We start from the raw sequence: 55,132 nt of genomic DNA, 5'->3' as shown, positions 1-55,132 counted from the left end.
ACGAGCAGTTCGAGACCGAGGCGGAGCCGCTGGACGGCCCGACGTACGAGGCGATGTCCAAGGCCGCGAGCGACGCCGGGGTCTGGCTCCACGCGGGCTCGGTCGTGGAGCGCGCCGGTGACGGCTCCCTCTACAACACGGCGCTGGTCGTCTCCCCGGCCGGCGAGCTCGCGGCCAGCTACCGCAAGATCCACCGCTTCGGCTTCGACCAGGGCGAGGCCGTGCTGATGGCCGCCGGGGACACCCTGACCACGGTGAACCTGCCGGAGCAGACGCTCGGCATCGCCACCTGCTACGACCTGCGGTTCCCCGAGATGTTCCGCGGCCTGGTCGACGCGGGGGCGACGACGATGGTCGTGGCCGCGGGCTGGCCGGCCCGGCGCAGGGCCCACTGGACGCTGCTCAACAGGGCGCGGGCCGTGGAGGACCAGGTGTACGTTCTGGCCTGCGGCCTCGCCGGCACCCACGCGGGCGTCGAGCAGGCCGGACACAGCCTCGTGGTGGACCCGTGGGGCGAGGTGCTCGCGGAAGCCGGGCCGGGCGAGGACGTCCTCACGGTGGAACTCGACCCGGCGAAGGTCGCGCAGACGCGGGAGCAGTTCCCGGCGCTGAAGGACCGCCGGCTCGGACGCTGAGACGACGGTTGGCCGCCCGGGCGGCGGGTACACGTGCGGCGACGACGCAAGGACCGGCACAAGGACCGGCACAAGGGGGAGGGCCTCATGTCCGAGGAGACCGACGCCATGGTCGAGGCCGCGCTGGAGCCGCACGAACCGACCCCGGGCGAGGTCGCGGCCCGCGACCGGGTGCGCGCCGAGGCCACCGGCATGACCCACCACCAGGCCGCCGCCGCCCTGGACCGGGCCCTGCACGCCGTCGGCGACGCGGCCGGCGCCGACGCCCCCACCCGCGCCGCTCTCGCCGAATGGCAGCGGATCACCGACCTCCTCGTCGACCACGGCGGCCCGTACACCCCCGAGGCCGATCCCTACGCGCAGGGCCAGTTGAGCGCGCGCCACCGTTGACGCGGTCACCGCGCCCACAATCGCTCCCACCGGACTACCGCTCCTCCCGCTCCTTCTCGGCCATCCGGATCACGCACACCGCGACCGCGATCAGCAGCGCCGCGTCCGCCTCCTCCCGTACCACGTCCACCGCGTAGGTGTCGCGTACCCGGTACCACTGGCGGGAGACCAGCGCGAGCAGCTCGCCGTCGTACTCGATCTTGAACTCGCGGTCGAGGAGGCGCCCGCTGACGTCAAGCCCGGTGCCCTCGGCCAAGGTGACGAGGTAGTGGTTGCGCAGCAGGGAGAGCCGCTTCTTGCGGATCACCGCGAGCCGGCGGTCGTCCCGCTCCAGGGTCATCGCGTCCCGGAAGGAGAGCCACTTCTCCCGCAGGGTGATCAGGACGCGGCCGTCGCGGTCCTTGAGCTCCAGCGTGTCGCGCAGGCGCAGGGCCTTGCCGTCGACGAGGTAGGCCTGCCGGCCGTCCTCGTCCTCGATCCAGTAGTCGTCCCCGATGGCCAGTACTTTGTCCCGTACGAGGTATTTCATGGCGTGATCCGTGCCCGCGATAGGTTGCCGCCATGCCTCTGCTCTATGTCACCGACCTGACGTACCCGGCGCGCGGTCGCCGCTATTGCGACGAGGACATATTCCTCACCGGGCGCCTGCGCGGACACTTCCCGCTGGCTCTGTGCCACCCGCGCGACGCCGTGGCCCTGATGGGCGGCTTCGACGCGGTGGTCGTGCGCAACAGCGGCCCGGTCCTGCACTACCAGGAGGCCTACGACGCCTTCCGCGCCGCCGCCCGCGCCACGGGCGCCCGCGTCTACAACCCGCTGACCGGCCGCGGTGACATGGCGGGCAAGCAGTACCTGACGGACCTGACGGCGGCCGGCTATCCCGTCATCCCGACCGTCGACGACCCGGCGCGGCTGCACCTGCTGCCCGAGGTTCCGCAGTACGCGGTCAAGCCCAAACAGGGCGCGGACTCCATCGGCCTCACCTTCACCGCCGACCCCTCCACCGCCGAGCCGGGGCGCTCCCTGATCCAACCGCGGATCGACTTCGCGTACGAGGTGTCGTTCTACTTCGTGGACGACGCCTTCCAGTACGCCCTCTACGCCCCGGACCCGGAGCGCCGCTGGGAGCTGGAGCCCTACGCCCCGACCCCGGCCGACCTGGCCTTCGCCCGCACCTTCGTCGAGTGGAACACCCTCGCGCACGGCATCCAGCGCGTGGACGCCTGCCGCGCCCCCTCCGGCGACCTCCTCCTGGTCGAGCTGGAGGACCTCAACCCCTACCTCTCCCTCCACCTCGTCCCGACCGAGGTCCAGGACGCCTTCGTCACCGCCCTCGCCCGCTCCCTGGACTCCTTCCTGTCCTAGAGCTCGCCGGTGTCGAGGTCCAAGTCGAACGGCTCCGGCAGCCGCACGGCCGTCCCGAACGGATGCGGCCCGTCGACCTTCGCGTAACCGAGCCGCCCGGGCTCGGAGAACAGGGTGACGGTCTTGTCCAACCGGTCGACCAGCAGGTAGAGCGGCGCGCCGTACTCGGCGTACCGCTTGCGCTTGACGACGCGGTCGGTCTCGGCGTTGGACTCCGAGGTCACTTCGACGATCAGCAGGGTCTGGTCGGGGAGGAGGGACGAACCGCCGCGCGCGAGGTGATCGGGTACGACCGCCACGTCAGGGACGTACCAATTGGGCGATCTCGGCAGGTCGAGATTGCCCGAGCCTTCGACACAGCCGAGCTCATCCACCCGTCGTTCGATCTGGCGGCGGACGATCTTCGCGGTCCGTTCGTGGTCCCAGCTGGGCGTCACGTTGCTGATGACCCCTTCAATGATCTCGGTGCGGTCGCCGCTGTGGTGCTGGATGGCGTACTTCAGGGCACGCTCGGGGTCGATGCCTTCGCCGTAGTCGTGCGCGGTGGTCATGCCGGACGCCTCCTTCGATGCCTGCGGCCAGCCTGTCACGGCGGCCCGCCGAGCGGCGTCACCCCTGGGGGTACAGCTGGACGGGGATGGCAAGCTTGAAGGATGAACGATGCTGCCCCGGCGCCCACCCCCGCGCCCGCGCCCCGCCGTGCCCGTGTCCGCGCCCCCGAGCTGATCGGCAAGGGCGGCTGGCTGAACACCGGTGGGAAGGACCTGACGCTCGCCGACTTCCGAGGTCGCGTACTGATCTTGGACTTTTGGACCTTCTGCTGCATCAACTGCCTCCACGTCCTGGACGAGCTGCGCGAGTTGGAGGAGAAGCACCGCGACACCGTGGTGATCGTCGGCGTGCACTCGCCGAAGTTCGCGCACGAGGCCGAGCACGCGGCCGTCGTGGACGCCGTCGAGCGGTACGAGGTGCACCACCCCGTCCTGGACGACCCCGAGCTGGCCACCTGGAAGCAGTACGCCGTACGCGCCTGGCCGACGCTCGTGGTGATCGACCCCGAGGGTTACGTCGTGGCCCAGCACGCCGGCGAGGGCCACGCGCACGCCATCGAGCGGCTGGTGGAGGAGCTGGAGGCCGAGCACGCGGCCAAGGGGACGCTGCGGCGCGGCGACGGGCCGTACGTCGCCCCCGAGCCCGTGGCGAGCGACCTGCGGTTCCCCGGGAAGGCGCTGCTGCTGCCCTCGGGGAACTTCCTGGTGTCGGACTCCACCCGGCACCAGCTGGTGGAGATCGGGGCGGACGGGGAGAGCGTCGTCCGGCGCGTCGGCAGCGGTGAGCGCGGTTTCACCGCCGACGCCTTCAGCGAGCCGCAGGGGCTGGCACTGCTGCCCGACGGCCGGGTCGTCGTCGCCGACACCGTCAACCACGCGCTGCGCACCTACGACCCCGCCACCGGGGCCGTCGAGACCGTCGCCGGGACGGGCCGCCAGTGGTGGCAGGGTTCGGCCACGTCCGGGCCCGCCCTCGACGTCGACCTGTCCTCGCCGTGGGACGTGGCGTGGTGGCAGGGCAGGGTGTGGATCGCCATGGCGGGCGTGCACCAGCTGTGGACCTGGGACCCCGCCGCGGAGACCGTCGCCGTCGCCGCCGGCACGACCAACGAGGGGCTCGTGGACGGGCCCGCCGCCGAGGCGTGGTTCGCGCAGCCGTCCGGGCTGGCCGCGACCGAGGACCGGCTGTGGGTCGCCGACTCCGAGACCAGCGCCCTGCGCTACCTGGAGGCGGAGGGCGAGGGGTACGTCGTACGGACCGCCGTGGGCACCGGACTCTTCGACTTCGGCCACCGCGACGGAGACGCGGCCGAGGCCCTGCTCCAGCACCCCCTCGGGGTGACCGCGCTGCCCGACGGCTCGGTCGCGGTCTGCGACACCTACAACCACGCGCTGCGCCGCTTCGACCCGGCGACGGGCGAGGTCTCCACCCTCGCCACCGACCTGCGCGAGCCGAGCGACGCCGTCCTGGTCGACGGGGACATCGTGGTGGTGGAGTCGGCCCGGCACCGCCTGACGCGGCTGCGGCTGCCCGAGGAGGCGGTACGGGTCGACGCGGTCGCCCACCGTACGCGGCGCGCCGCGACCGAGGTCGCGCCCGGCACGCTCCGGCTCGACGTGGTCTTCCAGGCGCCGAGCGGGCAGAAGCTCGACACCCGCTACGGGCCCTCCACCCGCCTGCTGGTCTCCTCGACCCCGCCCGAGCTGCTGGCGGCGGGCGAAGGCGCAGGCACGGACCTCTTCCGGGAGCTGGCGCTGAACCCGGCCGTCACCGAGGGCGTCCTGCACGTCTCCGCGATGGCCGCGTCCTGCGACGACGACCCGGCCAACGAGTACCCGGCCTGCCACGTCCACCAGCAGGACTGGGGCGTCCCGGTGACCGTCACCGCCGACGGGACCACCCGCCTCCCCCTCGTCCTCGCCGGAATGGACGCCTAGCGGGAATGGACGCCCAGCCGGAACGCGCCGGCCGGAACGGACGCACAGGGCCGGGCGCACTCCCGTCCCGCGGACACCGCGGGACGGGAGCCGCCCGGCTCAGGGGTTCGGCGGTCAGCCCTCCAGGAAGGCGACCAAGGCGTTGGCGAGCAGGAACGGGTCGTCCGCCCCGCACAGTTCGCGGGCGCTGTGCATCGACAGGATCGCCACGCCGATGTCCACTGTCTGGATGCCGTGCCGGGCGGCCGTGATGGGGCCGATCGTCGTGCCGCAGGGCATGGAGTTGTTGGAGACGAAGGTCTGCCACGGCACCCCCGCCCGCTCGCAGGCCGCCGCGAACACCGCGCGCCCGCTGCCGTCGGTGGCGTACCGCTGGTTGACGTTGACCTTGAGGATCGGGCCGCCGTTGGCGCGCGGGTGGTGCGTCGGGTCGTGCCGCTCACCGTAGTTGGGGTGCACGGCGTGGCCCGTGTCCGAGGACAGGCAGACGGTGCCCGCGAAGGCGCGCGCCCGGTCCTCGTAGGAGCCGCCGCGCGCGAAGACAGAACGTTCCAGCACGTTGCCCAGCAGCGGGCCGTCGGCGCCGGTGTCGGACTGCGAGCCGTTCTCCTCGTGGTCGAAGGCGGCCAGCACGGGGATGTGGTCGAGCTTCCCGGCCCCGGAGACGGCCGCCAGCGCCGCGACACCCGCGTGCACCGACAGCAGGTTGTCCATGCGCGGTCCGGCGAGCAGCTCGCGGTCGCGGCCCAGGTAGGCGGGCGGCTCGATCGAGTGGACCATCAGGTCCCAGCCGGCCACCGCGCCCTGGGGCAGGCCCTCTTCCTCCTCCAGGAACGCGATCAGGTCGCCTTCCTGGACCTCGCCCAGACCCCAGATCGGCTGCATGTGACGCTGCTTGTCGAGCTTGAGCCCGTCGGAGTTCACCGACCGGTCCAGGTGCACCGCGAGTTGAGGAACGCGCAGTAGGGCCCGGTCCACGTTCACCAGGCGCTCGGTGCCGTCCCGCAGCGTCAGCCGGCCGGCCAGGCCGAGGTCGCGGTCCAGCCAGGTGTTGAGCAGCGTCCCGCCGTAGATCTCGACCGCGATCTGGCGCCAGCCCTGTGACCCGGTGTCGGGGGCGGGCTTGACGCGCAGGTTGGGGGAGTCGGTGTGCGCGCCGATGATGCGGAACGGGGTGTGGGCGGCGGCGCCTTCCGGCACGTACCAGGCGATGATCGCACCGCCGCGGAGCACGAACCTGCCCCCGGTGCCCGAGTCCCAGGCGTCCGTTTCCGACAACTGCCTGAAGCCTGCCTTTTCCAGCCGCTCGGCCGCGTTGGCGACGGCATGGTACGGCGACGGACTGGCCGTCAGGAAGGCCATCAGGTCGTCGGTGTGGCCGCGGTCGAAGTGGGCGGGAGAGGTCATGTGGTTCACCTTAACGACGGTCGTGTTCGCCATGGCCGGACTGCGGCGGATAGCGGAAAGGTCAGGGTGCCGCGGGTTGTGTGGCCCGCGATCCCGTCGTTTTCAGCCCGGCGGACGCTCGAATCTGCGCTGCAGTTGGCGCCGCTCGCCCCGCCGGATGCGCGGGAGCATCTCGGGGGTCTGCGGTGGTCGCTGCGCGCGTCTTTTGCGTCCGGCGCAGAAGATACAGGCCTCGCCCGGCGGCGCATCTGGGTCGATGGGTGCCCCGGGGTGTTCGGAGCACCCGGAGGCGTTGCGGGGGCGGGACAGTTCCCGGGCGACGATGAAGGCGCGGTGCAGGTCGTCCGCTATCCGTACGAAGTCGCCGGCGGGGGAGGAGATCCCGAGGTGGAAGCGCTGGTCCTCGATCGTGCGGAGGAATCCGCGCAGCAGCTCGGGGGTGTACGGGGGCTCGGGCACCGGGTACCCCAGCCGGCGCTGCTCCCCCGGGACGGGGGCGGCGGGGCCGGGGCGCCCGCCGTGCCGACGCAGGCCGAGCCTGCGCCGGTCGTTGCAGATCAGGCAGCGGCCCCAGCCTTCGGGCGCCTCGGGGTCGAGGGCGCCGTTGGGGTGCTCGGGGCAGCCGGTGTAGCTCTTGGCGGGGGCCAGTCCCGCGGCGGTCTGGAACGCGGTGTAGAGCGCGTCGGCGAGGCCCTCGTACTCGGCGGGGTGGGAGCCGTCGTACAGCTCCCGGGCGTGGTCGCCGAGGCTGCCCAGGGTCGCCTGCAGCTCCTTGAGGGCGTACGGCCGCCCGGTGGGGACGGAGTACCCCCTGCCGTTGCCGTGCTGATCCTGTGGAGTCATGCCTAGAGCGTCCCACGGTCGACTGACAAGGGGGGAATGCGCAGGTGGCGGGCCCCTGCGCCGAGCCCGGCGGCCCGGGGTGCCGCGGGGCGGCACCCCGGCCCGGGCGGGGCCCGTCACGACAGCGGCCGGGCCCCCCAGAGGGGGTCCGGCCGTGTGACCGTCGAAGCGGCGCAGCCTAGAAGGCGGCCTCGTCGAGCTCCATGAGGCTGTTGTCGACGCTCTCGGCCAGCGCGCGCTGGACCGAGACGCCCGGGAGGACCTCCGCGGCGAAGAACTTCGCGGCGGCGATCTTGCCGGTGTAGAAGGGGACGTCCTTCGCGGCGGCGCCGGCCAGCTTCTCGGCGGCCACGGCGGCGCCCTTGAGCAGCAGGTAGCCGACGACGACGTCACCGGAGGCCATCAGCAGGCGGGTGGTGTTCTGGCCGACCTTGTAGATGTTCTTTACGTCCTCGCCGGTGGCGGTGAGGTCGACGATCATCCGGCCGACGATGGCCTCCAGGTCCACGGCGGCCTTGGCGAGCGCGTCGCGGGCCGGGGCGAGGTCGTCGCCGCCGACGGCCTCGGCGAGGAACTTCTTGATCGTCTCGGAGAGGACGTTCAGGGAGGCGCCCTGGTCGCGGACGATCTTCCGGAAGAAGAAGTCCTGGCCCTGGATCGCGGTGGTGCCCTCGTAGAGGGTGTCGATCTTGGCGTCCCGGATGTACTGCTCGATCGGGTATTCCTGGAGGTAACCGGAACCGCCGAAGGTCTGCAGCGACTGCGCGAGCTGCTCGTACGACTTCTCGGAGCCGTAGCCCTTCACGATCGGCAGCAGCAGGTCGTTCAGACCGACCAGCGCGGAGGCGTCCTCGCCCGCGGCCTGCTTGACCTGGATCTCGTCCTGGACGGACGCGGTGTAGAGCACCAGGGCGCGCATGCCCTCCGCGTACGCCTTCTGCGTCATGAGCGAGCGGCGCACGTCGGGGTGGTGGGTGATGGTGACCTTGGGCGCCGTCTTGTCCATGAAGTTGGCCAGGTCCGGGCCCTGCACGCGCTCCTTGGCGTACTCCAGCGCGTTCAGGTAACCGGTGGAGAGGGTGGCGATGGCCTTCGTGCCGACCATCATCCGGGCGAACTCGATGATCATGAACATCTGGCGGATGCCGTCGTGCTTGTCGCCGATCAGCCAGCCCTTGGCGGGGTGCTGGTCGCCGAAGGTCATCTCGCAGGTGTTGGAGGCCTTGAGGCCCATCTTGTGCTCGACGTTCGTGGCGTAGACGCCGTTGCGCTCGCCCAGCTCGCCGGTCTCCCAGTCGAAGTGGAACTTCGGGACGAGGAAGAGGGACAGGCCCTTGGTGCCCGGGCCGTGGCCCTCGGGGCGGGCGAGGACGTAGTGGAGGATGTTCTCCGACATGTCGTGCTCACCGGAGGTGATGAAGCGCTTCACGCCCTCGATGTGCCAGGAGCCGTCGTCCTGCAGGACCGCCTTGGTGCGGCCGGCGCCGACGTCCGAGCCGGCGTCCGGCTCGGTGAGGACCATGGTCGAGCCCCACTGCTTCTCGACGGCGATCTGGGCGATCTTCTTCTGCGCCTCGTTGCCCTCCTCGAAGAGCACGCCGGCGAAGGCCGGGCCGGAGGAGTACATCCACACGGCCGGGTTCGCGCCGAGCAGCAGCTCCGCGTAGGCCCAGATGAGGGAGCGGGGCGAGGTGGTGCCGCCGATCTCCTCGGGCAGGCCCAGACGCCAGTACTCGGAGTCCATGAAGGCCTGGTAGCTCTTCTTGAAGGAGGCCGGGACGGGCGCGGTGTTGGTGGCCGGGTCGAAGACCGGCGGGTTGCGGTCGGCGTCCTCGAAGGAGGCGGCCAGGTCGTTCTCGGCGAGCTTGGTCAGCTCGGCCAGGATGCTCTTGGCGGTCTCGGTGTCCATCTCGCCGAACGGGCCGGTGCCGTACAGCTTGTCGCGTCCGAGCACCTCGAAGAGGTTGAACTCGATGTCGCGGAGATTCGACTTGTAGTGCCCCATGGCGACGGCTCCGTTAAGGCTCGGGGAGACAGGTTCCTCGTACATACCAATCGGTAACAACATGATGCTACCCGCCGGTAATAAGAGCAACCCTTCGGTCCGGACTGTGACCAGGCTCAAGCTCGCACCACACCGTCTTGCATCCCGCGCCCTGTGTCACCCCCCAGCGCAGGGCCACCGCGTCGAGCAGGGCCAGCCCGCGCCCGGACTCGTCGGTTCCGGTTGCCCGGCGCAGTACGGGCCACGCGCGCGGATCGGGGTCGGTGAGCTCGACCCGCGTACGGGCTGCCCTTCCGGTGATCCGCGGGGTGGTGACGCGCAGGGTGACGGGGGTGCCCGCGCCGACGTGGGTGATCACGTTGGCCAGCAGCTCGCTGACGCAGAGCTGTACGTCGTCGCACGGCTCCCCGAGGTGTTCCCGTACGGCCCGCCTGATGCCGGCCACCGCCTCGGGCGTGGCGAGCAGCCGCATGCTGAGCCCGTTCACCGGTCGGCCAGTACGGCGGCCAGGCGCTGCGCGGTGGCGGTGTTGCAGTTGCCGAGGGTGATCAGGGGCGGGTTGCCGTAGCCGCTGGCGTAGGAGGCGAGGTGGAGGTCGAGGGAGGGCAACGTGATCCCGTGGGCGGCGAGCGCGGCGCGGAGCTGCGCCAAGGCCTCGATGGCCTCGCGGTCGGCGGGGTGTGTGCTCATGGGGGGTTTCCGTTCCGGGTGCGGACTGACTGTGACGAACCGCTCACAGCGTGCGGCCGGGGTGCGTACCGTGGGAAGGGTTTTCGGCTCCACTGTGCGAGGTGTGGAAAGGCGGGCCCGACGATGGCCGCACGGAAGGACATTGACGGCTCGGCGAGCGTGCCGGCCTTCTACGGCAAGGAGTTGCGCTGGAAACGCGAGGCGGCGGGCCTGACGCTGGAGCAGACGGTCGAGGGCAGCTTCTACGGGGTCAGCTACCTGAGCGAGATCGAACGGGCCCAGCGGCGGATGCCGTTGGATTTGGCGCGTCATGTGGATGCCGTCCTGAGGACGGACGGCTTCTTCGAGCGGTGCTGCGAGGACGTCCGTAAGGCTCGCAACGGCACCCTCGCGCCGTACTTCGCCCCGGTTGCCGAGATGGAGAAGCGGGCCCGGTCCATCGAGGAGTGGGCCCCTGCGCTCATTCCCGGGCTGCTGCACACGGCGCCGTACACCCGGGCGATCACGCATGTCACGCACCCTCTCGACCTGCCGGAAGAGGTGGACGTGAAGGTGCGGAACCGACTTCAGCGAGGACGGCTCCTTGATGAACCGCAGCGGCCGGAATACTGGGTGATCCTGCACGAGTCGCTGCTGCGGAGCCCACTTTTGCCGCCCGAGGAGATGGCGGATCAGCTGGAACACGTGGCCGCACTGGCGCGCCGCCGCCGGATCGTTCCACAGATCCTTCTGTGGAATGCACCCCTCAGCCCGTTCATGGGGCAGTCGATGAAGCTCATGGAGTTCGACGAGGAGCCGCCGGTCATGTACACCGAGGGCCCGTATGACGGCCAACTCATTGACGATCCGGCACAGGTGAAGCGGTACCTGAAGGCATACGATCGGCTCAGGGCCGCCGCACTGTCGTCTGAGGCGTCCCTCGCCATGATCGAATCGACAGCCGAGGACCTACGAAATGGCAAGCAGCGCAGCTGATTTCCCCAAGGCCGTCTGGCGGACGAGCAGCTACACCAACGGCGACAACGGGGACTGCGTCGAGGTGGCGGACGGGCTGGACGGGGTCGTGCCCGTCCGGGACTCGAAGCGGCCGGGCGGCCCCGCGATCGTCGTCACGGCGGCGGCGTGGGCGCCCTTCATCGCCACCCTCAAGGCGGTCTGACCGGAACTTGGCCGCCAGGCGGCCCACCGCCTCGATAGGCTTCGGCCCATGTACGGCTACGACCAGAACCCGGGTGCCCAGCAGGGCTACGCGCAGCAGCCCTCTCAGGGGTACGCGCAACAGGCGCCGCCGCTGTACCCCGAGCCGTCCCCGCCCTCGCTCGCGGACGCCGTGCGGGCCTTCACCACGGGGCAGCTCGCCGCCGAGGACTTCCAGCAGATCTTCGCCACCTCGAAGGTCTACTGCCCGCGCGGTGAGACCCCCGGCTTCCTGGCGCTGCACAACACGCAGCAGCCGGTCATCCCGATGTTCACCACGCTCAAGGAGCTCCGCCGGTACGCGGGCAAGGAGTCCAAGTACTTCGTGATCACCGGAGCCGAGGTCATCGACCTGCTCCCGACCGGGTACGGCTTCGTCCTCGACATGGAGGGCGACCACCGGATGGTGTTCGACGCGAAGGCGGTCGAGCAGATGGTCGACTACGCGATGCGCCGCATGTATGGCTAGACGCCATTGCCGCGCAGGCGGCTAGTCGCCATTGCCGCGCAGCCGGCCGGCCGCCCCGCGCGAACGCACCCCCAGCCCGCCCCCGCCGAATCCCCGGCGGGGGCGGGCTTCGTCGTGTCCGGGACCGGGCGGGAATGCGGACGAGGGGGGCGCTGTTCAGTCGGGTGTGGCAGAAAGTTCGACTTTCAACTAAAGTCGAAGCAGAAGGAGGTTCCGACATGCCTGCAGTGACTGTGGAGAACCCGTTGACGCTCCCCCGCGTCGCGGAACCGGCCCCGGAGACCGCCGCCCGAAAGGTGCTGGCCGTCACGACCGCCCCCGGTGGTTTCGAGGGCGAGGGATTCCCGGTGCGCCGCGCGTTCGCCGGGATCAACTACCAGTACCTCGACCCGTTCATCATGATGGACCAGATGGGCGAGGTGGAGTACGCGCCGGGCGAGCCCAAGGGCACCCCCTGGCACCCGCACCGCGGCTTCGAGACCGTGACCTACCTGATCGACGGAACCTTCGTCCACCAGGACAGCAACGGCGGCGGCGGAGTCATCAACGGCGGCGACACGCAGTGGATGACCGCCGGTTCCGGCCTCCTGCACATCGAGGCCCCGCCGGAGTCGCTCGTCGTCAGCGGCGGGCTCTTCCACGGCCTCCAGCTGTGGGTGAACCTCCCCGCCTCCGACAAGATGATGCCCCCGCGCTACCAGGACATCGGCGGCGGTCAGGTGCAGCTGCTGACCACCCCGGACGGCGGCTCGCTGCTCCGTGTGATCGCCGGTGAGCTCGACGGGCACCAGGGCCCGGGCATCACCCACACCCCGATCACGATGATCCACGCGACCGTCGCCCCGGGCGCGCAGATCACCCTCCCGTGGCGCGAGGACTTCAACGCCCTCGCCTACGTCATGGCCGGGCGCGGCTCGGTCGGCGAGGACCGGCGACCAGTCCAGACCGGGCAGACGGCCGTGTTCGGCGAGGGCGGCTCGCTCACGGTGCGTGCGGACGCCTCGCAGGACTCCAACGCCCCGGCGCTGGAGATCGTCCTGCTCGGTGGCCGTCCCATCCGGGAGCCGATGGCGCACTACGGACCGTTCGTGATGAACAGCAAGCACGAACTCCAGCAGGCGTTCGACGACTTCCAGGCCGGTCGCCTGGGCACCGTCCCCACCACCCCCCGCACCCTCTGACGGCGAGTGGCGCGCCCCCGCGCGCCACTCCCCTCCCGGCACCGGTGCCCGACCCCCCTCGCGCGCACCGGTGCCGGGATCGGGCACCTATGCCGTTGCTCCCGCCAGTCTGACCCGTACGGCCCGTATGAGCGGGGACCGGGCCGGTGCCGCGGGGTTGACGGGAGCCGGTGGGAGGCGGGTGTCAGCCCTCGGAGTCGTCCGCCTTCGCCTGCTCGTACAGCTCGAACCAGATCGACTTGCCCTCGCCGCGGGGATCGACCCCCCACGTGTCGGCCAGCATCTCCATCAGCAGCACCCCGCGTCCGCTGGACGCCATCTCGCCCGGATGCCGCTTGTGCGGTAGCTCGTCGCTGGAGTCCGCGACCTCCACCCGCAGCCGCCGGGTCCCCAGCTCGCCCACCGCCTCCGCGACCAGCAGCGCGTCGCCGTCGGTGTGCGTCAGTACGTTGGTCACCATCTCCGAGACCATCAGTTCCGCCGAGTCCACCTGGTCCGGGTCCGCCCAGTCGTGCAGCAGCTCCCGGATCTGCCGCCGGGCGCCCGAGATCCGTTCCGGCTCCGCCTGGGCCACCGTCAGCATGGTGCGCCGGCCCGGGCGCGTGTAATGCGGGGCGGTCGTGCCGCAGCCACAGCCCGCCCCTTCCCGGCACAGCAGGACCACGGCTATGTCGTCCTCGCGCCGGTCGGCCAGCGGGCCGGTGGTGTGGTGCGAGGACGGGCCGTGGACGGTCTGCACCAGCAGGTCCGCGAGCTTCTCCAGGTGCTCCCCGTCCGGCCCGTCGCCGTCCGAGCCGCCGGCGTCCGGGCCCGCGGCCTCCAGGACGGCCCGCAGCCGCGCCCAGCCCGTGTCCAGGTCGTGTCCGCCGGTCTCGATGAGGCCGTCGGTGCACAGCATCAGCGTCTCGCCCGGCTCCAGGGTGAAGCGGGTGGTGGGGTAGTCGGTGTCCGGGACGATGCCCAGCGGGAGGCCGCCCGCCGTGGGCCGCATCAGGACCGTGCCGTCCGTCATCCGGACCACCGGGTCGGGGTGGCCCGCACGGGCCACCTCCAGGAGGCCGGTGCGGGGGTCGCACTCCATGTAGAGGCAGGTGGCGAAGCGCGGGCTGGTGAAGTCCGGGTCGGAGCCTCCGGCGGTGTGGGCGGTGGCGTACCCCTCGGAGTAGCCGTCGGGGTACCCGTCGGGCCCGTCCTTCTCCTGCGAGGAGCACAGCCCGGCGAGGAAGCGGGAAGCCCGGGAGAGCACCGCGTCCGGCCGGTGCCCCTCGGAGGCGTAGGCGCGGACCGCGATCCTGAGCTGACCCATCAGGCCCGCCGCCCTTACGTCGTGACCCTGGACGTCGCCGATGACCAGCGCGAACCGACCCGAGGGGAGCGGGATCATGTCGTACCAGTCGCCGCCGACCTGGAGCCCGCCGCCGGTCGGGACGTACCGTGCGGCGATCCGCATGCCCGGGATCTCGGGGCCGAGCTGGGGCATCATCGACCGTTGCAGCCCGGTGGTGAGTTCCCGCTCGGACTCCGTCACCCCGGCCCGCTGGAGGGCCTGGGCCAGCATCCGCGCCACCGTGGTCAGCACCGACCGCTCGTCCGGCGAGAAGGACACCGGGTGCTTGAAGGCCGCCATCCACGCCCCTATGGTCCGCCCGGCCACGATCAGCGGGACGAAGGCCCAGGAGGACCGGCCGAAGGGCTCCGCCAGCGGCCACGTGGCCGCGAAGCGCCGCTTGTACTCCTCGGGCGTCGGCAGGTAGACCGCCCGTCCGGTCCGCACCACCTCCGCCGCCGGGTAGGCCGTGTCCAGCCGCATCTCCGTGAAGGGGCTCTCGTCCCCCGGTCCGTGCCCGTGGTGGCCGATGACCGACAGCCGCTCGCCGTCCACGCCGAACACCGCCAGTCCGTCCGGGCTGAACCCCGGCATCGAGAGGGAGGCGGCGACCCGCAGCACCTCGGCCGTCGAGCGGGCCTCGGCCAGCGCCCGGCCCGCGTCCAGCAGGAACGCCTCCCGGGAGCGCCGCCAGTCCCCGGTGATCGGGGTGTGCGCGGCGGTCGTCCCCGGCTGCGGCTCGGCGATCTCCTGGACCGTGCCGATCAGCTCGTAGTCGACCCGGCCGCGCGTGGTGCGCGCCTGCACCGGCTTGGAACGGCTGCGTACGGTGCGCAGCACCCGCCCCTCCGCGTCCACGATCCGCAGCCGGGCCTCGGCGAGGGTGCCCTCGGCGACGGCGAGGTCCACGATGGCGTTGATCTCGTTCCAGTCCACGGGGTGGAACCGCGACCGCACGGCCACCTCGGGCAGGACGGCGGGCCCGGCGGGCAGCCCGAGCAGCCGGGCGGCCTCGCTGTCGAGAGTGACCATCCCGGAGGCGTTGTCCCATCGCCACAGACCGGTCGCGATGGCTGCCAGGACGTCCTCGGTGCGCACCCGGCCATCTTTACAGGTGATCAGCCGACGCTGCCTGTTCAGGGGGAGCGGCCCCCTGTTCCGGGCGGACCGGCCACCCGCCCGGGGCGGGCCGGGCCGCGTGTACGGGGCGCCCCGGCTTCCCGTACGGGGCCCGCCACGGCCGCGCCAGCGCGGTACCCGTCCCGGACGGTAACCTTGTGACGGTTGAATCCACCCTGGTATCGCGAAGAACTGGATGACTGATGCATCGGTACAGGTCCCACACGTGCGGCGAGCTTCGTGCCTCCGACGTCAACGCTGACGTCCGGCTGAGCGGCTGGGTGCACAACCGTCGAGACCTGGGCGGCATCCTCTTCATCGATCTGCGCGACCACTACGGCATCACGCAGCTCGTCGCCCGCCCCGGCACCGCCGCGAACGAGGCGCTGAGCAGCGTCAGCAAGGAGACCGTCGTCCGGATCGACGGCAAGGTCGTCTCCCGCGGCGCGGACAACGTCAACCCCGAGCTGCCCACCGGCGAGATCGAGATCGAGGTCTCCGAGGTCGAGGTGCTCGGCGCGGCCGGCCCGCTGCCCTTCACGATCAACACCGACGACGGGGTGAACGAGGAGCGGCGCCTGGAGTACCGCTTCCTCGACCTGCGCCGCGAGCGCATGCACCGCAACATCATGCTGCGCTCGGCCGTCATCGCCTCCATCCGCTCCAAGATGGTGGCCCTCGGCTTCAACGAGATGGCGACCCCGATCCTCACCGCGACCTCCCCCGAGGGCGCCCGTGACTTCGTCGTCCCCTCCCGCCTGAACCCGGGCAAGTTCTACGCCCTCCCGCAGGCGCCGCAGCAGTTCAAGCAGCTGCTGATGATCTCCGGCTTCGACCGGTACTTCCAGATCGCGCCCTGCTTCCGCGACGAGGACGCCCGCGCCGACCGCTCGCCGGGCGAGTTCTACCAGCTCGACGTCGAGATGTCCTTCGTCGAGCAGGAAGACGTCTTCCAGCCCATCGAGAAGCTGATGACCGAGCTCTTCACCGAGTTCGGCGGCGGCCGCGCGGTCACCTCGCCGTTCCCGCGCATCCCGTTCCGCGAGTCGATGCTCAAGTACGGCAACGACAAGCCCGACCTGCGCGCGAAGCTGGAGCTCGTCGACATCTCCGACGTCTTCGAGGGCTCGGAGTTCAAGGCGTTCGCCGGCAAGCACGTGCGTGCGCTGGCCGTCCCGGACACCGCCGGGCAGCCGCGCAAGTTCTTCGACGGTCTGGGCGAGTACGCGATCTCGCTGGGCGCCAAGGGCCTGGCCTGGGTGCGCGTGGGCGAGGACGGCGGCCTGACGGGCCCCATCGCCAAGTTCCTCACCGAGGAGAACATCAAGGTCCTCACCGAGCGTCTCGGCCTGGCCGCCGGCCACGCCGTCTTCTTCGGCGCGGGCGAGTTCGACGAGGTCTCCAAGATCATGGGCCCGGTCCGGGTCGAGGCCGCCAAGCGCGCCGGCCAGTTCGAGGAGAACGTCTTCCGCTTCTGCTGGATCGTCGACTTCCCGATGTACGAGAAGGACGAGGAGACCGGCAAGATTGACTTCTCGCACAACCCCTTCTCGATGCCGCAGGGCGGCATGAAGGACCTGGAGGAGAAGGACCCGCTCGACATCCTGGCCTGGCAGTACGACATCGTCTGCAACGGCATCGAGCTGTCCTCCGGCGCCATCCGCAACCACGAGCCCGAGGTCATGCTCAAGGCCTTCGAGATCGCCGGTTACGACGCGGAGACCGTCGAGCGGGAGTTCGCCGGCATGCTGCGCGCGTTCCGTCTCGGCGCCCCGCCGCACGGTGGCATCGCCCCCGGCGTCGACCGCATCGTGATGCTCCTGGCCGACGAGCCGAACATCCGCGAGACGATCGCCTTCCCGCTGAACGGCAACGCGCAGGACCTGATGATGGGCGCGCCGACGGTGCTGGAGGAGTCCCGTCTGCGCGAGCTCAACATCGCGCTGCGCAAGCCGGTGGAGACCAAGTCCTCCGAGCCGGTCGAGAAGTCGGTCAAGCCGCACCAGTAGGCCGCGGCCGCGGCTCCCCCGCGGAGCCGCCGTGGACGACGCGAAGGGCCCGGGATCGGTGATCCCGGGCCCTTCGCGTCGTCTCGCGTCGATCAGAAGCGGTCGAGGACGCCCTTGAGCAGGGCCGCCGAGGTCAGCTCGCGCGGGGCCGGGCCGGCGTGGAAGAAGCCGGCGTTCTCGGCGTCCAGCTTGCGCAGGAAGTCGAAGGCCTTGGAGTCGTGGTCGCCGAAGGCGACGAACTGCCAGTGGATGTCGTGGGCCGCCGCGTCGGCGAGGGCCTGCTTGGCGGGCTGGCGGTTGTCGGGGGCGCCGTCGGTCTGGAACACCACGAGCGCGCGGTGGTCGCCGCCGTCCTTCTGGTAGCGCTCGACGACCGCCTCGACCGCCACGTGGTAGCTGGTCCGGCCCATGCGGCCGAGTTCGGCGTGGCGGGACTCGACCCAGGCGTCGTCGTGGGCGTCCAGGGTGAGGTCGGCGGTGCCGTCCACCTCCGTGGAGAAGAAGACGGTGTGCACGGTCGCGTCCTCGTCGAGGTGCGCGGCGAGGGCGAGGGCGTGGTCGGCGAGGTACTGGGCGCTGCCGTCCTTGTAGAAGCCGCGCATCGAGCCGGAGCGGTCGAGGACGAGGTACACCTTGGCGCGGGAACCGGTCTTGCCCTTGCCCCGCAGCACCTGACCGGCGGCCTTGTAGGCCGCGGCCACCTCGGGCGCCTGCCGCTTGACGGCGGCGAGCGCGACGGCCGGCCCGGCGGTGACCGCCTCCGCCTCTGCCTCCGGCTCGGGGGCGGCGGTCTCCTCCTGCGCCTGCGCCGCCTGCGCCACGGGCTCGGCCTCCGCTGCGGCGGCGACGGGCTCGGGCTCCGGCGTGACCTCGGCCTCGACCTCGGGCTGGGCTTCCGGCTCGACGGCTGCGGCGGCCGGCTCGGGCTCGGGCGTGACCTCGGGCTCGGTCGCGACGTCGGCCGCCGGCTCCTGCTCCGGCTCCGGCTCGGCCTCGGGCTCGGCCGCAACGGCCGGCTCGGGCTCGGTCGCGGCGACCTCGGCTGCGGTGGCGACGGGCTCGGGCTGGGCTTCCGGCTCGACGGCTGCGGCGGCCGGCTCGGGCGTTACCTCGGGCTCCGGATCGGCCGCGGGCTCGGCCACAGCGGCCGGCTCGGGCTCGGTCGCGGCGACCTCGGCTGCGGTGGCGACGGGCTCGGGCTGGGCTTCCGGCTCGACGGCTGCGGCGGCCGGCTCGGGCTCGGTTGCGACGTCGGCCTCGGCTACAGCCGCCGGCTCCTGCTCCGGCTCGGCGGCGACCTCCAGCGCGGGTTCCGCTTCGGCGGCGGGCGCTGCTTCCGGTTCCGGCTCGGCGGCAGGCTCCGGCGCGGGTTCCGCTTCGGCGACGGGCTCCGGCTTCGGCTGGGCCGGCTGCGCAACCGGGGTGGCGGAGCCACCGGTTGCCGCCTCCGACGTCGCCGCAGGCGACGGGCGGCGGGCCTCCGGGACGGTCGGGTCCGTCGTCTGGGGCGGCGCCGTCAAAACCGTGCCCGGCTCACGGTCGCGCGGCGCGGACTGCGGCGGGACCGTCGGGTTGTCGAAGGACGCCGCCACCAGCTCGGCCGCCACGTCCAGCGGCGCGCGCTCGGCCTGGTTCGGGACGGCCGCCGACGGGGCGTCCGTCGAATCCGGAACCGGTTCGGGAGACCGTCCGAACACCTTGCGCAACAAGCTCCGAATACCCATGGGCCAGGCCTTTCGCATGTGTGCGTGCGTCATTTGTCCGTGCTGCGCGGTAGATCCCTACCCAGAGTGGACACGTAAGGTTATCGGCCCCTTGGCTGGAACGTCGGCAGGGGCGCCAATCGTGGCGTTCCTGTCACCTACGCGCCCCCGGGGCCTGCGGGAACTCCTCATCCACCCCCTTCCCTTCACGCGGCGTTCATCTCCGCGCCGTGGCGTACGGGCCCTTTGGGGGTGGTTTCACGTGAAACATCGGCTGTTGAGACGGTCAACTGCCGTCAGTGTTCGGTGGCGATGGCCCGGGCGGCGGCGACCTCCTGATGCAACGGGGCGAGCACGGAGTCCTCCGCACCCGCCGGCAGGGGGGCGGCTCGGACCCCTCCCGGGTTCCTGTTGGTCCGTACCCCCTCGGCCAGTCCGCGCAGCTCGGCGGTGACGACCGCCACGTCCTCGGGAGCGGGCGGTGCGACTCCGTGGTTGACGCGCACCCTGGCGGCGGTCGTGGCATCCACGATCCGCTCGACGGCCACGACCAGGGGCCACCACGCGGCGGCGCGCGCCCCGGTGGGCGGAGGCTCCGTCAACGCCCTCTGGAACTCGCTCCGTACGCCTGACAGCTCCCGGTAGATCCGCCGGCGGGCGTGGAGCCTCGCGGTCCGCGCGGCTGCCTGATCGACATCGGTGGTGTCGGGGACGCTGAAGGCGCGCTCCACGTACCGTGCCGAGTCCTCGACGGCGTCGGCCAGCCGGTCGCCGATCCGGGTGTGCCAGCTCTCCGGCCACAGCAGGTATCCCGCGACCAGGGTGATGGCGCAGCCGATCAGGCTGTCCAGCAGCCGGGGGCGGATCAGGTCGAAGCCCTGGTGGTTGAGCTGGTCGGACAGCAGCAGGATCACGGGGGTGATCGCCGCGGTCTGGAAGGCGTACCCCTTGACGGAGAACGCCGGGATCAGCGCGGCCAGCACCACCATGACCGGCACGTCCCACCAGCCGCGGGGCACCTCGGAGAGGACGGCGGCTGCCAGGACCAGCCCGACCGCCGTGCCGAGCGCCCGCAGCACAGCCCGCGAGAACACCGACCCGAAGTCCGGCTTGAGGACGAAGGTGACCGTCAGGGCGACCCAGTACGAGCGCTCGACCGGCACGAGGGAGACCAGCGACTGCGCCAGCCCGATGCAGAGGGCGAGCCGCAGCCCGTAGCGCCAGGAGGCCCCCGACAACGCCATGTCGCGCACCGCGCGCTGGGCCCGGACGCGCAGGGCGGCGGGCCTGCCGAGCCGGTCGTCGATGTTGTACGAGTCCGGTTCGTCCTGGTACACGATGGTCGCCGCGTACCGAAGGGCCTTGTCGACGGCCCGCTGGGACGGTCCGTGTGGCGCGGGAAGCTCCAGGGCGGGTTCCCCGGTGTGCTCCTCCTCCACGGCGCGGGCCAGCTCCCGCACCGCCGCCGGGACCTCGGGCGGTAGGGGACGACCGCTCAGGTGCGCGGCGGGCGCGGCGTCCACGAGCGGGACCAGCACGTTCAGCTGGGCCACGATCCGCACGAGGGAGGGGTTGCGCCCGTGGTCCCGGGCCCGACGGCCCAGGACGAGGTCGTAGGCATGGTTCAGCGCCTGGGTGACCTCCAGGCGACGCTCCTCGTACGCGGGCCGGCCGGCCGCTTCCAAGGCGTCGGCGAGGGCCCGGTAACAGGCCGCGACGGCGGCCCGTTCGGGTTGGCGTCCGCGCAGCGGCCAGCCCAGCAGGCTCAGCGCCAGCACGAACAGTCCGCCGGTGGCCAGCAGCAGGGGCGCCGTCCACCAGGGCTCGGGAAGCGGCAGCCCGGCGCCCACGACGGCGTTGAGCAGGAGCAGCAGCCCGGACACGGACGCGACGGTGCCGATCGAGGAGATCATCCCGGAAACGAGGGCGATCAGGGTGAGGACGCCCACGGCCAGCCAGCCGCGCCCGAAGACGAGCGTCCCCAAGGCGACGCCGACGGCGCCGAACAACTGGGGGACGGCGATGTTCAGGATGCGCATCCGGTAGGCGTCGGCGGTGTCGCCGATCACCCCGGACAGGGCCCCCATCGAGACGAGCGCGCCGTATTCCGGCTCGTCGAGGGCGAAACCCACGGCGAGGGGGGCCGCGAGCGCGATCCCGGCGCGCACGACGGCGGCCCAGGGCACCGGTGTCCGGCTCGGCCGCAGCCCCCGGAGCAGCCAGGCGGGCGGCGTCAGCGGGATCTGCCGGGTACCGGACCGGCCCCCCGGCTGCCCGGGCGGTATCTGCTCCGTGCGTCGTTCGCTGCTCATTCCCGCTTCCGTGGCGCCGCTCGCGAATCGGTTCTGCTGGGTCTGGGTGGGGAGGGTCTGCGGGGAGGTTCTACGGGGGTCTGTGGAGGTCTGGGAGGTCTGGGCCTTTGGGCACGTTCCGAGCTTATGGGGTGCGGCGCAGTCGTCCGGTCAGCCAGGCGGCCAGCGCGGCGGCGAGACCGATGGCCAGCACCACCCACGCGGTGGTGCGCAGGAACGAGGTGAGCGCGTCGTATACCGCACCCGCGGCCGGGCGGTCGACGTCGGGCGGCAGGTCGTCCAGGGTCAGGCGGCGGCAGACTTCCACGGTGATCCAGAGCAGTACCGCCCCCACGGCGAGCCCGATGCCGGTGGCGAGAACGGCGCGTCGGCGCCGCACGGCGACGGCGACCGCCGTCAGGGCGAGGACGAGGGTCAGCAGCGGGAGCCATACGCCGGCGACCTGGAGCATGCGAAATCCTCTCCGGAGCGCGCCGAGATCGTCGTACTCCATGACCTTGACGGACAGGTGCGTGACGGGGATGCGGTCCGCGAACGGGACTCCGTCCCCGACGAGTTCCCCCTTGACCTCGGCGAGCACGGGCGCCAGATCGATGGTCAGGGCGTTGCCGTGACCGGTGGTGAGCGCCCGGAAGAACGCGGCGTGCGCGGCGCGGTTCGCGGCGTCCCACGCCGTCCGGTAGGCCGGTGTCCCCACGAAGGACCGCAGGGCCTCGCCCAGCAGGGTGTCGACCCCGCCCTGGAAGGGCCCGGCGTCGATCTGACCGGCCAGGGCGCGGGTGCCCTGGGTGACGACCACGTTCTGTACGGCGGGGTCCCGGGCCAACGGGGACATCGCGGCGGTGTAGCGGTCGGCGTTCCCCAGCTCACGGTCGGCCCAGTAGGCGATGGCGCTCGCGGGCACCAGGAGGGCCACGAGCACGATCAGTACCGCCGACAGCGAGGTGCGCACGTCACCAGGGAACGCTCTCGCGACCCCGTCGGGCCAGCCCTGTTGCTGCGATCGGGTGACCCCGGACGCGGCGCGTCGCCCGGGTGGCCGCCTTGATCCACTTGCCGGCCCGGAGCGGGGGGTGTGCCCTGGAGGGTGGACAGAAAGGAGCCGGCCATGGCACACGCGGCACCCACCGCTCCCCGGCGGCCCCAGCTGACGACAGGGGCTGACACCCGGCACGTCAGTAGGAGCGCACTGGTTCTCCCCCTGCTTCTCGGTCTTGTGTACGGGGTCTGGGCGGCCTTCATCCAGCGTCAGATGGGACCGGTCGACGCCGGAAACGTCTTCTACGGAATCCTGTGCGGCGTCGTCTTCGCCGGCTGCGTGTTCGCCCTCGCCCGGTTCGGGCCGCGGCTCGCACGAGAACCGCACGCGGCCGCCTGGGGCGCCTTCGCGGGCATTGCCATCGGCTACCTGTTCAGTCTCACCAACGAATCGGTGCTCCGCTCCACGGCAATCGGCTTGGCCGTGGCCGTGGCCACCGGGCTCACCGCCTTCTACCGGTACTACACGCACGAGGACTGATCCCGTACGTACCGCCGGGCGGCGCCGGTCCGCGGGACCGGCGCCACCCCACGACTCACTCCGCCGGCGCCGCCTCGGCCGGGCGCCGGGGCGCGTTCCCCGCGAGGCCGGTGTCTCGGACGGTGTCCCGGCCGGCGTGCTCGGACTCGGGGCGGCGGGTCGACGGCGGGGTGGAGCGGGCGGCTTCGGCGCGGAGCATGGCGTTCAGGGCAGCGTACGGGTCGATGGGCATGACGGAACCTCACGGTGTCGCAGGAGTGTGGGCAGGAGCGCTGCTGGGGGCGGCACCGAACCGCGCGAGGCACCCGCGCGAGGCACCCGCGCGGTGGGCACGCCCGGGCCCGCTCAGCAGCGGAGGACCACACTCCGAACCGTCGGCCGCGACGACCCCGCCACGGCCGCCCCGACCGGGGTGGCGCTCGGGGGGTGAGCGGCGCGTTTCACGTGAAACACCGCCGGCGGCCGCCGTACGCCCGCCGTCTCGCGCGCGAAGACCCGCGGAGCCGGCCGTGCCTCGATGTCCGAGGCCGGATCGGACGACCCGTCGGAGGGCTCCGCCGGTGCGGTGGTGGCAGGACGGGACTCGACGGCCGCTGCCGCCGAGGGACCGGCGCCGAACACGCAGAGCAGCACGACGCAGACCACCGTCAGGGCCTTCGCCGTCACCACCCGCGCGTACCGCGCATCGTTCATGCCCTGCTGTGTGCCCCGACGCGCGGAAGCCCCCGCCGCCGTGGGGCGAGAAACGCCCGTTGGGGGGAGGAAGACACCCCTGTCGGGGGACGAAGAACCCTGCCCGCCGACCGGCGCCCGGCCGCGCGGTTCAACGCGTGTGGTGGCGCCCCGTCAACCGGGCCAGGACGACGGCGTCACCGCCGACGAGCCTCAGCCCCGCGCGTTCCGGCCGCTCGGTCCGCTCGGCGCGTTTGCGAGGCTCCGGCATCCCGCCCGCCTCCACCGGCACGACCCGGACCACGGTGAACACGGCCGTACGGTGGTCCGCGCGGGCCACTTCGATGAGGCGCCCGCGGCGCAGACCGGCGAGCCGCAGCTCCTTCCCGCTGACGACGGCGATACCGGCCGACCCCGGGGCCGGGCTTTCGGGGTCCCACCGGACCCTGCCCTCCGGGTTCCGTGCGGAGACGTGGACGTCCACCTCCAGGCTCGGAACCCGCAGGCGCACCGGTCGCGCCGCCCGCATCGGCAGGACCTGGGTGGTGGAGGAGCCCCGGGCGGGCCGGGAACCGGCGCCGGATGCGTCCGGACCGGCCTGGCCGGGATACTCACCGCCGTGCTCCAACTCCCGCACCAGGCGACGGTGACCGGTCAGCCCCAACGCCCGCGACGGCAGCGCGTCGCTCACGGTGACGGCCTCGGGCTCGGCGCCCTGGGTGCTGTGCAACATCGCTACGCCGGTGCCGAGCAGAGTGACCGTCAGCGCACCGACGACCCACTGGGCGCGGGCCATGGCATTCCCTCCTGGTCCGGCTCGGGCGGCCGAATCCTGTCAGCAGTGGAACGCCCGCGGCCCCGGTACACATCGGGAGGCGCCGGACACCGCCGACATGTCACCGGAGTGTCGTAACAGCTCGGGCGCGTCTTCGCAGCTCGACGAGGGTGAGCGCGCCATTTTTCGGCCGGCGCGACCGGTACGCCCGTACGGGTGAGGAGGGAGACGGCCGTGGCCACCGCCGGGCGGGAGTGGTCGTCTCGGGGCGGGAGCAGCCCCCGGGTCAGACCACCACCAGTGCCGCCGCCGTGACGCCCATCAGCGCGGCGGCGACATGGATGGCCGGATGCCCGTAGTCACCGAACCAGAGTTGCCGGGCCAGACCGCCGAGGCCGGCGAGGGCCACGATGACGCCGATCTGGGCCAGCAAGGTGATGGCGGTGAAGGGGGCCAGGAGCAGCAGGACCGAACTCAGCCAGAACGGGGCGGCGCCCGTCCAGCCGCGCCATTCCCAGATCGCCGTCTGCATGTGCCACCGGCCCCTTTCCCGTCAACTTGTCGGCTGCACAGCCTCCTTGGGCGCGATGGCGGGCACAAGTGCGCGTTCGGCTAGATATCCGAAGGACAGGCCGAAAGTCGCCCACAGTGCCGCTTGGATGGTGAGGGTCGCGATCCGGAACTGCCAGATCAAGACGGCGGGGAAGTCCGCCGGTACCTCGTTGATGCCGGGCAGGAAGGCGTACGCGAGGGCGATCGCCACGACGAACGCGAACCCGGCGACGATCGAGGCGTTCCAATTGCCCATGCGGGGGGCGAGCCGCCGCCCCAGAATGAGCGCACCCGAGGCGAGGAGCACGCTCAAGGCGATCATCAACACGAAGAGCGTCGTACGGCGGACGACCGTATCGGGGTCGCCGACCGCCGGCGGGTTCGAGGGGTACTTGAAGAACGGCACCAGGTTGACGGTGACGAACAGGCCCCCGGCGACCAGAGCCGCCGTGGCCCGCGGGCCGAAGCGGCCGATGCGGCCCAGGGCGTAGCAGAAGACGAGCGCGGCGATGCCGCCGAGCGCGACCCCGTAGAGCAGGGTGCCGGTGCCCAGGCCGGCCGTGGCCTGGAGGGCCCGGCTGACCGGGGCGGCGGCCTCGTCACCATGGTGGTGACCGGCGGAGGCCGCCTCCTCGATGGCGATCGCGGCGTCCACCTTCGACTCGCCCAGGACGTAGGCGACGAGGAAGGCGGCCAGACCGGCCAGCAGGCCGGCCAGCATGCCCCGCACGAGGAGCACGCGAGGGGATACGGAGTTCATCTGGATCGGGACTCCGGATCAGTGGCAGGGGAAGCCGAGGAGGTGACGGCCGTCGTGCATCCACTCGTGGACGGTGTTGCCCTCGAAGAGCGCGGTCGCACCCTGCTCGGCGCCGACGAGGTAGAGCAGGAAGAGCGTGACGATCCCCGCGAAGACCGCCCAAGGGGCGAGCGCGGAAAGGGAAATCGGGGCAACGGCGGCGGGAGCCGTCGTGGGCGCGGCAGAGTGAGCCATGGCAGAACCTCCAGAGGGAACACGCGTCCCGGTCAGTGGTGCTCTTTGACGACGGTGGCGGGTCTGACTTCCCTCCCCGTACCCGTGCGGGAGGTTTCACAGTGGCGCGACCGTGCCGGATTCTCACCGGTACTTCCGTCATACCGTCGTCATGTCGTCCGTGACCGTACCGCGCGCGTGGCCCGAACACCACGGCGTGTGGGCGCCGTCTCACGCCCCGGGCGCGCGCCGGTCCCTTCGGCCCTACCCTCTTGGCATGTCTGTCGTACGCCTGCGCCTCGTGACGCCACCGCTCGGTCCGGCCGCCCGCCAGGGGCGGTTCGGGGTCGGGGCACCCTGCCCGGGGCACGAGGGGCTGCGCGGCCAGGAGATGGGCGAGTGGGCGGGCCGGACCCTGGACGAGGTCGCCGCCGGGAATCCCCAGGCGGTCGGGCAGTGGCTCACCGACCCGTCGTACGCGCCCCCCGGCGGCGGGGAATCGGTGGCGGCCCTGATCGCGCGCACGGGCGCTCATCTCACCGGTCTCGGACCGGGCACGCACCGCGCGGTGGTGGAACAGGCCGTCGTACGGGCGGCCGTGGTCTACGCCCTGGACCTGCCCGGGGCGGCGTTCTGGCGGCTGGACGTGCGGCCGGACACCGTCACCACCCTCACGGGACGCTCCGGCCGTTGGAATCTGCTCGTGGGACAGCCCGACCCGGCTTCGCGCCCGGACTCGCAGACGAACCCCTCCACGGACGCCGGCACGGACCCGCGTCCCGCGGCGCGGTAGCCGGAGGGCCCGGACCCCGCGGCGCGGTCCGGGCCGAACACGCGGAGGGCGTGGGTGTTACGCGACGATCCAGTCGCTGGTCGCGATGACCGGCTGCACCCCGTCACGGTGGATGGTGCCCTCGATCAGGCCGTACATCCGGTCCGCCGCGAAGTAGACCTCGTTGTCGTTCTTGAGGCCGAAGGGCTCCAAGTCGACGAGGAAGTGGTGCTTGTTGGGCAGGTTCAGCCGGACCTCGTTGACCCGCGGGCAGTTGTCCAGGACCCGCTCGGCCATCTGGTTCAGGGTCTGCTGGAGCGAGTACGAGTACGTCTCCGCGAAGGCCTCCAGCATGTGCTTGCGGACCTTCTTGTACGACCGGTCCCAGTCGTGCTCCGGGTCGTCGGCGGCGAGCGCCGAATGCGCCCAACGCGCGGTGACCTTGGTCGCCAGGATGCGGTCATACGCCTCTTGGAGGGTCGTGTACTTGTCCTTGATGTAGCCGTGGAACTCGGAGTTCGTCGAGTTCATCACCGTCAGGTCCTTGAGGCCCGAGATGACCTGGAGCCCCGTCGTCTCGCTGTAGGTGATCTGCGCGGTGCGCACCTCCTGGCCCTTGCGGACGAAGGAGTGCTGCTCCTTGCGCGTCGGCACCGGGATGCGGTCCCAGGCGTACTCCTCGATGCGGATCTGCGCCTCGTGGATCGGCTGCTGGGAGGAGACGAAGTGCTTGGCGAGGAGGATGCCGAAGGCCTCGGGGGAGTCGATGCCGTGTTCCTTGCCGAAGGCGTACACCGTGTTCTTGGTGGTGTCCGTCGGCAGGCAGTTGGCGTTGTCGCCGGTCAGGTGGACATCGCGGAACTCGCCGCGGAGCGCGACCGAGACGTTGAGGTCACGGATCTCGTGCCAGGAACCTCCCCCGGACTCCGTCCGGGAGGTACCCCCATTGCCCTTGCGGGTGACCTTGACGATGCGGTTCTCGGCCTTGCCGTACTGGTTCTGGGCCAGGACGTGCTTGCTCATGCTGTCTTCCTTCGGGTCTCGGGAACACGGAGTCCGGTGGTCTGGATCCCGTACGCCCGGCGTCCAGCGTCCGCCCGAGAGAAGGCGTGCCGCTCCCCGCCGTTCGGCCGCGTGGGGCCGCCCCGGGACTGACGTGCATCCCGGTCCGTAGGTGCTGGTGGTGGTGCTGCCGCGGTGCTCGCCGGCGCTTCGTACCGCTCCACGGATTGCAACACGCGTACGGTGCGATATCCCCCGCACGGATCATCCGAATACCCGCACCCACGCCTTGGGCGACCCCACAGCAGCGGGGTTGTCCGCGCAGGTCAGACCATGTGCGCGTCCGCGACCGACAACGCCTCGTCGAGGATCGCCAAGCCCTTCGCCACGTCCTGCCCGGAGATGTTGCACGGCGGCGCGACGTGGATGCGGTTGCCGGCGATCAGCGGCCACAAACCGCCCTTCTTGCAGGCCGCCCCGAACGCGGTCATCGGCGCGTTGTCCGCGCCCGAGGCGTTGTACGGCACGAGCGGCTCGCCCGTCTCCGCGTCCCGTACGAGTTCCAACGCCCAGAAGGTGCCCAGGCCCCGGACCTCGCCGACCGAGGGGTGCCGCTCGGCGAGCGCGCGCAGGCCCGGACCGAGCAGCTCGGCGCCGGTACGGGCGGACTGCTCGACGATGCCCTCCTCCTCCATCGTGTTGATGGTGGCGACCGCCGCGGCGCACGCCAGGACGTGACCGGAGTACGTCAGCCCGCCCGGGTAGGGCCGGCGGGCGAAGGTCTCGGCGATGGCGGCGGAGATGGCGACGCCGCCGAGCGGGACGTACCCGCTGGTGACGCCCTTGGCGAAGCACAGCAGGTCGGGGGTGACGTCCCAGTGCTCGCAGGCGAACCACTTCCCGGTGCGGCCGAAGCCGACCATGACCTCGTCCAGGATGAAGACGATGCCGTGCCGGTCGCACAGTTCGCGCACCCCGGCCAGGTAGCCGGGCGGCGGCACGAGCACGCCGGGGGCGCCGCCGACCGTCTCCAGGATGACCGCGGCGATCGACCGCGGGCCCTCGAAGACGATGGTGTCCTCCAGGTGGCGCAGCGCGCGGGCGCTCTCCTCGGCGTCGGTGGTCGCGTGGAAGGGCGAGCGGTAGCGGAACGGGCCCCAGAAGTGCACGACACCGGCGGTGGCCGAGTCGTTGCCGAAGCGGCGGGCGTCACCGGTGAGGTTGATCGCGGCTGACGTGGCGCCGTGGTACGAGCGATAGGCGGCCAGCACCTTCGGGCGTCCGGTGTGTACGCGTGCCATCCGGACGGCGTTCTCGACGGCCTCGGCGCCGGCATTGGTGAAGAAGATCTTGTCGAGGTCGCCGGGGGTGCGCTCCGCGATGAGGCGCGCGGCCTCGGAGCGGGAGTCCACGGCGAAACCGGGGGCGACGGTACAGAGCTTCCCGGCCTGTTCCGCGATGGCGGCGGCGACCTTGGGGTGCTGGTAGCCGATGTTCGTGTAGACGAGCGCGCTGGAGAAGTCGAGGAAACGGTTGCCCTCGTAGTCCCAGAAGTACGAACCCTCGGCTCCCGCGACGGCGAGCGGATCGATGAGTTCCTGCGCCGACCAGGAATGGAAGACGTGCTTCCGGTCGGCGTCTTTCACGGCGTCTTTCACGGCGGCTGGGCCGTCGGCGGCTGCGTTCATAATCCGAGGGTAGTTGTCCAGAATGTGGACAAGTGCTCCGGCGACCTGACGGATCGCCGGGCGCGCTTTCGACGGGGCCCCGGGGGCGGGCTAGCGTCGGCCGCCGGTCGCCGGGGCGGGCCCGCCGGGGCGGCCGGGCGAGGCGATCCGGGAGGTTTCCGCACGGGGGTGGGAAACGTTCCGGTCGACGCGCCGGCCCGGTGCCCTCGCCCGGCGGAGCCCGCCCGGCCGGCCCGCGCGCCCGGATCACACGACGTGGCGACCGCCGTCGACGGCGAGGACGTCCTCGGTCGTGCAGGCGGCGTTCCCGAGGTAGGGCGCGTCCTCGGCCACGCCCTCGGGCGCGCCCACCCGGCGCACACGGCATGTTCCCGGTGATCCGGTCGCGCGAGGCCGCGTCGGACTCCCGCAGGTGGGAGGCGGTGGCGGTGGTCGTCAGCCAGGCCCCGACCACGTGACGTCGAAGACTCGGCCCCCGACGTGGCCCCCGCACGTTGAGCGCGCCGGGCATCGTTTATCGCATGGCGGAATCTACTTTCCATTGGCCGGAAGAAACTGGCGGGATTCTGTGACGTTAACGGGGTGGTTGAGAAGGGGTGCATAAAGGAATATCGGGATTGGTCGCCCCGGGCGGGGGTAGGTGCGGCGCGCAGGAGTGCGCGCGGAGACGGGCGCGCGGACACGTGCGCGCGGAGACGGGAGGCCCTGTGGCCGAGCAGACTCGGAGGCTGGTCCTGGGCGGCGCGACGACCGGTGTCGTCACCCGGTGCCGGGACTTCACCCGGCAGGCGCTCACGGACTGGCTGTGGCCCCGTGACCCCGAGGCGATGGAAGACGTGCTCCTGCTGGTCTCGGAGGTCGTCACCAACGCCTGCCTGCACGGCGGTGGCCCCCGGGAGCTGGTCTTGCGCCACAGCGCGCTGGGGCTACGGGTGGAGGTCAGCGACGACAGCCCCGAGCCCCCGCGCCGTCGACCGCCGGGCGACCGGACCCGACCGGGAGGTCACGGCCTCATCGTGTTGGAACGGCTCGCGAGGAGCTGGGGCGCCGAACCTTCGGGCGGCGCGTTCCCCGGGAAGACGGTCTGGCTGGAGGTACCGCCTCCTGCCCCGCCGGGTCCGCCGGATTCCGGTCCGCCGCTTCCCGAGCCCGACGGGAGGTAAGGGCCTCGGGGGAACCGGGAGCCGCGGCAGCCGGGCTCTCGGGACCGGTCTCCTCGTCCTCCCCGTCGGTGAGGAACTCCGCGCGCAGCCGGGTCAGGGTGCGGTTCAGCAGGCGCGAGACATGCATCTGCGAGAGCCCCAGCTGCCCGCCGATCTCCGACTGCGTCAGCTCCTGCCCGAATCGCAGCTCCAGCAGCTTCCGCTCGCGCGGGGAGAGCCCGGCCAGCATCGGCTTGAGCGACTCCAGGCACTCGATGAGGTCGTAGGCGGGCTCCTCCTCGCCCAGCGCCGTCGGAGCGGCGTAGGGGTCGCGGTCGCTCTCCTCCTGCGCCGGGGCGTCCAGGGAGCGCGCGGAGTAGGCCCGCGCCGCCTTGCGGCCCTCGGACAGCTCCTCCGGCGTGACGTTCAGCTGTTCGGCGAGTTCGACGTCGGTGGGCTCGCGGCCGAGGTCCTGTTCCAGCGCGTCGTGCGCCTTCGCCGTGTCGATGCGCAGCTCCTGGAGCCGGCGCGGGACCTTGACGGCCCAGCTGGTGTCGCGGAAGAACCGCTTGATCTCGCCGGTGATGGTGGGCATGGCGAACGAGGTGAACTCGACACCGCGGTCCGGGTCGAACCGGTTGATGGCCTTGATCAGGCCGATTGTGCCGACCTGGACGATGTCCTCCATCGGCTCGCTGCGCCCGCGGAACCGGCGGGCGGCGTACCGCACCAGGCTGATGTTCAGCTCGACGAGGGTGTTGCGTACGTACGAGTACTCCGCCGTGCCTTCCTGCAGCCGGGCCAGCCTGCGGAACAGGGCCACCGAGAGGGCCCTGGCCTCGTCGGTGGCGACGTCTGTGAGCTCTGTACGTTCCATCAGTCTGCGCTCCAAGCGACGGGGAGGTCCCGAGTCCGGGGCCGTCGTTGCGCTGTCCAGGGGGATATACCCTTCCCAACCATTCCATACCCGAACTTTTGCTCCGGCCATCCGGCCCACGCGCCGGGTTGTGCTCCGGGGGCCCGGCGCGGGCTTTCCGGAAGGCCCCGCGGGGGGTCTGCCCCCCTGGGAACGTCCCGGCAGCCGGATGGGGCCGCGCGGCGTGGTCCACAAGCATGGGGCCATGCCCACCAACCGCCGCCGCAAGGCCGCCGCCGTCGCCCTGTCCACCGTGGCCGTCGCCGCCCTGGCCGGTGCCACCGCCCCGCAGGCCACCGCCCTGGCCGGTGCCACCGCCCCCCGGGCCGCCGCCGTGCCCGTCCTCGACTGGCACGACTGCACGCACCGGGGCGCCCTGCCCGGCCAGCAGTGCGCGACGCTCCCCGTCCCCCTCGACTACCACGACCCCGGCGGCCGGCGGCTCGGCCTCGCCGTGACCCGGCTGCGCGGCGACCGCCCGCAGGCGAGGCGCGGGACGCTGCTGGTGATCCCCGGCGGGCCGGGCAGCTCCGGCGTCCAGCGGCTGACCTCGAAGGGCGAGGCCCTGGCCCGGGAGATGGCCGGCGCGTACGACCTCGTATCCCTCGATCCGCGCGGGGTCGGCGGCAGCACCACCGCGTCCTGTGGGCTGGCCGAGGAGGACCGCCACCTGGTCACCCTCCGCTCCTGGCCCGGCCCCGACGGCTCCGTCGCCGAGAACGCGGCCCGCTCGCGCAGGGTCGCCGAGGCCTGCGCCGAGCACGGCGGGCCCGAGCTGCGCAGCTTCACCACCGCCAACGAGGTGCGCGACATCGACCTCCTGCGCCAGGCCCTGGGCGAGCGGAAACTCTCCGCCTGGGGCACCTCGTACGGGACCTACGTGGGCGCGCAGTACGCCCAGCGGTTCCCCCAGCACACCGACCGCTGGGTGCTGGACAGCAGCGGCGACCCCGACCCGTCCCGCGTGGCCCGCGGCTGGCTCGCGAACATGTCGGTCGGCGCCGACGACCGCTTCCCCGACTTCGCGGCCTGGGCCGCCGACCCGGCGCGGGACGCCGAGGGACTGCGGCTGGCCGCCCGCCCCGAGGACGTACGGCCCCTGTTCCTGAAGGTCGCGGCGGAGCTGGACCGCGCGCCCCGGCAGTCGAACGTGCCGGGTGTGCCGCTGACCGGGACCCGGCTGCGCCAGGCGCTCCAGACCACCCTCTACGGCAACTCCTTCGCCCCCCTCGCCAGGCTCCTGCTGGCCGCCCAGGACCCGGCCGCCGCACCGGTGCTGACGCCCGACGTCTCGGGCCCCATGCCGGACACGGACGCGTCGGTGACGGTGGGGGTCATCTGCAACGACGTGAGCTGGCCGGGGGACGTCGCCGCGTACGAGCGCGCCGTGGCCGCGGACCGGACCGCGCACCCCCTCACGGCCGGGATGCCGGTGAACATCACCCCCTGCGCCTTTTGGAAGGACCGCCCGACGGAGCAGCCCACGCGGATCACCGCGAACGGGCCGTCCAACATCCTGATGATCCAGAACCTGCGGGACCCCTCCACCCCTTACGCCGGCGCCCTCAAGATGCGCGAGGCGCTCGGCGCGCGGGCCCGGCTGGTCACCGTCGACCAAGGCGGCCACGGCTCCTACCTGGGCACCGGCAACGCCTGCGGAGACCGGGCGGTGACCCGGTTCCTCACCACCGGGCAGCGCCCGCGGGGGGACACGTACTGCGGGAGCTGAGCTCCGCACCTAACCTTGGTGCGGACAGGGACAACCCGTCGTCCAGAGGGAGCGGTCCATGGCCCCGCGTCGTTCCCCACGGCCGGCGAGCGCCGACGACCTCCTGACCACGCTCGGGAGGCTCACCGAGCAGGCACGGCTGGGGGCCGAGTTCCAGCAGGCCCGTGTGGAGCTGGCCGAGGCCCTGCAGCGCGAGATGCTGCCGGCGTCGCTGCCCGAAGTGCCGGGGCTTCGGACGGCCGCCCGCTACGCGCCCGCCCGGCACGGCCTGGAAATCGGCGGTGACTGGTACGACGGCTTCGGGCTCACGGACGGATCGCTCGCCTTCTCCATCGGCGACGTCCAAGGCCACGACGTGGAAGCGGCGGCCTTCATGGGGCAGATCCGGATGGCGCTGCGCGCGGTCGCGGCCGCCGCGACCGACCCCGGAGACGTGCTGGGGCGCGCCAACGACCTGCTGCTGTCGGTCGGCCGAGACCTCTTCGCGACCTGTACCTTCCTCCGTTTCGACCCCCACACCTGGCGGCTCGAAGGCGCCCGTGCCGGGCACATCCCGGCGGTGTGGGCCACCGTGGACGGCGCGTACGGCATCGCGGAGGACGAGGGGGGCCTGCCGCTGGGCGTGCTGTCCGGCGGCGACTACCCGGTGACGACCCGGCCCCTCGCGCGGGCCGGCGCGTACGTCCTGCTCACCGACGGGGTGGTCGAGGGGCCGTCGTTCCCGATCGAGACCGGGTTGGGGCAGGTGGCCCGGGTGGTCAGGGACGGCGCGGCGGCCGATCCGGAGGAGTTGGCCGCCGAGGTGTTGCGGGTGGCCGATTCCACCGGTCACGCGGACGACGCGGCCGTCCTGGTCCTGCGGCACGACGCGCCACCGGCCCGTTAGGGCGTGTCAGGCACCCGCGCGGGGCCGGCGCCGTTGTCTCATACGTGGGGTGAGCACCGAGCGAGGGCAGTGGTGGCGGGGTCTTCCCATCGCCCTGTCCCCACAGCGTCTCTTCCCACCGCGGCAGGTGCTGTGGATCCTCGCGGTCGCCGCCGCCTACTACGTGACCGGCCGGCTGGGCCTGCTCCAGCGCCTGGTCGTCGCCGGCGCGCAGGTCACGCCGTTGTGGCTGCCGACGGGGATCGCCGTCGCCGCACTGCTGTGGCGGGGGCCGCGGATCTGGCCCGGCATCGCCCTGGGCACCTACCTGGTGATACGGACCCTCGGCCCCGTCGCCCCCAGCGGGGTGGCCATCATCGCCGGCAACACCCTGGCCCCGCTCTGTGCCTACGCGCTGCTCCGCCGGGCCCGGTTCCGCCCCGAGCTGGACCGGCTGCGCGACGGACTGGCCCTGGTGTTCCTGGGCGGCCTGCTGCCGATGCTGCTCAGCGCGACCGTGGGCACCGGGGTGCTGGCGCTCGCCGGGAGCCTGCCGTGGAGCGACTTCTGGCCCGTTTGGGCGGCCTGGTGGGCCGGGGACGCGATGGGGGTGCTCGTGGGGACGCCGGTGCTGCTGGCCCTGCCGATGACGGGGCTGCCGCGGGACGTGTACCGCACGGCCGAGGCGGTGGCCCTTTCGGCCGCGGCCGTGCTGGTCACCCTGGTGGTGACGCGCAGTTCGCTCTCGCTGCTCTTCCTGGTCTTCCCGCTGCTGATCTGGGCCGCGGTCCGGTTCCAGCTGGCGGGGGCGGCGCCGTGCGCGCTGCTGATCTCGGCGGCGGCGGTGTCGGCGGCCACCGACCGGGCGGGGCCGTTCGCGCATCACAGCACTCTGGAGATCATGGCCAATCTGATGGCGCTCAACGGTTGCGTGGCCCTGACCGCGCTCCTGCTGTCGGCGCTGGTCACCGAGCAGAACAATGTCCGTCTCAAGATCCAGCAGGCCTGCGAGGACCTGGCCGAGCTGGTGAACCGGCTGTCCCCGCGCGCCCGGGGCTGAGCCGCCGGTCGGCCCTCGTGGCCGAGCCGCGCCGTCGCCGGCGCGCCCGGGGCCGAGCCGCCGTCGGGGCTACTCGCTCACCAGCACCGGGATGGTCAGTACGGCACTGGCCGGGGTGCCGGTGAGTTTGCCCGGAGACACGGTGAAGTCGATGCCGTCACCCGCCGCGCGCGGACCGTCGTGGTGCTCGGCGCCGTGCGCGTCCTCGCCCTCCTCCTGGTACTGGAACGCCCCGGTGCCCACCAGGTGCCCGGAGGCGTCGTAGTAGGCCACCGCCAGTTCGAGGGCCAGGGTGTCGCTGACGTCCGCCGTGATGGCCACGTGCCCGGTGACGGTCTGCCGGTCGGTGAGCCTCAGGCCGTCCAGCCGTACCCGGTCGGTGAACGGCCCCTCCCCGACGTGTACTTCGCCCGGACGGACGGGCTGCGCGAGCACGGCCGCCGGCGCGGGCGCGCTGCGCGGCGCGGGCAACACCACGGGCGACGCGGCGGCGACCGGCTCCCCGGCGGGGGCGGTGCGGGGCGCGCCGCCGGAGCAACCGCCGGCGAGGGCGAGTACGGCCACGGCCGGGACCAGCGCGAGAGCGGCGCGGCGCAGGGGGTTTCTCATCGAACGCTCCTGAAAGGGGGCGGGGCCGGGGGGAGGAGTCCCCCCGGCCCCGGGTGCGCGAGGGATCAGTGGTGCTGCGGCGAACGGCCGAACAGCGAGCGGTACATCTTCGTGTAGAGCTCGGTGTTGTTCTGGCTCGCGGCGAACGCGCTGCCGTTCGGGCCGTAGGCGAAGATCGGCACGTCCGCGCCGGTGTGGTTGCCGGACAGGTAGGTCAGCCACAGGCTCGCCTCGGGGCTGCCGTCCTTCACGTCCGGCGCGTCGTCCGGCGTGCGGAAGGTGGCCGGCGCGAAGTTCTTCGCGTCACCCGAGCCCGCCCCGTTGACGATGCCGGTCGAACGGGTGGTGTCCTTCGCGCCCGAGGTCGCGCGCGACGGCGTGCTGTTGTTCGCCGGGTTGCCCGCGTCGGTGTTGGCCGGGGGCGCGACGGCCTCGGAGTTGGTGTAGGTGCCGTGCTCGATGATGTTGAAGCCGGCGCACTCGTGGTCGGCCGTGACGATCACCAGCGTGTGGCCGTCCTTCTTCGCGAAGTCGTAGGCGGCCTTGACCGCGTCGTCGAAGGCCTTGACCTCGCCGAGCGTCTGCGCGGCGTCGTTGGCGTGCGAGCGCTTGTCGATCTGGGCGCCCTCGATCTGGAGGAAGAAGCCCTTGCCCTTGCCGCGCTCCTGCTGCTTGCGGTCGGAGAGCAGCGCGATCGACTTGCGGGCCATGTCGGCCAGCGTCGGCTCCTGCTTCTGCGGGGCGTCGGCGGGCAGGCCGGCCTTGGCCTGCTCGACCGTCAGGTTGCCCCGGTTGAAGAGGCCGATGACCTTCTTGCCGTTGGCCTTGTCGAGGTCCGCCTTGGTGGCGACCTTCTGGCTGGCGGCGGTCTGGGCGGGCAGCGCGGCGTCGCCGAAGTTGCCGAGCACCTGGTAGCCCTGGGCCTGGAGGGCCTTCTGGTCGTCCGGCTCGAAGCGGGCGAGACCGCCGCCGAAGACGACGTCGGCGGTGCCGTTGCGGGCGATCTGCTCGGCGATCGGCGTGATCAGCGTCTTGTCGGCGGGCGCGGCCTCGTACGTACCGTCCTCCTTCTTGGGGAGGCAGGCGGCGTCGGAGTAGACCGGGCCCTGGCAGCCGCGCAGCAGCGCGTGGCTGAACTGGGCCGCCGGGGTGGCGTCGGTGATCTCGGCTGTGGAGACGTTGCCCGTGGCGAAGCCGGCCGCCTTGGCCTGCTCCATCAGCGTGGCGACCTTCTTCTCGTACGAGTCCACGCCGATCGCGGCGTTGTACGTCTTGACGCCGGTCGACCACGCGGTGGCGGAGCTGGCCGAGTCGGTGACCAGGGACGGCTTGGCGGTGCCCTTCTCGACGGCGTACGTGGCGACCGCGCCGGTGTAGGGCAGGGTCTCCATGGTGAGCTTGCCGCCGGGGCCGTAGTACCGGTCGCGGGCGGCCGTGACGTGCGTGCGGCCCATGCCGTCACCGAGCAGGTAGATGACGTTCCGGATGTCCTTGCCACGCTCGTCGTTCTGCGGCGCGGAGTTGGCGGTGGCCGCCGACCCCGCGGCCATGGCCCCCGCGAGGGCGAGAACGGTCAACGTCTTCACTGGTCTGCGGCGCATGTGCTGGGAGATCCCCTCGGGAAGGACGACGTGGTCCTCTCGAAGCTATGAGCGCCACATGAACGGCCCCTTCTCAACACGTAACCACCACCCGAACGCCGGAAACCGTACCTCCACCCCCCGGCCGAACGGCCGCGCCCCGGCAGGGGGCGTGCGGCGCCGGGCAGGTGAAGGGACGCGAAGGGACGTGAAGGGCCGTGCAGGGACGGGCTTACGCCTTCCGGCCCGCCCGCAGGCCGGTGTACGCCGCCCCCGCCCACAGCACGGCGGCGCAGCCGATGCCCGGTACGGACTGCCAGACGTCCTCGGTCGCACCCGGCAGCAGCGTGGCCAGTGCCGCCAGGCCGACGGTGGCGAGCATCGCGGCGCCCACCCAGCGCAACATCGGGGCGCGCAGGCTCCGGGCCATCGGGAAGAAGTGCGCGCCGACGACCAGCGCCGACCAGGTCAGCATCAGCTCCGGGCGGTGCAGGCCGGTGCGTATGTAGTTGTTGCCCACCCCGAGGACGGCCGCCTCGATCAGTACGACGGTGAGGAACTTCGGGCCGCCGCCGCCCGCGGCCGCCGGCGCGCCCTGCACGGTGGCGGGGGTACGGCGGGCCATGAGGAAGAGGCGGACCACGGCGCCGGCGCTCGCGGCGAACATGAGGAGACCGCCCACGAGTACGGCCGGGCGGGCGGTCCCGTGGACGGCGGACTGTCCGAGGGCGAACCACATCACGCCGAAGGCGGTCCCGATCAGCGCTCCCCGGCCACCGTTACGGAGTTGGTCCCGTCTGGTCCGGAAGACGGGACGGGTGGCGGTCTTTTCCACGGGTGTTGCCTCCTGTTGCGTGTGGGTCCCACATCCTCTCGCAGCCGGCGCCTGCCTATCGCCCCGTGGCGCGGTGGTCCTGGCCCATCTACCGTCCGGGCAAGCCCGGTTCGGCGCTGCGGATCTGCCCCGTCAGGCTCACGGCGAAGGCCGGGGCCCCCGTCCTCACGGAGCTCCGCCGTGAGCCGTGCTGCCCGCTTATCCGCAGTCACCCAGGATCGGCCCCGACCCGTCGGGGGTGTACGTGGCCCACAGCATGAACAGCTCCAGCAGAATCGCCAGTAGGTTGAGCATGGCGCAGACGAAGGCCAAGAGCCCCGGCCACGTGTCCCAGAGCCGCATGCCGCAGCGGCGGCGGATCCACCGGGCGAGCAGTGCGCAGACGGCCATCGCCGCCACGCCGAGGATCGGTCCCGACCACGCGACGACGTATTCCATCTTCGGGAAAGGCATGTGCCGACAGGCCGCCTGCTGCCGGTGTACCCAGTCGCTGTCGATGTCCTGGACGCGCAAGGAGGTGACCACACCGAGAACGGCCACGACCGGAACGAGCAGTGCCGTGATCACCATGCCTGGCGTGACCGTGCGGTCCTGCGCGGCGCCGGACAATGCGGCTGAGGAGGAGGTTTCCATCAGTACCAATTCGGGTGCGGTCGGACGATGTGGATGCGCTGCTCGCCGTGGTTCCTGGTGGCAACATGCTCGCGGCTGTCCAGACTCACGTTCTGGAACGAGCTGGTGTGCTGAGTCAACTTGACGTCGCCATCAGGGGTCACCGAGGTCACCACGGCAGCGTGGTAGATCTCGCCCTGCGGCTCGTCCGGGTCGGGAGCGACCTGCTCGTAGAAGATCACGTCGCCAGGGCGTGCTTCCGATCTCGCGACTTCCTCACCGCCGTTGCGCAGGAGGAAGCCATGCAGGCCTTTGGCCTGCGACCACGATCGGGAGTGGTATGCCCGCTGGTCGATCCAGTCCACCCCCAGGCCGCTCTCACGTCCCCAGGTGTTGTCCCCGCGTGGCCCCATCCAGAAGTCGAACTTGTTGTGCATCCCTCCGGCCTCAAGAGCCGACGAGGTGAAATTGGCGCAGTTGTTCTTGAACTCGAGATCGTCCGGCTTGTCCCAGTGGTCGAGCGCGTACCGCACCATCTCGACCCGGTCGATCTTGCCGTCGGGTCCGCGGAGCTCGTGCCCGACCTCGGGCGGCAGGCCCTTGAGGTCGGCGATGGTCACGGGATCGGCCCGCATGAGGTCCTTCTGCTGCTGCGGCGTCAGGCCGTCCCACCAGGCGCGGACGAGGTGCGGGTCCTTCCCGACCGGGATGTCCGCCCTGAGCAAGTCGAATTCGACATGGGACGCCTCGACCAGGATTTCGTTGTGCGCCTGCGAGGTGTCGGCGACGCCGATGGTCTTTGCCAGTCTGTCCAGTTCGGTGGAGGCCTTCGCGTCCGCCTGGGACGCCTCGCGCAGGGCTTCCTCTATCAGCCCGTTGACCTCGGATATGTGTCCCAGTTCCTTGGTGTAGGCGTCGCGCACGTTCTGCGGGACGTTCGGGCCGACTGGGGCGGCGCCCGTGTACGCGCCCTCGGCGCGGCCGTCCTGGATGCTCAGCCCGTGCTCGCCGGCCAGTTCGACCGCGTGCAACAGGGTGCGTCGGGCGTAGCCCATGGAGTGGGCCAGCGCGTCGAGCACCATGGCCACACCCTTCATGATGTCCCCGCCGGACTCCAGGCGGTCGGCGAGGTCCTCCAGGCGCTTGCCGGCCGTCTTGCCGGTGGCGTCCGCCCAGTGGTCGTCGAGCGGCTTCTTGCCCTGCGCGCGGATGTCCTCGGCGGCGGAAGAGGAGCGCCGGGCCAGGTCGACCCAGTCGTCCGCCGCCTTCTGCCACTGGTCCACACGGCAGTCGTACAGGTCGTGATAGGCGACCACGAATCAGTTTCCCCCGAACTCGGCGAGGCCGCTCCGGAGCCTGCTGAAGGCGTCCTTCGCCTGCGCGTCCGTGGTGTCGTAGGCGTTGGCCGTGGTGTGGAGATTGTCGGCCATGGTGTTCATCTGCTTGCCCAAGTCGACCATGTGGTCCTCCCAGGCGGTCGCGCACCCCTTCAACGCCGAGGCCGAGGACCAGCCGTGGTGGCCGTCGGCTGCCGTGTCGCTCGAATCGAGTGACCGTCGCAGGTTCTCCAGTGCCCCTTCGGCGATCGTGCGGGCTCCCCCTGCGCTTTGTCGCACATAGTGCGTCTTGATGTCTACGTCCATAAATCCCCCCATGAGCGGTTTGAGGGACATTTTAATGTCGATCCGGCGTGTGTATCCGTCAGCGGGGTGACCTCCGGTCCGTCCCCACGAGGCGTGCCCTCAGAAGTTCTTCAGGCTGACGCGCTCGGGACAACGCGTAGGCGTCCGTCCGGGGTTGTTCGGCCCCCGCACGGTTCGGTACCTGATCGAAAAGGCCAGGTTTTTCCCACTCTCCCCGAACCTGTACAAGCGGACCGCCTGGTTCATACACCAGTGCATCGACTCGCCTGAGCTGGGGTTCCGTAGAAACGCACGAACTACGGATCGCAGGATGATCAAGCTTTTATGTCATCAACACCTGTCTGGAAAAAGCCTGTTGGCGATGTACTCCTCGAACAAGCCGAACCAACGAACGGGGAAAGCCTTGTCCGAGAAGTTGCCTGGCCGACAGATCGAAATCTCCTGGCCCGACCTGGGCATCACGGTCACCGCCGACCTTGACGACCGCAACCCGGCACTCGCCGACGCCCTGTGGGAGTCGCTGCCGTACCAGAGCCTCCAGGGGCACGCGCTCATCGCGGGAGAGCACCTCTACCACGTGGCGCCGATCCCCACCCTGCTGCACACCCCGCACGCCACCCGCATCCCCGACCGCCGCGAGGCCCCCGACGGCACCGTGTTCTGCTCCGGTTTGCAGCACCTGGGCATCAAGTACGGCACGCTGACCGAGCCGATGCCCGCGACCCCCGTCGGCCGCATCCGTGAGGCGGACATGCCCGCCCTGCTGGAAGCCGGGGCCGCGATCTGGGACGCCGTCTACTCCACGAAGAAGCAGATCCTCGTCGAGGTCCGCCGCGCGGGCGGGCCGGGCGGCCACCACATCCCCACGCTGCACGCCACCCACACGGACGCCGCCCGCCTGATCGCCGACATCGTCGCCGAGACGGAGAAGATCTGGCTCGCGCCGCCGGCCGAGCTGGACGACCTGCACCGGGGCATCATCCCCTCCCGGGCGGGCAACTTCGGCACCGTCCTGCCCACCCTGCTGTTCGTCAACGGCGAGACCAGGCCGCTCGGTTACGCGGCCTACGGCGGACTCGTCCGAGCCAACGTCCAGGGCATGCCCATGGCTTCCCTGGCCCACATGGCCCGCCTGCTGGTCGGCGTCCCCGCCGAGTTCCTGGGCTACTGCGGTCTGGAGAAGCTGTGGGCCTTCACCCAGCGCTTCTTCGATGTCATCGACGACCTCGACCGGGACGACTTCTACGCCGTCACCAGCCAGATGGCCCTCTACATCAACTGCCTCGGCGGCTGGAACCTCCAGTTGTACCCGTGGGAGACCGGAGACCACCTGCGCCAACAGGTCGTCTAGGAGGCGCGCGGCCATGCCCGGAGCGGAGTCCGCCGAAGAGAGGACGACGACACCGGCACCCCCGCCCCGCGACCGGAACCCCACACCACAGGAGAAGATCTTGAGCGCCCTGCCCGCCCGCGCCGACGCCGTCGTCATCGGCGGGGGAGTCATCGGAACCTCTGCCGCCTACCACCTCGCCGAAGCCGGCGTCGACACCGTACTGCTGGAACGCGCAGGCCTCGGCGGTGGGGCATCCGCGCACACGGCGGGCATGGTCCGCACCTACTTCCCCGGCGCCCCCTCCACGGGGCAAAGGGCCGTGCGCAGCCTGAACGCCTACCACGATTTCGCCCGCCACACCGCGGTGCCCCTCGCCCTGAAGCGCCTCGGGTTCATGGTGCTGTTCACCGACGAGCAGCAGATCGCCGGGTTCGAGGCCGAACAGCGGGCCCAGCGGGCCGTCGGCGTCGAAGTCGGCCTGATCGGCCCCCGCGAGGCGTCCGGGCTCAACCCGCTGGTCGACGAACGCGCGGTCCTGGCCGCCGCCTGGTCTCCCGAGGCGTACCACGTGGACGGCCTCGACATCGTCCGGGGCTACGCCGCCGCCGCCCGTAATCACGGCGCCCGGCTGTTCACCCACACGCCCGTCACACACATCGACGACGACAACACCGTCCACACCCCGCAGGGGCGTATCAAGGCGGACACCATCGTGTGCACGGCCGGCCCGTGGTCCGGCGAGGTGGCATCCATGGCGTCGGTCGACCTGCCGCTGGCACCCCGCACGATGGAGATGCTGTTCACCGACGTCCCGCCGTCCCCGCACCGCGAGATGCCCATGACGATGCACGCCGCGTCCGGCCTGCGCATCCGGTCGTGGAAGGACCGCGTCCTGCTCGCCATGGGCGCGCCCAAGGCCGGCGAGGCACGCGAGGACTGGCTCGGCCGCATCGCGGAGCACCTGGGGACCCTGTTCCCCGCCTTGGACGGCATCGGCCTGCACCGCGCGTGGTCCGGTGACTTCGACGCCGCCCCCGACAACCGCGCCTTGATCGGGGAACACCCCACCCGCCGCTTCCTGTACGCGGCCGGGTTCACCGGCGCGGGCCTGTGCCAGGCGCCCGCGGCCGGCGAGAAGCTCCGCGACCTGCTGATCGCCCAGTAGCCACCTGTTGATCGTCAAGTAGCCCCATAACAGGAAAGAATGCCGTGATTGTTCTTGGATGTAATGGTTTCAGCCGGGTGTCGGAGTTCTTCTCCGAACGCCTCGGTGCGACCGGCATCAACAAGCATTACCTCTTGGGCCACGACGCCGCCGCCGCGCTCCTCGTGGACGGCCGCCTGGTCGCCGCCGTAGAGGAAGAGCGCCTCAACCGGGAGAAGAAGACCACCGACTTCCCCACGCACGCGATCGACTGGTGCCTGAAGGAGGCCGGGATCACGTTCGATGACGTCGACCTGTTCGCCTTCCCCTGGAACTGGTCCACCCGAGTCCGGGACGAGATCCTGGACGGCATCGGCACCTCGCCGTTGACGGAGGAGGCGAAGGCCGCCCTGAGCGGCAACATCGCCGACTTGTTCGACCAGATCGTCAGCCCCGAGGCGATCCTCGCGGACTTCGAAACCCGCACCGGACACCGCCCGGACCCGGCCAAGGTGCGCTTCGTCCCTCACCACCTGGCCCACGCCACGACCGGCTACTACCTCGCCGGCATGAAGGACTCCGCGTTCCTCGTCAGCGACGGCCGCGCCGAACGCTTCTCGACCTTGACGGGTGAGATCCGCGACGGCCGCATCACCGTCTTCGAGGACACGGTCACCGGTGCCGAGTACTCGATCGGCACCCTGTTCTCCGCCATCACCCGCTTCCTCGGCTTCGTCCCGAACAACGACGAGTACAAGGTGATGGGCCTGGCCGGATACACCACGCCGCCGAGCCCCAACCCGTTCGTCGAGCGCCTTCTGACGCTGCACGACGACGGCCGCTACACCTTCGCCAAGCCCCTCCAGACGGACAACCTGCACAGTCACGACGCCCTGTTCGAGGAGTACTTCGGCCCCTTCGAAGACACCCTCGAATACAAGGCCCGCGTCGCCGCCGCCGCGCAGCAGATGCTGAACGTCGCCACCGCCCACCAGGTGAGCCACCTGGAGAAGAGGACGGATCTCGACCGGCTGTTGTTCGAAGGCGGCGTCGCCCTGAACTGCCTGAACAACACCCCGATGTTCGAGGGCTCCCGCTTCGAGGACATGCAGGTCAGCTTCGGTGCCTCCGACACCGGGATCACCATCGGGGCCGCGGCCCACGCCTGGCTCAACCACGCCGACACCGCCCCCGCGGACGTTCTCGCCGCCGCCGCGGAGCCCGTCGGCCCGTACCTGGGCCCGGCCTACGACGACGCCGCGATCGAGGAGGCGCTGGAGGGTTTCACCGGTCGCGTCCGCGTCTCGCGCCTGGACGACGACGAGGTCGTCGAGCACGTGGCGAAGCTCCTGACGGAGAAGGTCGTCATCGGCTGGTTCGAGGGCCGCGTCGAGCACGGGCCCCGCGCGCTGGGGCATCGCAGCATCCTCGCCAACCCCGGGTTCGGCGACATCAAGGACATCATCAACACCCGGGTCAAGCATCGTGAGCCCTTCCGCCCCTTCGCTCCCCTCGTCCTGGAGGAGCAGGCGCCGGAGATCTTCGACATGGGGCGCAAGACCAGCTCCCCGTACATGACGTTCGTCTTCCCCGTCCGCGACGAGTACAAGGACCGCATCCCCGGCGCCGTACACGTGGACGGCACCTCCCGTATCCAGACCCTCACTGACGAGGGGACCCCCCGGCTGACGGCGCTGCTGCGGAAGTTCATCGAACTCACCGACACCCCGTGCCTGATCAACACCTCGTTCAACGTCGCCGGCGAACCCATCGTCTGCACGCCCACGGACGCCCTGAACTGCTTCCTGGGCACCGAGATCGACTACCTGGTCCTCGGCAACCACCTCGTTGCCAAGACCGACCGCGTCAACGCCTAGAAGAAGGAGTACTCCATGCCGATCCAGCGCAAGCACACCATGTACCACTCGACCGTCCTCGACGCCGACCCGGACACCGTGTGGGCGACCGTCCGTGACGCCATGCAGATCCTGGACATCGTCTCCCCCGGCGACCTCGACATCCACCGGGACGTCACCTGGACCGAGGGCGGCTCGGTCGACACGGTCCCGGCCCGTTACGACTTCAAGCTCACGCTCAACGGCCGTCTCGTCCAGCAGGAGATCGCCGCCCGCGACGAGATCAACCGGACCCAGTCCTACCGGGCCGTCGCCCCCACCAGCGGCGTCGCCCGCTACGAGGCCACCATCCGCGTGTTCGCCATCACCAACGACCCCAACCGCAGCTTCTTCGACTGGTCACGGGTCCTGGAGATCGCCGAGGACGCCGACCTGAAGGTGGTCGAGGCCATCATCGACGTGATGGAGAAGCAGACCGACGCCGTACGGGACCACTTCGCCCAGACCGCGCAGACCGCGCAGACCGCGCAGACCGCGCAGTGAGCGAGGTGACGACGCTCGTACTGCTGCGGCACGGCGAAACCCTGCTCACCCCGCAACGGCGGCTCTCCGGCAGCGGAGGGTCCAACCCGGGACTCTCACCGGTCGGACGCCACCAGGCCCAGGCCGCGGCAGACGCCCTCGCCCACCGCGGCGGCATCGAGGCGGTCGTCACCTCACCGATGCGGCGCTGCCGGGAGACCGCGCAGTCCGTGGCGGCGCGCCTCGGCCTGAGCCTCCAGGTCGACCGGGAGCTGCGGGAAGCGGACTTCGGCGCCTGGGAGGGGCTGACCTTCGGGGAAGTCCGCGCACGCTACCCGGACGACCTGAGCGCATGGCTCGCCTCGCCCGAGGTCCCGCCCTCGGGCGCGGGCGAGACGATGCGGGAGGTCACCCGGCGGGTCAACGCCGTACGGGACGGCCTCCTGGCCCGGTACGCCGGCGCCACGGTGCTGGTCGTCTCCCATGTCGGACCGCTCAGGACCCTGATCCGCCTCGCCCTCCAGGCCCCGCCGCACACCCTGTTCCGCATGGAGGTAGCGGCGGCCTCCCTGTCGACGGTGACGTACGACGAGCACGGCACCGCCACGGTGCACGCCCTCAACGACACCCACCACTTGGACTGACCTCCACGCGGAGGGGCCCGGCACACGTCCGTGTGTCGGGCCCTCGGGGTGTCCTTCTCGGCTCTCCTACGCGTCGACCGCGGCCGGGTCGAGGGAGTCGACGTCCTCCATGAAGCTCAGCATCCGGGCGTTGACGATGTCGGGGTGGTCGATCTGCGGGCCGTGTCCGGTCGCGGTGATGATCTCGGCGCGGGCTCCGGGGACGAGGCGCGGTACGCGCTCCAGCTGCCGCTTGGGGTGTACGAGCAGGCTGTGCTTGCCCATGATCACGTAGAGCGGGGTCCGGACGGACCGCAGCTCGTCCTCGGCCAGCGGCAGGGGCGCGGGGCGGCGGATCCGGTATGCGCGGGCTCCGAGATGAATCCACTTGCGCATCTCCGGGCTGGCTATGACCGGCTGGTCCAGCCACTTGGCGAGCCGGGGGCGCAGCGCCTTGGGGGCGAAGGTGGCGAACAGGCTCACGAAGACCCAGGCGAAGAAGCGCAGGCCGACCTTCTCCAGCCCGCCGGGGTCGAGGGCGGTGACGGAGGCGAGCCGTCCGGGCCGGCGGTGGGCCTGGTTGAGCACCAGCCAGCCGCCGTAGGAGGAGCCGACCAGGTGGACCCGGTCGAGGCCGAGGGCGTTGAGGGCCTCGTCCATCCACCGGGCGGCGCGCTCGGGCTGCCACATGGGCTCGCGGTGGACGCTGCGGTTCGCGTCGCCCGGGGTGTCCAGCGCGTAGACGGGTCGGTCGAGGCTGAGACCGGGGGTGTTGGGGTACCACATGGCCGAGCTGTAACCCGCGCCATGGATGAGGACGATCGGGGTCCGGGACTCGGCGGCGGGGTCCGCAGGGCCGTACCGGTAGACGTGGGTGGTGCCGAAGCTGGTCTCCACATCCGTCTCGGAGCGGACGGGTGCCCCCATCGCGTAGAGCACGTCCGCGGCGGCGAAGTAGCGGTCTCGCAGGGTGTCGTTGACGTAGCGGCCGACATCGCGGCGCACACGGGTCGTGGTCTCGGGCACGGGGCACCTCCGGGAAGATCCGTCTTCGTGATACGAACGTACCACGAACTTGGTACGGCGGTACCATAAAAGCGTCCCGGTCGGACCGGGCCGGGCCATGAAGCGACCGACGGGCGGAGCCACCACCACATGCCGAAGCGCGTGGATCACGAGGAACGGCGTGCGCAGATCGCCGAGGCGCTCATCCGGGTCGCGGGGCGGCAGGGGCTGCACGCGGTCGGCATGCGCGACGTGGCCGCGGAGGCAGGTGTGTCGCTACGGCTGGTGCAGTACTACTTCGAGACGAAGGAGAAGCTGCTCTTCTACGGGCTCCAGCACCTGACCGACCGCTTCACCGCACGGGTCGGTGCCCGTCTGCGCGCCGCCGGCACCGACCCGGGCCCCCGCGCGACCGTCGAGGCGCTGCTCCTGGCCTCCCTCCCGGTCGACGAGGAGAGTCGCACCTTCCACCTGCTCTACAGCTCCTACTCGATCATGTCGGTGACCGACGAGGCCCTGGCCGCCCAGCCCTTCATCGACAACCCCGACGCCGCGGAGAACGCCGTGACCGGCCTGCTCGAACAGGCCCAGGCGTCAGGCCTGATCGCTCCCGGCATCGCCGCCCGCACGGAGGCGATCAGCCTGCTCGCGATGACGGCGACCATGGGCACCAGCATCCTCGTGGGCCAGCGCACCCCGGAGTCGGCCATCTCGGTCCTGACCCACCACCTGGACCGCATCTTCTCGCCCGACGCGACCTGACGGACGGACATCCCGCAGGCGGGGCCGGTCATCGCGCCGGCGGCCGGCCCACGGCCTCGGCAGCCGACCTGACCGAGCCGACCGGGCCGGGCTGTGCGGGCACGAGTGCGGACTCTCCCCGGGCCGGAGCCCGCCCCTTCCGGAAGCCCGACGGCCGGAAGGTGCGCGGCCACAGGCAGGCCAAGGACCGGTAGAAGCGATCCGGAAGGAAAACGGCATCCGCGACGATCATCACACCGGAGAAGATCGGAAGCCCCAGGAGGACCGCGATCCCCAGGTGCAGGCTCACCAGCATGACCAGGACGGGGTATTTGAGCCTGCCGAACAGGACGAAGGGGAACGCGACCTGCAGCAGCACCGTCAGGTAGCCGGCGATGGCGATCGCGACCGGGTGTGCGTCCAACAGGAGGGACAGCGCGGGCCAAGGCCGGAAGAGGTCGAGGTTCAGCACGTAGTGGAGGGCGGTCCCGTTGCCCCAGGAGCTGCCCTGCACCTTGTACAGGCCCGCGGAACCGTAGAGAAAGCAGACCTGGGCGGCGATGACGAACATGCCGCAGTTGTGCAACACGGTGCTCGCGGTGCGACCGAACTCGCGGAATCGGCGCAGGTGCCGCCCGCCGTCCGCTGCCCCGCTCGCCCTCCTGCGTGCGTCCAGGGACCAGCGGCGGCCGCACGCCGTGAAGCCGAGGTACACGGCCATGAGGAGGAAGAGGTTGTCGCCTCCGTCCGTCATGAAGACCGCCCGGGCGTGGAACGACGTCACCATTACCGCGAACAGCAAGGACACCGCTCTGGTGCGCCAACCGAGCATGAACAGTACGGACGCCACGACCGCCGCCGCGTAGCAGCACTCGAAGTACGCACGGCTGTCGGAAAGGGTGAGGATGCTGAACCACCCGGTCTGGTCGAACAACTGCCGCGCCAGCTCCGGCGTCCAGGGTGACCCCGGACCCCAGATCGCGTCACGGTGCGGGAACTCACGGAGCAGGAAGAGGAAGTAGAGCAGTCCGTACCCGATGCGCAGGACCGCCGCGGCGTACAAGGAGACCGGCCGCTCGGTCAGCAGGGCGACGAGTACGCCCATGCGATCGAGCACGCGCTGCCCGGCCGGTCGGGCAGGTGCGACTGTCGGTGTCGGTGTCGGTGTCGGTGTCGGTGTCGGTGTCGGCTCAGTCTGTTCCACGGGGGGCCACCTTCCACCAGGGCAGGTAACGGGTGTCGAGGGGTGCGGGAGGGCGGGTGGCACTTGAGGCGCCCGGGGCGGTGACGGGGAATGTGATCACCCGAAGCTGGATCGAGTCGAAGGAACGGCGCCCCTGCGCGGCCACGCGGTCCGCCGCGATGTTGCGCAGGTACGTCCGCATCATCACCGCCCGCTCCGAACGCGGCTCGTCGTCACCGCCGAACGCTTCGAGGTAGGAGCTCCAGGCTCGGCGCAGCATGTTCTGCGCCGTGTGGCTGGGGAAGGGGTCGTGCTCGACGGCGGAATCGTCCGTGGCGCTGAGGTCGAACCAGCCGCTCACCCGCACGCTGCCGTCCGGGGCGGCATACCTGGTCCTCGCCGAAATCCGTCGGTTGACCGACTCCGGGTCCGGGGCGAAGAGGCGCCAGTTCTGCTCGAAGAGCGGATAGACCCAGGCGTTGATCGGCCCGCTGTAAAGCTGGGAGACGGCGTTCGCCGGCGCCACGTGCAGAAAGACGACGAGCACATGGATCAGCGCCGTTGCCAGGCACAGGACGACGAAGGCGCCTGTGCCCACCCCCAGCGGTCGGCGCGGTCCGGAGGCGCCCGAGCACGACTCCGGACCGCCGTCGAGGCCCCCCACCGCAGGCCCGGGTCCCGAGTGCTCCGATTCCTCCACGTCCGCCGACGTGACGCCACCCGACACGATCCCACCCGACCTTCCCATCCCGACTGCTCATCCATCCGCTCCTTCCGGCTTGCGCGAGCGGCGCGCGACGGAACCGAGAACGATCCGCCGCGCGCCACCCGCCCTACCGGGCGTCGCACGTGACTGCCTGGGCCTTCAGGCCGCCGTCGGAGGTACGCGCGACTCACCGCGTACGATCCGCACCGCGTGCGGAGTGCTCACTCGTCGTGGCCCCAGCCGTCGTGCTCGTCGCCCTGACCGCCGTACCCGTTGTCGGGCTCCTTGGGCTGATCGTGGTCGGGGCCTTCGTGGTTCCCGTAGTCGGGCCCCTCGTGGTGCCCGTCCTCCGGTCCGCCGTGTTCCCCGTGGTCGGGTCGGCCCGGCTTGTCGTGCTTGCCGTGCCCAGGCCACCCGGGGACGTCATGGCCAGGCCAACCGGGCTTGCCGGGCTTGCCGGGCGGCTTGGGAACACCGCCGGTTGTGCCACCGTTGGTTCCTGCCGTCGTCGCGCCCGTGACGCCACCCGTGGTGGTACCGGCGACGAGGCCACCGCCCGTCGTCACCCCGCCGAGCACGCCGCCGAGCAGGCCACCATTGGTGCCGCCCGTGGTCGCACCGCCCAGTACGCCGCCGAGCAGGCCGCCGGTGGCGGTGCCACCCGTCGTGGGACCACCGGTCGTGGTGCCACCGGTGGTCGGGCCACCGGTCGTGGTGCCACCGGTGGTCGGGCCACCGGTCGTGGTGCCGGCGATGACGCCGCCCGTGACCAGACCGCCCGTGGTTCCGCCGGTGGTGCCGGCGGCGCACGTCCCGCGGTTGATCGTGTTGGTGTCCATCGTCACCGCGCCGTTACGAGCCAGCGCCCGTCCGTCGATGTCCGCGCCCGTGGTCAAGGAGATGGAGGTCAGGGCGATGATGGTGCCGACGAAGTTGGTCTCGGTGCCGAGGGTGGCCGAACTTCCCACCTGCCAGTACACGTTGCAGGGGGAGGCCCCGTTGATGAGGGACACGTTGCTGGAGCTCGCCGTGGTCAGACCAGAACCGATCTGGAACACCCACACGGCGTTGGGGTTGCCCTGGGCGTCCAATGTCAGGGTGCCGGTGAGTCCGAGGGTGGAGGGGGCGGTGTACACACCCGGAACGAGCGTCAGGCCCCCGGCGTCCGGGGGAAGCACTGCGTCCGCCGCCTGTCCGGCGGCGTTGTCGTACGCCACGACCAGGTCGCTCTTGGCCTGGAGGCCCACGGGGTCGACCGGGCCGGAGTGCACGGTGCCGTTCACGGTCCCGGGCGGGAATCCGCTGATGGCTGTTCCCGGACTCACTCCGAGGTCACCGGTGATGACCGTGGGGCCGGTGTTGGTGATTTCCGAGCCGGCCAGCACGGCAAAGCCGGCGACCGTGCCCAGGGGTACGGGTGTCGCGATCGCTTGCGCCCGGGTCGGCGTCACCGCGACCACGGCAGAGGCGAGCACCGTGGCGAGTACCGTCGCGATCCAGACCGGCGTCGTGCGCCGTAGCGCCGCGCCAGAGATTTTCAGCGTCATCGAGGGGCCAACTCCTGTGAGTGGGTGGTGGCGTAATTGACGGTCTCGACCGCACAGGACCGTCTCGCTGTCGCTGGCATATTACGGAGAAAAGTGCGAAGGGCCGGGATGTGCTCGGCGATTCCCGTGACATCCGCCATTCGCCGCCGAAGGGCCGGTAATGCAAATAATCGCATCGGCTCAATGGGCCTTGTGGGGGAAATTCATATACCGCGGCCCCAGGACCCGGCTCTCCGCAATCCACAAGGCGACGGCGGGACCGAATTGATCGGAGCCCCTGCGCGACACGACCCCAGGACGGATCCAACTCCGCCTGGGGCATGGCAATCTGGCGACCGGAACAAGGTCTCGGAGCAGAGGAACACACCCCGTGGGCGTCGACATCAATCCCACCGTGATCAGGCGCCGGTTGGGATCGGAGCTACGCCGGCTCCGGCAGGCCGGCGGTATGACGACGCAGCAAGTGGCGGAGCGATTGTTGATCTCCCAACCCAAGATCAGCCTCTTGGAGAACGGCCGCCGCCTCATCAAGCCGCGCGACGTGCGCGATCTCTGCCGGCTGTACGGAGTCCACGACCAGCGGCTCGTCGACGACCTGATGCGCCTGGCCGGGGAATCGGGCCGACAGGGCTGGTGGAACACCTACGGCGACATCCCGTACGGCGCCTACATCGGCCTGGAGGCCGAGGCGACCGCGATCCGGACCTACGAGCCCCTGGTGATCCCGGGCCTGCTGCAAACCCCCGCCTACGCCCGGGAGGTCATCGCAGGAACGATCCCTCAAGCCACCGTCGAGCAGGCCGCCACCCGCCTCCGGGTGCGGCTGCGGCGTCAGGGCCGGCTGGGTGTCGGCGGCGACCCGCTTCGCTTGTGGGCCGTGCTGGACGAATCGGCGCTGCGGCGCGTCGTGGGCAGCCGCGAGATCATGCGGGAGCAACTGGAGCATTTGACCCACCTCGGTGCCCGGCCGCACATCACCGTGCAGGTCCTTCCTCACGGGGTGGGGGCGCACCCGGGCGTCTCGGGACAGTTCTCGCTGCTCGAATTCGCCGACGCCACCGATGCGAGTGTGGTGTATCTGGAAAGGTTCACCAGCGACCTTTATCTGGAGAAACGATCCGACGTGCGACTCTACAGCGACCTTTACGCGCATGTGCAGGCCCGGGCGCTGAGCCCCCAGCGCACCGTGCAGTTCATCACCGAAACCCTCAAGGCATACGCCGACACGGAATTCGTCCCGAACGCCGGCTCCTCACTCCGACCGGACGCATAAGGGCGGCTGGGAGAACGGGCCTTCGCGTGCGTCGGGCAACCCGGGCGCCCACTGGTTCGATCGACTGCTGTGCCGCCCCTACCGGCGCGTTGTGGCACGGCCTTTCGTCATCCGCGCCATTCGATCAGAACGAGCGTCGCGTCGTCCGAGGTGGCTTCGCGACGTGCCCGCATGAGCGTGCGGGACGGTTCCCGGGCCACCGCGCGGATTCCGTGGTCAGCCTGCTCCAGCTGGATTCACCCAGCCGATCAGCTGCTCTTCGCGGAATTGGTCCTGTCCGCTTTCGTGTTCTTCGATCAGACCATCGGTGAAGCAGAGGACGCGGTCGCCCGGCTCCAGCGCCACCGTGCTGACCTGCGGCTGGGCCGTGCGTACGCCGTCTGGACAGCCCCACGACCCTCCCCGTCGGCTTCGGAGGAACTGGAGGCGCCCCGTGTCGGTGTCCAAGCGCATCATCTGGGCGGTCACGAACGGTCATCCTGTTGCCTCCAACCGGGCGGCAGGCCGGCGTCCGGCTGCACGGGCGGCGTCGCCTCCAGGATGCTCCCCGGCGACCGGGCACGCCACGCGGATCCCGGTGCCCGGCGGCTCCCCCACCCGGATTCCCCGGTGGGTCGGCGCCTGCGCCCCGGAGCTTTCGCGGACCACACCGTCCGCCCGGCATGCGAGCCCCGCGCACATCGGCCGATGATGGCAGTACGGCCGAACACGCGGAGCTGACCATGACGGGTTGGCATGTGAGGGACTACGTCTCGGAGGATCTCGAAGCAGTGATCCGAGTCGACGCCGAGAGCGGTACGGCCGAAGAGCCGTCCCTCTTCCCGCTGTCGGACGCCGTGGCGTCCCTCCAGGCCCTCCACCCGGCGGTGGTGGCCACCGCGGACGACGTGGTGGTCGGCGCCGCGGTGAGCAGGGTGGAGGGAGAGCGGGCGTGGATCCTGCGCATCTGCATGGCGCCCGCCTGGCGGCACCAAGGGCTGGGCAGCGACCTGATCACTGCCCTGGAGCACCGGCTGTTCGCCTGTGGCGTCCGAACGGTGCACGCGGCCTTGCCCGAGGGCGAGACCGGTGCCACCGCCCTGCACAACTGTGGCTTCGGCGCACGTCCGGGCCTGGTCTTCTTCGAGAAGCGCGGACGAGTGACCCCGCAGGCGGTCAGCATGCTGGCCTCGCTGGGAGCGGAGCTGCCCCCCGGCGGACTGTGGCAGAGGGTCGCGGGCATGCAGCGGGAGAAGGAGCTCATCGAGCGGCGCCTGGTCCTGCCGCTGGCCCATCCGGAAATGGCCGCCCGGCACGGGGTGGAGCTGCCGCGGGCAGTGATGCTGTTCGGTCCGCCCGGCACGGGGAAGAGCACGTTCGCGCACGCGATCGCCAGCCGTCTGGGATGGCCGTTCCTCGAACTGTTCCCCGCCCGGCTGGCTGCCGAGTACGGGCTGGCGAGCGGGCTGAACCGGCGCTTCGACGAGATCGCCCGGCTCGACCACGTATTGGTCCTCATCGACGAGGTCGAGGAGATCGCGGGGACCCGCAGCGGTGCGGACGCGACCGCGGTCGCTGTCGTCAACGAACTACTCAAGGCGATCGTCCGGTTCCGGGGCCAGGACGGGCGGCTGCTCGTCTGCGCCACGAACGACGTCACCACCCTCGACTCCGCGTTCCTGCGGCACGGCCGTTTCGACTACGTGCTGCCGATCGGCCCGCCCGACGGCCGGGCGAGGACGGCGCTGTGGGAGAGCTACCTGGCACGAGCGGGCGCGGAAGCCGACAGCGAGGTGCTGGCGTCCGCCAGCGAGGGGTTCACCCCCGCCGACATCGCCCATGTGGCGCGTACCGTCTCCCAGGCCCAGTTCGAGCGCACCTTCGACACCGGAACCCGGTCCCGCCCCACCACCGAGGACTACCTGGGCACCATCAGCGAGACCAGGCCCACGGTCAGCGCGGCCATGGCCCTGCAGTTCGCCCGTCAGACCGAGAAGTTCGCCCGCTTCTAGGAGTGTCCTGGGGACCAGGCGGGGCCCGCGGCCGTCTCCTCCTCCTCGGCCTCCATGAGCCGGATGCCCTCGTGGGTGAGAGTGACCATCGCGGGAGTGTTGCCGGGTTCCCAGTCGACGGTGATCAGGCCTTCGCCCGCCAGGTAGGTGCAGGCGGCGGCCAGGTCCTGTTCCGGTATGTGGAGGTCGCACCGCAGTCGCGCTCCGGTGATGCCGAGGAGCCGATTGCCTTCGACGGCTTCGTAAAGGACCCGGAGCACCTGTCCGCGGTAGGTCTTGCGTTCGCGCAGTGTGGCCATGACCGCGTCCTTTCGTGTGCGGGAGTGGGGTCCGGGGCCGTCCCGTCAGGGCTCTTCAGATCTCGTAGGAGTGCGCGCCGGCGCCGGTCTCGGTGTACTTACCGTGGGCGTGGTTCCCTCCAGGACGCGCGCGAGGCCGGCAGGTCGGGGCGCCGTGGCGCCCCGACCGCTGCCCCCGGTCGGAGGAAGGTCCGTTCCTCACCGGTCGGCATCCGTGTGGTGGGCTCGACGACCGGTGTCGTCCGGCAGGCCGGGGGGCCTCGGCAGGGGCTCGCTGAAGTGGTGGGCGGTGATCCGCGCGTCGTGCTGCGCGTTCAGCAGATGGATCCAGTACATGCCTACGCCGATCGCGAGGACGATCACGGCAATGAGGACGAGGGTCTCCACGGAGCTCACCTCCAGCCGTTCGCGGACCGCGGGAGGGCGCTGCGTCCGAACGGCTCCCCGAAGGGGGACATGCAGGCTCCGCCTTCGCTCTCCCAGCCGGCTTCCCCGCGCTGGGTGTCGCGGATGCCGCGCCCGATGACGGTCTCGTTGGCCATCAGGACTTCGGCGGTGAGGACGCTGCCCGGGATCGCCGCGGCCGCCATCAGGCGGGCCGCGGCCGCGGGTGCGGTCTCGGGCGGGATGACGAGGAGGTCCCAGCGGCCGACGGTGTAGGAGAGCAGGATCAGCTTGTCGGGGTCCTGTTCGGTGAACCAGCCCACGTGCAGCGTGCGCCCGTCCACGGCAACCTTGTGCGGTACGACGGGCCAGCGGGTGGGGTTCACCGTGACGCGGGTGATGTGCCCGCAGGGTTCCTCCAGGGCGGCGACGAGCGGTGG

55 protein-coding genes and 2 pseudogenes (2 of these 57 running past the window's edge) are annotated in these 55,132 nt (G+C 71.2%); 23 read left to right on the top strand and 34 right to left on the bottom strand.

The features are described from left to right. Nucleotides 1–635, top strand: partial view of a carbon-nitrogen family hydrolase gene (locus E6R62_RS00555; protein ID WP_136210197.1) — the 3' portion only. It extends 145 nt beyond the left edge of the window; only the last 635 of its 780 coding nucleotides appear in the window; its start codon lies off the left edge, out of view; the stop codon is at nt 633–635. A gap of 87 nt (nt 636–722) precedes the next feature. After that, nucleotides 723–1,025 carry a hypothetical protein gene (locus E6R62_RS00550; RefSeq protein WP_136210195.1) on the top strand — a complete coding sequence of 101 codons (303 nt, stop codon included), beginning with the start codon at nt 723–725 and terminating at the stop codon, nt 1,023–1,025. Nucleotides 1,026–1,059: 34 nt separating this feature from the next. Here E6R62_RS00550 and E6R62_RS00545 read toward each other — a convergent pair whose 3' ends face one another. Then, nucleotides 1,060–1,554 carry an LURP-one-related/scramblase family protein gene (locus E6R62_RS00545; RefSeq protein WP_136210193.1) on the bottom strand — a complete coding sequence of 165 codons (495 nt, stop codon included), beginning with the start codon at nt 1,552–1,554 and terminating at the stop codon, nt 1,060–1,062. Between the two features lie 32 nt (nt 1,555–1,586). Between E6R62_RS00545 and E6R62_RS00540 the strand changes: the two genes are divergently transcribed. Next, nucleotides 1,587–2,390, top strand: a complete 804-nt coding sequence (locus E6R62_RS00540) for a hypothetical protein (RefSeq protein ID WP_136210191.1) — start codon at nt 1,587–1,589, stop codon at nt 2,388–2,390. Here the strand turns inward: E6R62_RS00540 and E6R62_RS00535 are convergent. Beyond that, nucleotides 2,387–2,941, bottom strand: a complete 555-nt coding sequence (locus E6R62_RS00535) for a Uma2 family endonuclease (protein WP_136210189.1) — start codon at nt 2,939–2,941, stop codon at nt 2,387–2,389. The genes E6R62_RS00540 and E6R62_RS00535 overlap by 4 nt on opposite strands. 102 nt (nt 2,942–3,043) lie before the next feature. Between E6R62_RS00535 and E6R62_RS00530 the strand changes: the two genes are divergently transcribed. Then, nucleotides 3,044–4,879, top strand: coding sequence for an NHL domain-containing thioredoxin family protein (locus tag E6R62_RS00530; protein ID WP_136210187.1), 1,836 nt, complete (start codon nt 3,044–3,046; stop codon nt 4,877–4,879). A 114-nt stretch (nt 4,880–4,993) separates the two neighbouring features. Here E6R62_RS00530 and E6R62_RS00525 read toward each other — a convergent pair whose 3' ends face one another. The 5 genes from E6R62_RS00525 to E6R62_RS00505 form a co-directional block, all read right to left on the bottom strand. Further along, on the bottom strand, nt 4,994–6,286 hold the full coding sequence (locus E6R62_RS00525) for a M18 family aminopeptidase (RefSeq protein WP_136210185.1): 1,293 nt from the start codon (nt 6,284–6,286) through the stop codon (nt 4,994–4,996). A 102-nt stretch (nt 6,287–6,388) separates the two neighbouring features. Next, entirely contained in the window at nt 6,389–7,129 is a 741-nt protein-coding gene (locus E6R62_RS00520) for a hypothetical protein (RefSeq protein WP_136210184.1), read from the bottom strand. A 178-nt stretch (nt 7,130–7,307) separates the two neighbouring features. Further along, nucleotides 7,308–9,134: an acyl-CoA dehydrogenase gene (locus E6R62_RS00515; protein ID WP_136210181.1), complete on the bottom strand. Its 1,827-nt coding sequence runs from the start codon at nt 9,132–9,134 to the stop codon at nt 7,308–7,310. A gap of 67 nt (nt 9,135–9,201) precedes the next feature. Further along, nucleotides 9,202–9,621: an ATP-binding protein gene (locus E6R62_RS00510; RefSeq protein ID WP_240801405.1), complete on the bottom strand. Its 420-nt coding sequence runs from the start codon at nt 9,619–9,621 to the stop codon at nt 9,202–9,204. Further along, a complete protein-coding gene (locus E6R62_RS00505; protein ID WP_136210179.1) occupies nt 9,618–9,824 on the bottom strand; it encodes a hypothetical protein in 207 nt (68 codons plus the stop codon). The genes E6R62_RS00510 and E6R62_RS00505 overlap by 4 nt, the downstream gene beginning before the upstream one ends. Before the next feature lie 123 nt (nt 9,825–9,947). On the opposite strand from E6R62_RS00505, the gene E6R62_RS00500 reads away from it, so the two are divergent. The 4 genes from E6R62_RS00500 (at nt 9,948) to E6R62_RS00485 (ending at nt 12,671) form a co-directional block, all read left to right on the top strand. Continuing rightward, nucleotides 9,948–10,799: a helix-turn-helix transcriptional regulator gene (locus tag E6R62_RS00500; protein WP_136210177.1), complete on the top strand. Its 852-nt coding sequence runs from the start codon at nt 9,948–9,950 to the stop codon at nt 10,797–10,799. Beyond that, nucleotides 10,780–10,983, top strand: coding sequence for a DUF397 domain-containing protein (locus tag E6R62_RS00495; RefSeq protein WP_136210175.1), 204 nt, complete (start codon nt 10,780–10,782; stop codon nt 10,981–10,983). Before E6R62_RS00500 ends, E6R62_RS00495 begins: the two co-directional genes overlap by 20 nt. Before the next feature lie 48 nt (nt 10,984–11,031). Then, nucleotides 11,032–11,490: an SseB family protein gene (locus tag E6R62_RS00490; RefSeq protein WP_136210173.1), complete on the top strand. Its 459-nt coding sequence runs from the start codon at nt 11,032–11,034 to the stop codon at nt 11,488–11,490. 218 nt (nt 11,491–11,708) lie between these two features. Continuing rightward, nucleotides 11,709–12,671 (top strand): pirin family protein, encoded by a 963-nt coding sequence (locus E6R62_RS00485; RefSeq protein ID WP_136210171.1) that lies wholly within the window; start codon nt 11,709–11,711, stop codon nt 12,669–12,671. Nucleotides 12,672–12,855: 184 nt separating this feature from the next. On the opposite strand, the gene E6R62_RS00480 is transcribed toward E6R62_RS00485, so the two are convergent. Next, nucleotides 12,856–15,096 carry a SpoIIE family protein phosphatase gene (locus tag E6R62_RS00480; protein ID WP_136210169.1) on the bottom strand — a complete coding sequence of 747 codons (2,241 nt, stop codon included), beginning with the start codon at nt 15,094–15,096 and terminating at the stop codon, nt 12,856–12,858. Between the two features lie 224 nt (nt 15,097–15,320). Here E6R62_RS00480 and aspS point away from each other — a divergent pair, with 224 nt between their 5' ends. Then, nucleotides 15,321–17,126, top strand: a complete 1,806-nt coding sequence (gene aspS, locus E6R62_RS00475) for an aspartate--tRNA ligase (protein ID WP_136210167.1) — start codon at nt 15,321–15,323, stop codon at nt 17,124–17,126. A 92-nt stretch (nt 17,127–17,218) separates the two neighbouring features. On the opposite strand, the gene E6R62_RS00470 is transcribed toward aspS, so the two are convergent. The 3 genes from E6R62_RS00470 to E6R62_RS00460 all read right to left on the bottom strand — a co-directional run bounded on the left by E6R62_RS00470 (nt 17,219) and on the right by E6R62_RS00460 (nt 22,093). Then, nucleotides 17,219–18,850, bottom strand: coding sequence for a VWA domain-containing protein (locus tag E6R62_RS00470; RefSeq protein WP_136210165.1), 1,632 nt, complete (start codon nt 18,848–18,850; stop codon nt 17,219–17,221). A 275-nt stretch (nt 18,851–19,125) separates the two neighbouring features. Next, a complete protein-coding gene (locus E6R62_RS00465; protein WP_136210163.1) occupies nt 19,126–21,141 on the bottom strand; it encodes an FUSC family protein in 2,016 nt (671 codons plus the stop codon). Between the two features lie 124 nt (nt 21,142–21,265). Then, the gene (locus tag E6R62_RS00460; protein WP_136210161.1) at nt 21,266–22,093 is read right to left on the bottom strand and encodes a hypothetical protein; all 828 of its coding nucleotides are present in this window, start codon (nt 22,091–22,093) and stop codon (nt 21,266–21,268) included. 300 nt (nt 22,094–22,393) lie between these two features. Here E6R62_RS00460 and E6R62_RS40580 point away from each other — a divergent pair, with 300 nt between their 5' ends. After that, nucleotides 22,394–22,660, top strand: coding sequence for a hypothetical protein (locus E6R62_RS40580; RefSeq protein WP_240801404.1), 267 nt, complete (start codon nt 22,394–22,396; stop codon nt 22,658–22,660). Nucleotides 22,661–22,715: 55 nt separating this feature from the next. Here the strand turns inward: E6R62_RS40580 and E6R62_RS39310 are convergent, their stop codons facing one another. The 6 genes from E6R62_RS39310 to E6R62_RS00430 all read right to left on the bottom strand — a co-directional run bounded on the left by E6R62_RS39310 (nt 22,716) and on the right by E6R62_RS00430 (nt 25,653). Beyond that, a complete protein-coding gene (locus E6R62_RS39310) occupies nt 22,716–22,892 on the bottom strand; it encodes a hypothetical protein (protein WP_168713921.1) in 177 nt (58 codons plus the stop codon). A 113-nt stretch (nt 22,893–23,005) separates the two neighbouring features. Continuing rightward, nucleotides 23,006–23,353 (bottom strand): hypothetical protein, encoded by a 348-nt coding sequence (locus tag E6R62_RS00450; RefSeq protein ID WP_136210157.1) that lies wholly within the window; start codon nt 23,351–23,353, stop codon nt 23,006–23,008. A 130-nt stretch (nt 23,354–23,483) separates the two neighbouring features. Further along, nucleotides 23,484–24,128 (bottom strand): hypothetical protein, encoded by a 645-nt coding sequence (locus tag E6R62_RS00445; RefSeq protein WP_136210155.1) that lies wholly within the window; start codon nt 24,126–24,128, stop codon nt 23,484–23,486. A gap of 265 nt (nt 24,129–24,393) precedes the next feature. After that, a complete protein-coding gene (locus tag E6R62_RS00440; RefSeq protein WP_136210153.1) occupies nt 24,394–24,639 on the bottom strand; it encodes a hypothetical protein in 246 nt (81 codons plus the stop codon). A 21-nt stretch (nt 24,640–24,660) separates the two neighbouring features. Continuing rightward, nucleotides 24,661–25,419: a CbtA family protein gene (locus E6R62_RS00435; protein WP_136210151.1), complete on the bottom strand. Its 759-nt coding sequence runs from the start codon at nt 25,417–25,419 to the stop codon at nt 24,661–24,663. Between the two features lie 18 nt (nt 25,420–25,437). Continuing rightward, a complete protein-coding gene (locus E6R62_RS00430) occupies nt 25,438–25,653 on the bottom strand; it encodes a CbtB domain-containing protein (RefSeq protein WP_136210149.1) in 216 nt (71 codons plus the stop codon). Nucleotides 25,654–25,909: 256 nt separating this feature from the next. On the opposite strand from E6R62_RS00430, the gene E6R62_RS00425 reads away from it, so the two are divergent. After that, the gene (locus E6R62_RS00425; RefSeq protein ID WP_240801403.1) at nt 25,910–26,425 is read left to right on the top strand and encodes a histidine phosphatase family protein; all 516 of its coding nucleotides are present in this window, start codon (nt 25,910–25,912) and stop codon (nt 26,423–26,425) included. A 57-nt stretch (nt 26,426–26,482) separates the two neighbouring features. On the opposite strand, the gene pucL is transcribed toward E6R62_RS00425, so the two are convergent. Further along, complete coding sequence (gene pucL / locus E6R62_RS00420) at nt 26,483–27,427, bottom strand: factor-independent urate hydroxylase (RefSeq protein WP_136210145.1); 945 nt, start codon at nt 27,425–27,427, stop codon at nt 26,483–26,485. Between the two features lie 305 nt (nt 27,428–27,732). Then, complete coding sequence (locus tag E6R62_RS00415; RefSeq protein WP_136210143.1) at nt 27,733–29,094, bottom strand: aspartate aminotransferase family protein; 1,362 nt, start codon at nt 29,092–29,094, stop codon at nt 27,733–27,735. Nucleotides 29,095–29,921: 827 nt separating this feature from the next. Here E6R62_RS00415 and E6R62_RS40575 point away from each other — a divergent pair. Beyond that, on the top strand, nt 29,922–30,257 hold the full coding sequence (locus tag E6R62_RS40575; RefSeq protein ID WP_306432395.1) for an ATP-binding protein: 336 nt from the start codon (nt 29,922–29,924) through the stop codon (nt 30,255–30,257). A gap of 64 nt (nt 30,258–30,321) precedes the next feature. Here the strand turns inward: E6R62_RS40575 and E6R62_RS00405 are convergent. Next, a pseudogene (locus tag E6R62_RS00405) lies at nt 30,322–31,077 on the bottom strand (SigB/SigF/SigG family RNA polymerase sigma factor); the annotation flags it as partial. A 280-nt stretch (nt 31,078–31,357) separates the two neighbouring features. On the opposite strand from E6R62_RS00405, the gene E6R62_RS00400 reads away from it, so the two are divergent. The 3 genes from E6R62_RS00400 to E6R62_RS00390 all read left to right on the top strand — a co-directional run bounded on the left by E6R62_RS00400 (nt 31,358) and on the right by E6R62_RS00390 (nt 34,806). Beyond that, on the top strand, nt 31,358–32,881 hold the full coding sequence (locus E6R62_RS00400; RefSeq protein ID WP_136210138.1) for an alpha/beta hydrolase: 1,524 nt from the start codon (nt 31,358–31,360) through the stop codon (nt 32,879–32,881). Nucleotides 32,882–32,939: 58 nt separating this feature from the next. Further along, on the top strand, nt 32,940–33,767 hold the full coding sequence (locus E6R62_RS00395) for a PP2C family protein-serine/threonine phosphatase (RefSeq protein WP_136210136.1): 828 nt from the start codon (nt 32,940–32,942) through the stop codon (nt 33,765–33,767). Nucleotides 33,768–33,855: 88 nt separating this feature from the next. Further along, nucleotides 33,856–34,806 carry an MASE1 domain-containing protein gene (locus E6R62_RS00390; protein ID WP_168713935.1) on the top strand — a complete coding sequence of 317 codons (951 nt, stop codon included), beginning with the start codon at nt 33,856–33,858 and terminating at the stop codon, nt 34,804–34,806. 69 nt (nt 34,807–34,875) lie between these two features. On the opposite strand, the gene E6R62_RS00385 is transcribed toward E6R62_RS00390, so the two are convergent. The 6 genes from E6R62_RS00385 to E6R62_RS00360 all read right to left on the bottom strand — a co-directional run bounded on the left by E6R62_RS00385 (nt 34,876) and on the right by E6R62_RS00360 (nt 40,085). Further along, the gene (locus tag E6R62_RS00385) at nt 34,876–35,415 is read right to left on the bottom strand and encodes a hypothetical protein (protein ID WP_136210134.1); all 540 of its coding nucleotides are present in this window, start codon (nt 35,413–35,415) and stop codon (nt 34,876–34,878) included. Between the two features lie 65 nt (nt 35,416–35,480). Further along, entirely contained in the window at nt 35,481–37,016 is a 1,536-nt protein-coding gene (locus E6R62_RS00380; protein ID WP_136210132.1) for an alkaline phosphatase, read from the bottom strand. A 211-nt stretch (nt 37,017–37,227) separates the two neighbouring features. Further along, a complete protein-coding gene (locus E6R62_RS00375; RefSeq protein ID WP_136210130.1) occupies nt 37,228–37,830 on the bottom strand; it encodes a hypothetical protein in 603 nt (200 codons plus the stop codon). 198 nt (nt 37,831–38,028) lie between these two features. Then, nucleotides 38,029–38,400, bottom strand: coding sequence for a hypothetical protein (locus E6R62_RS00370; RefSeq protein WP_136210128.1), 372 nt, complete (start codon nt 38,398–38,400; stop codon nt 38,029–38,031). 62 nt (nt 38,401–38,462) lie between these two features. Beyond that, entirely contained in the window at nt 38,463–39,758 is a 1,296-nt protein-coding gene (locus E6R62_RS00365; protein ID WP_136210126.1) for an amidase domain-containing protein, read from the bottom strand. 3 nt (nt 39,759–39,761) lie between these two features. Then, nucleotides 39,762–40,085 carry a type VII secretion target gene (locus tag E6R62_RS00360; RefSeq protein ID WP_168713927.1) on the bottom strand — a complete coding sequence of 108 codons (324 nt, stop codon included), beginning with the start codon at nt 40,083–40,085 and terminating at the stop codon, nt 39,762–39,764. A 403-nt stretch (nt 40,086–40,488) separates the two neighbouring features. Between E6R62_RS00360 and E6R62_RS00355 the strand changes: the two genes are divergently transcribed. The 5 genes and pseudogenes from E6R62_RS00355 to E6R62_RS00335 form a co-directional block, all read left to right on the top strand. Continuing rightward, nucleotides 40,489–41,436, top strand: a complete 948-nt coding sequence (locus E6R62_RS00355) for a hypothetical protein (RefSeq protein ID WP_136210122.1) — start codon at nt 40,489–40,491, stop codon at nt 41,434–41,436. A gap of 100 nt (nt 41,437–41,536) precedes the next feature. After that, nucleotides 41,537–42,583, top strand: coding sequence for an FAD-binding oxidoreductase (locus E6R62_RS00350; RefSeq protein ID WP_168713926.1), 1,047 nt, complete (start codon nt 41,537–41,539; stop codon nt 42,581–42,583). A 44-nt stretch (nt 42,584–42,627) separates the two neighbouring features. Then, nucleotides 42,628–44,439: a carbamoyltransferase C-terminal domain-containing protein gene (locus E6R62_RS00345; protein ID WP_136210118.1), complete on the top strand. Its 1,812-nt coding sequence runs from the start codon at nt 42,628–42,630 to the stop codon at nt 44,437–44,439. A gap of 15 nt (nt 44,440–44,454) precedes the next feature. Next, on the top strand, nt 44,455–44,961 hold the full coding sequence (locus E6R62_RS40570; RefSeq protein ID WP_136210115.1) for an SRPBCC family protein: 507 nt from the start codon (nt 44,455–44,457) through the stop codon (nt 44,959–44,961). 11 nt (nt 44,962–44,972) lie between these two features. Further along, nucleotides 44,973–45,584 (top strand): annotated as a pseudogene (locus E6R62_RS00335) (histidine phosphatase family protein); the annotation flags it as partial. A gap of 66 nt (nt 45,585–45,650) precedes the next feature. Here the strand turns inward: E6R62_RS00335 and E6R62_RS00330 are convergent. Next, on the bottom strand, nt 45,651–46,589 hold the full coding sequence (locus E6R62_RS00330; protein WP_136210112.1) for an alpha/beta fold hydrolase: 939 nt from the start codon (nt 46,587–46,589) through the stop codon (nt 45,651–45,653). Between the two features lie 129 nt (nt 46,590–46,718). Between E6R62_RS00330 and E6R62_RS00325 the strand changes: the two genes are divergently transcribed. Beyond that, nucleotides 46,719–47,330 carry a TetR/AcrR family transcriptional regulator gene (locus tag E6R62_RS00325; RefSeq protein WP_136210109.1) on the top strand — a complete coding sequence of 204 codons (612 nt, stop codon included), beginning with the start codon at nt 46,719–46,721 and terminating at the stop codon, nt 47,328–47,330. Nucleotides 47,331–47,358: 28 nt separating this feature from the next. Here the strand turns inward: E6R62_RS00325 and E6R62_RS00320 are convergent, their stop codons facing one another. The 3 genes from E6R62_RS00320 to E6R62_RS00310 all read right to left on the bottom strand — a co-directional run bounded on the left by E6R62_RS00320 (nt 47,359) and on the right by E6R62_RS00310 (nt 50,745). Then, nucleotides 47,359–48,414 (bottom strand): HTTM domain-containing protein, encoded by a 1,056-nt coding sequence (locus E6R62_RS00320; RefSeq protein ID WP_136210107.1) that lies wholly within the window; start codon nt 48,412–48,414, stop codon nt 47,359–47,361. Between the two features lie 85 nt (nt 48,415–48,499). Beyond that, nucleotides 48,500–49,219, bottom strand: a complete 720-nt coding sequence (locus E6R62_RS00315) for a DUF5819 family protein (RefSeq protein WP_240801402.1) — start codon at nt 49,217–49,219, stop codon at nt 48,500–48,502. A gap of 200 nt (nt 49,220–49,419) precedes the next feature. Then, nucleotides 49,420–50,745, bottom strand: coding sequence for an ice-binding family protein (locus E6R62_RS00310; RefSeq protein ID WP_136210105.1), 1,326 nt, complete (start codon nt 50,743–50,745; stop codon nt 49,420–49,422). A gap of 370 nt (nt 50,746–51,115) precedes the next feature. Here E6R62_RS00310 and E6R62_RS00305 point away from each other — a divergent pair, with 370 nt between their 5' ends. Then, nucleotides 51,116–52,018 (top strand): helix-turn-helix transcriptional regulator, encoded by a 903-nt coding sequence (locus E6R62_RS00305; RefSeq protein ID WP_136210103.1) that lies wholly within the window; start codon nt 51,116–51,118, stop codon nt 52,016–52,018. 216 nt (nt 52,019–52,234) lie between these two features. On the opposite strand, the gene E6R62_RS00300 is transcribed toward E6R62_RS00305, so the two are convergent. Beyond that, nucleotides 52,235–52,486 (bottom strand): SpoIIE family protein phosphatase, encoded by a 252-nt coding sequence (locus E6R62_RS00300; protein ID WP_240801401.1) that lies wholly within the window; start codon nt 52,484–52,486, stop codon nt 52,235–52,237. A 254-nt stretch (nt 52,487–52,740) separates the two neighbouring features. Here E6R62_RS00300 and E6R62_RS00295 point away from each other — a divergent pair, with 254 nt between their 5' ends. Then, nucleotides 52,741–54,009, top strand: coding sequence for an ATP-binding protein (locus E6R62_RS00295; RefSeq protein ID WP_136210101.1), 1,269 nt, complete (start codon nt 52,741–52,743; stop codon nt 54,007–54,009). Here E6R62_RS00295 and E6R62_RS00290 read toward each other — a convergent pair. The 3 genes from E6R62_RS00290 to E6R62_RS00280 form a co-directional block, all read right to left on the bottom strand. Next, nucleotides 54,006–54,308, bottom strand: a complete 303-nt coding sequence (locus tag E6R62_RS00290; RefSeq protein ID WP_136210099.1) for a hypothetical protein — start codon at nt 54,306–54,308, stop codon at nt 54,006–54,008. The genes E6R62_RS00295 and E6R62_RS00290 overlap by 4 nt on opposite strands. A 198-nt stretch (nt 54,309–54,506) precedes the next feature. After that, nucleotides 54,507–54,695: a hypothetical protein gene (locus tag E6R62_RS00285; protein ID WP_136210097.1), complete on the bottom strand. Its 189-nt coding sequence runs from the start codon at nt 54,693–54,695 to the stop codon at nt 54,507–54,509. A gap of 5 nt (nt 54,696–54,700) precedes the next feature. After that, on the bottom strand, nt 54,701–55,132 hold the 3' portion of the coding sequence (locus tag E6R62_RS00280) for a DUF5994 family protein (protein WP_136210095.1). 144 nt of this gene lie beyond the right edge of the window; 432 of the gene's 576 nt are visible here — the last part of the coding sequence; its start codon lies beyond the right edge, outside the window; its stop codon occupies nt 54,701–54,703.

This window comes from Streptomyces sp. A1136, from assembly GCF_004795055.1.
Classification (GTDB): domain Bacteria; phylum Actinomycetota; class Actinomycetes; order Streptomycetales; family Streptomycetaceae; genus Streptomyces.
Note: the sequence above shows the minus strand (reverse complement) of the source record. Positions and strands in the feature narration are given on the sequence as shown.

What these genes read in the sequence shown, in the direction of transcription:
- E6R62_RS00550 (WP_136210195.1), top strand. Translation starts at nt 723, where the DNA reads ATGTCCGAGGAGACCGACGCCATGGTCGAGGCCGCGCTGGAGCCGCAC.
- E6R62_RS00545 (WP_136210193.1), bottom strand. Translation starts at nt 1,554, where the DNA reads ATGAAATACCTCGTACGGGACAAAGTACTGGCCATCGGGGACGACTAC.
- E6R62_RS00540 (WP_136210191.1), top strand. Translation starts at nt 1,587, where the DNA reads ATGCCTCTGCTCTATGTCACCGACCTGACGTACCCGGCGCGCGGTCGC.
- E6R62_RS00535 (WP_136210189.1), bottom strand. Translation starts at nt 2,941, where the DNA reads ATGACCACCGCGCACGACTACGGCGAAGGCATCGACCCCGAGCGTGCC.
- E6R62_RS00530 (WP_136210187.1), top strand. Translation starts at nt 3,044, where the DNA reads ATGAACGATGCTGCCCCGGCGCCCACCCCCGCGCCCGCGCCCCGCCGT.
- E6R62_RS00525 (WP_136210185.1), bottom strand. Translation starts at nt 6,286, where the DNA reads ATGACCTCTCCCGCCCACTTCGACCGCGGCCACACCGACGACCTGATG.
- E6R62_RS00520 (WP_136210184.1), bottom strand. Translation starts at nt 7,129, where the DNA reads ATGACTCCACAGGATCAGCACGGCAACGGCAGGGGGTACTCCGTCCCC.
- E6R62_RS00515 (WP_136210181.1), bottom strand. Translation starts at nt 9,134, where the DNA reads ATGGGGCACTACAAGTCGAATCTCCGCGACATCGAGTTCAACCTCTTC.
- E6R62_RS00505 (WP_136210179.1), bottom strand. Translation starts at nt 9,824, where the DNA reads ATGAGCACACACCCCGCCGACCGCGAGGCCATCGAGGCCTTGGCGCAG.
- E6R62_RS00500 (WP_136210177.1), top strand. Translation starts at nt 9,948, where the DNA reads ATGGCCGCACGGAAGGACATTGACGGCTCGGCGAGCGTGCCGGCCTTC.
- E6R62_RS00495 (WP_136210175.1), top strand. Translation starts at nt 10,780, where the DNA reads ATGGCAAGCAGCGCAGCTGATTTCCCCAAGGCCGTCTGGCGGACGAGC.
- E6R62_RS00490 (WP_136210173.1), top strand. Translation starts at nt 11,032, where the DNA reads ATGTACGGCTACGACCAGAACCCGGGTGCCCAGCAGGGCTACGCGCAG.
- E6R62_RS00485 (WP_136210171.1), top strand. Translation starts at nt 11,709, where the DNA reads ATGCCTGCAGTGACTGTGGAGAACCCGTTGACGCTCCCCCGCGTCGCG.
- aspS (WP_136210167.1), top strand. Translation starts at nt 15,321, where the DNA reads ATGCATCGGTACAGGTCCCACACGTGCGGCGAGCTTCGTGCCTCCGAC.
- E6R62_RS00470 (WP_136210165.1), bottom strand. Translation starts at nt 18,850, where the DNA reads ATGGGTATTCGGAGCTTGTTGCGCAAGGTGTTCGGACGGTCTCCCGAA.
- E6R62_RS00465 (WP_136210163.1), bottom strand. Translation starts at nt 21,141, where the DNA reads ATGAGCAGCGAACGACGCACGGAGCAGATACCGCCCGGGCAGCCGGGG.
- E6R62_RS40580 (WP_240801404.1), top strand. Translation starts at nt 22,394, where the DNA reads ATGGGACCGGTCGACGCCGGAAACGTCTTCTACGGAATCCTGTGCGGC.
- E6R62_RS39310 (WP_168713921.1), bottom strand. Translation starts at nt 22,892, where the DNA reads ATGCCCATCGACCCGTACGCTGCCCTGAACGCCATGCTCCGCGCCGAA.
- E6R62_RS00450 (WP_136210157.1), bottom strand. Translation starts at nt 23,353, where the DNA reads ATGAACGATGCGCGGTACGCGCGGGTGGTGACGGCGAAGGCCCTGACG.
- E6R62_RS00445 (WP_136210155.1), bottom strand. Translation starts at nt 24,128, where the DNA reads ATGGCCCGCGCCCAGTGGGTCGTCGGTGCGCTGACGGTCACTCTGCTC.
- E6R62_RS00440 (WP_136210153.1), bottom strand. Translation starts at nt 24,639, where the DNA reads ATGCAGACGGCGATCTGGGAATGGCGCGGCTGGACGGGCGCCGCCCCG.
- E6R62_RS00435 (WP_136210151.1), bottom strand. Translation starts at nt 25,419, where the DNA reads ATGAACTCCGTATCCCCTCGCGTGCTCCTCGTGCGGGGCATGCTGGCC.
- E6R62_RS00430 (WP_136210149.1), bottom strand. Translation starts at nt 25,653, where the DNA reads ATGGCTCACTCTGCCGCGCCCACGACGGCTCCCGCCGCCGTTGCCCCG.
- E6R62_RS00425 (WP_240801403.1), top strand. Translation starts at nt 25,910, where the DNA reads ATGTCTGTCGTACGCCTGCGCCTCGTGACGCCACCGCTCGGTCCGGCC.
- pucL (WP_136210145.1), bottom strand. Translation starts at nt 27,427, where the DNA reads ATGAGCAAGCACGTCCTGGCCCAGAACCAGTACGGCAAGGCCGAGAAC.
- E6R62_RS00415 (WP_136210143.1), bottom strand. Translation starts at nt 29,094, where the DNA reads ATGAACGCAGCCGCCGACGGCCCAGCCGCCGTGAAAGACGCCGTGAAA.
- E6R62_RS40575 (WP_306432395.1), top strand. Translation starts at nt 29,922, where the DNA reads ATGGAAGACGTGCTCCTGCTGGTCTCGGAGGTCGTCACCAACGCCTGC.
- E6R62_RS00400 (WP_136210138.1), top strand. Translation starts at nt 31,358, where the DNA reads ATGCCCACCAACCGCCGCCGCAAGGCCGCCGCCGTCGCCCTGTCCACC.
- E6R62_RS00395 (WP_136210136.1), top strand. Translation starts at nt 32,940, where the DNA reads ATGGCCCCGCGTCGTTCCCCACGGCCGGCGAGCGCCGACGACCTCCTG.
- E6R62_RS00385 (WP_136210134.1), bottom strand. Translation starts at nt 35,415, where the DNA reads ATGAGAAACCCCCTGCGCCGCGCCGCTCTCGCGCTGGTCCCGGCCGTG.
- E6R62_RS00380 (WP_136210132.1), bottom strand. Translation starts at nt 37,016, where the DNA reads ATGCGCCGCAGACCAGTGAAGACGTTGACCGTTCTCGCCCTCGCGGGG.
- E6R62_RS00370 (WP_136210128.1), bottom strand. Translation starts at nt 38,400, where the DNA reads ATGGTGATCACGGCACTGCTCGTTCCGGTCGTGGCCGTTCTCGGTGTG.
- E6R62_RS00360 (WP_168713927.1), bottom strand. Translation starts at nt 40,085, where the DNA reads ATGGACGTAGACATCAAGACGCACTATGTGCGACAAAGCGCAGGGGGA.
- E6R62_RS40570 (WP_136210115.1), top strand. Translation starts at nt 44,455, where the DNA reads ATGCCGATCCAGCGCAAGCACACCATGTACCACTCGACCGTCCTCGAC.
- E6R62_RS00325 (WP_136210109.1), top strand. Translation starts at nt 46,719, where the DNA reads ATGCCGAAGCGCGTGGATCACGAGGAACGGCGTGCGCAGATCGCCGAG.
- E6R62_RS00320 (WP_136210107.1), bottom strand. Translation starts at nt 48,414, where the DNA reads ATGGGCGTACTCGTCGCCCTGCTGACCGAGCGGCCGGTCTCCTTGTAC.
- E6R62_RS00310 (WP_136210105.1), bottom strand. Translation starts at nt 50,745, where the DNA reads ATGACGCTGAAAATCTCTGGCGCGGCGCTACGGCGCACGACGCCGGTC.
- E6R62_RS00295 (WP_136210101.1), top strand. Translation starts at nt 52,741, where the DNA reads ATGACGGGTTGGCATGTGAGGGACTACGTCTCGGAGGATCTCGAAGCA.
- E6R62_RS00290 (WP_136210099.1), bottom strand. Translation starts at nt 54,308, where the DNA reads ATGGCCACACTGCGCGAACGCAAGACCTACCGCGGACAGGTGCTCCGG.